This is a genomic window from Microbacterium sp. KSW4-4 (assembly GCF_023091185.1).
GTDB classification, from domain to species: domain Bacteria; phylum Actinomycetota; class Actinomycetes; order Actinomycetales; family Microbacteriaceae; genus Microbacterium; species Microbacterium paraoxydans.
This window is the reverse complement of sequence record NZ_JAHWXJ010000002.1, coordinates 283201-339136: the sequence shown is the minus strand read 5'-3', so window position 1 is coordinate 339136 and position 55936 is coordinate 283201. Positions and strand designations below refer to the sequence as shown.

Annotated in this window: 54 protein-coding genes and 1 pseudogene (2 of these 55 running past the window's edge); 32 read left to right on the top strand and 23 right to left on the bottom strand. The window is 68.0% G+C overall.

Going from position 1 to position 55936, the window contains the following annotated elements; genetic code table 11:
* The 4 genes in view from KZC57_RS11230 to KZC57_RS11215 are tightly spaced (at most 10 nt apart) and all read right to left on the bottom strand, a layout consistent with a single transcriptional unit that may run on beyond the window.
* Positions 1-367: the 5' portion of an N-acetylmannosamine-6-phosphate 2-epimerase gene (locus KZC57_RS11230; protein WP_060921951.1), read on the bottom strand. Its footprint begins 317 nt before the window's first position; 367 of the gene's 684 nt are visible here — the first part of the coding sequence; its start codon is at positions 365-367; the stop codon falls past the left edge of the window.
* On the bottom strand, positions 364-1230 hold the full coding sequence (locus KZC57_RS11225) for a carbohydrate ABC transporter permease (RefSeq protein WP_025104068.1): 867 nt from the start codon (positions 1228-1230) through the stop codon (positions 364-366). Before KZC57_RS11225 ends, KZC57_RS11230 begins: the two co-directional genes overlap by 4 nt.
* Positions 1217-2185, bottom strand: a complete 969-nt coding sequence (locus KZC57_RS11220; protein WP_082750030.1) for a carbohydrate ABC transporter permease — start codon at positions 2183-2185, stop codon at positions 1217-1219. The genes KZC57_RS11225 and KZC57_RS11220 overlap by 14 nt, the downstream gene beginning before the upstream one ends.
* A 10-nt stretch (positions 2186-2195) precedes the next feature.
* Positions 2196-3485: an ABC transporter substrate-binding protein gene (locus tag KZC57_RS11215; RefSeq protein WP_060921952.1), complete on the bottom strand. Its 1290-nt coding sequence runs from the start codon at positions 3483-3485 to the stop codon at positions 2196-2198.
* Between the two features lie 128 nt (positions 3486-3613).
* Here KZC57_RS11215 and KZC57_RS11210 point away from each other — a divergent pair, with 128 nt between their 5' ends.
* From KZC57_RS11210 to KZC57_RS11200, 3 genes are all read left to right on the top strand, one after another.
* A complete protein-coding gene (locus KZC57_RS11210; protein ID WP_247641781.1) occupies positions 3614-4330 on the top strand; it encodes a GntR family transcriptional regulator in 717 nt (238 codons plus the stop codon).
* Between the two features lie 40 nt (positions 4331-4370).
* Positions 4371-5873 carry a DUF4127 family protein gene (locus KZC57_RS11205; RefSeq protein ID WP_167627846.1) on the top strand — a complete coding sequence of 501 codons (1503 nt, stop codon included), beginning with the start codon at positions 4371-4373 and terminating at the stop codon, positions 5871-5873.
* A 127-nt stretch (positions 5874-6000) separates the two neighbouring features.
* The gene (locus tag KZC57_RS11200; protein WP_247641780.1) at positions 6001-7602 is read left to right on the top strand and encodes a glycosyltransferase; all 1602 of its coding nucleotides are present in this window, start codon (positions 6001-6003) and stop codon (positions 7600-7602) included.
* Between the two features lie 85 nt (positions 7603-7687).
* On the opposite strand, the gene KZC57_RS16430 is transcribed toward KZC57_RS11200, so the two are convergent.
* The 3 genes and pseudogenes from KZC57_RS16430 to KZC57_RS11190 form a co-directional block, all read right to left on the bottom strand.
* A complete protein-coding gene (locus tag KZC57_RS16430; RefSeq protein ID WP_281732507.1) occupies positions 7688-7942 on the bottom strand; it encodes an HNH endonuclease in 255 nt (84 codons plus the stop codon).
* 24 nt (positions 7943-7966) lie between these two features.
* Positions 7967-8797, bottom strand: a pseudogene (locus tag KZC57_RS11195) (DUF222 domain-containing protein); the annotation flags it as partial.
* A gap of 15 nt (positions 8798-8812) precedes the next feature.
* Positions 8813-9031 carry a hypothetical protein gene (locus tag KZC57_RS11190; protein WP_247641778.1) on the bottom strand — a complete coding sequence of 73 codons (219 nt, stop codon included), beginning with the start codon at positions 9029-9031 and terminating at the stop codon, positions 8813-8815.
* Between the two features lie 265 nt (positions 9032-9296).
* Here KZC57_RS11190 and KZC57_RS11185 point away from each other — a divergent pair, with 265 nt between their 5' ends.
* The 5 genes from KZC57_RS11185 to KZC57_RS11165 are packed head-to-tail and all read left to right on the top strand — an operon-like array spanning position 9297 to position 15232.
* The gene (locus KZC57_RS11185; RefSeq protein ID WP_060921318.1) at positions 9297-10376 is read left to right on the top strand and encodes an extracellular solute-binding protein; all 1080 of its coding nucleotides are present in this window, start codon (positions 9297-9299) and stop codon (positions 10374-10376) included.
* A 35-nt stretch (positions 10377-10411) separates the two neighbouring features.
* Complete coding sequence (locus tag KZC57_RS11180) at positions 10412-11431, top strand: ABC transporter ATP-binding protein (protein ID WP_247641777.1); 1020 nt, start codon at positions 10412-10414, stop codon at positions 11429-11431.
* A 1-nt stretch (position 11432) separates the two neighbouring features.
* Positions 11433-13292, top strand: a complete 1860-nt coding sequence (locus KZC57_RS11175) for an iron ABC transporter permease (RefSeq protein ID WP_308194420.1) — start codon at positions 11433-11435, stop codon at positions 13290-13292.
* On the top strand, positions 13289-14311 hold the full coding sequence (locus tag KZC57_RS11170) for a LacI family DNA-binding transcriptional regulator (protein WP_247641776.1): 1023 nt from the start codon (positions 13289-13291) through the stop codon (positions 14309-14311). Before KZC57_RS11175 ends, KZC57_RS11170 begins: the two co-directional genes overlap by 4 nt.
* Before the next feature lie 42 nt (positions 14312-14353).
* Entirely contained in the window at positions 14354-15232 is an 879-nt protein-coding gene (locus KZC57_RS11165) for a metallophosphoesterase (protein WP_144881510.1), read from the top strand.
* A 4-nt stretch (positions 15233-15236) separates the two neighbouring features.
* Here the strand turns inward: KZC57_RS11165 and KZC57_RS11160 are convergent, their stop codons facing one another.
* On the bottom strand, positions 15237-15746 hold the full coding sequence (locus KZC57_RS11160) for a hypothetical protein (RefSeq protein WP_247641775.1): 510 nt from the start codon (positions 15744-15746) through the stop codon (positions 15237-15239).
* A 139-nt stretch (positions 15747-15885) separates the two neighbouring features.
* On the opposite strand from KZC57_RS11160, the gene KZC57_RS11155 reads away from it, so the two are divergent.
* The 5 genes from KZC57_RS11155 to KZC57_RS11135 all read left to right on the top strand — a co-directional run bounded on the left by KZC57_RS11155 (position 15886) and on the right by KZC57_RS11135 (position 23914).
* Positions 15886-17388 (top strand): SulP family inorganic anion transporter, encoded by a 1503-nt coding sequence (locus KZC57_RS11155; RefSeq protein WP_247641774.1) that lies wholly within the window; start codon positions 15886-15888, stop codon positions 17386-17388.
* 94 nt (positions 17389-17482) lie between these two features.
* Positions 17483-18508: a CBS domain-containing protein gene (locus KZC57_RS11150; protein ID WP_247641773.1), complete on the top strand. Its 1026-nt coding sequence runs from the start codon at positions 17483-17485 to the stop codon at positions 18506-18508.
* Positions 18509-18598: 90 nt separating this feature from the next.
* Complete coding sequence (locus KZC57_RS11145) at positions 18599-20428, top strand: alpha/beta hydrolase (RefSeq protein ID WP_247641772.1); 1830 nt, start codon at positions 18599-18601, stop codon at positions 20426-20428.
* A 55-nt stretch (positions 20429-20483) separates the two neighbouring features.
* Positions 20484-22622: an AAA family ATPase gene (locus tag KZC57_RS11140; RefSeq protein ID WP_247641771.1), complete on the top strand. Its 2139-nt coding sequence runs from the start codon at positions 20484-20486 to the stop codon at positions 22620-22622.
* Entirely contained in the window at positions 22619-23914 is a 1296-nt protein-coding gene (locus tag KZC57_RS11135; RefSeq protein ID WP_247641770.1) for an McrC family protein, read from the top strand. The genes KZC57_RS11140 and KZC57_RS11135 overlap by 4 nt, the downstream gene beginning before the upstream one ends.
* A 14-nt stretch (positions 23915-23928) precedes the next feature.
* Here KZC57_RS11135 and KZC57_RS11130 read toward each other — a convergent pair whose 3' ends face one another.
* From KZC57_RS11130 to KZC57_RS11115, 4 genes are all read right to left on the bottom strand, one after another.
* Positions 23929-26925 carry a DEAD/DEAH box helicase family protein gene (locus KZC57_RS11130; RefSeq protein ID WP_247641769.1) on the bottom strand — a complete coding sequence of 999 codons (2997 nt, stop codon included), beginning with the start codon at positions 26923-26925 and terminating at the stop codon, positions 23929-23931.
* Between the two features lie 2 nt (positions 26926-26927).
* A complete protein-coding gene (locus KZC57_RS11125; protein ID WP_247641768.1) occupies positions 26928-28790 on the bottom strand; it encodes a site-specific DNA-methyltransferase in 1863 nt (620 codons plus the stop codon).
* Positions 28791-28850: 60 nt separating this feature from the next.
* On the bottom strand, positions 28851-31784 hold the full coding sequence (locus tag KZC57_RS11120) for an SNF2-related protein (RefSeq protein ID WP_247641767.1): 2934 nt from the start codon (positions 31782-31784) through the stop codon (positions 28851-28853).
* 73 nt (positions 31785-31857) lie between these two features.
* Positions 31858-32460 carry a MerR family transcriptional regulator gene (locus tag KZC57_RS11115; RefSeq protein WP_247641766.1) on the bottom strand — a complete coding sequence of 201 codons (603 nt, stop codon included), beginning with the start codon at positions 32458-32460 and terminating at the stop codon, positions 31858-31860.
* 70 nt (positions 32461-32530) lie between these two features.
* Between KZC57_RS11115 and KZC57_RS11110 the strand changes: the two genes are divergently transcribed.
* From KZC57_RS11110 to KZC57_RS11085, 6 genes are all read left to right on the top strand, one after another.
* Positions 32531-33055: a monooxygenase family protein gene (locus KZC57_RS11110; protein ID WP_247641765.1), complete on the top strand. Its 525-nt coding sequence runs from the start codon at positions 32531-32533 to the stop codon at positions 33053-33055.
* A 162-nt stretch (positions 33056-33217) separates the two neighbouring features.
* Positions 33218-33856, top strand: coding sequence for a hypothetical protein (locus KZC57_RS11105; RefSeq protein WP_247641764.1), 639 nt, complete (start codon positions 33218-33220; stop codon positions 33854-33856).
* 91 nt (positions 33857-33947) lie between these two features.
* Complete coding sequence (locus KZC57_RS11100) at positions 33948-34868, top strand: hypothetical protein (protein ID WP_247641763.1); 921 nt, start codon at positions 33948-33950, stop codon at positions 34866-34868.
* 468 nt (positions 34869-35336) lie between these two features.
* Positions 35337-35816 carry a DUF2087 domain-containing protein gene (locus KZC57_RS11095; protein ID WP_247641762.1) on the top strand — a complete coding sequence of 160 codons (480 nt, stop codon included), beginning with the start codon at positions 35337-35339 and terminating at the stop codon, positions 35814-35816.
* A 123-nt stretch (positions 35817-35939) separates the two neighbouring features.
* Positions 35940-36125: a hypothetical protein gene (locus tag KZC57_RS11090; RefSeq protein WP_247641761.1), complete on the top strand. Its 186-nt coding sequence runs from the start codon at positions 35940-35942 to the stop codon at positions 36123-36125.
* 30 nt (positions 36126-36155) lie between these two features.
* The gene (locus KZC57_RS11085; RefSeq protein ID WP_247641760.1) at positions 36156-36602 is read left to right on the top strand and encodes a GNAT family N-acetyltransferase; all 447 of its coding nucleotides are present in this window, start codon (positions 36156-36158) and stop codon (positions 36600-36602) included.
* A gap of 185 nt (positions 36603-36787) precedes the next feature.
* Here the strand turns inward: KZC57_RS11085 and KZC57_RS11080 are convergent, their stop codons facing one another.
* Positions 36788-37084, bottom strand: a complete 297-nt coding sequence (locus KZC57_RS11080) for a hypothetical protein (RefSeq protein ID WP_247641759.1) — start codon at positions 37082-37084, stop codon at positions 36788-36790.
* Between the two features lie 175 nt (positions 37085-37259).
* Positions 37260-37832, bottom strand: a complete 573-nt coding sequence (locus KZC57_RS11075; protein ID WP_247641758.1) for a TetR/AcrR family transcriptional regulator — start codon at positions 37830-37832, stop codon at positions 37260-37262.
* Positions 37833-37907: 75 nt separating this feature from the next.
* On the opposite strand from KZC57_RS11075, the gene KZC57_RS11070 reads away from it, so the two are divergent.
* Positions 37908-38909 (top strand): SDR family NAD(P)-dependent oxidoreductase, encoded by a 1002-nt coding sequence (locus KZC57_RS11070; protein ID WP_085604478.1) that lies wholly within the window; start codon positions 37908-37910, stop codon positions 38907-38909.
* 62 nt (positions 38910-38971) lie between these two features.
* Here the strand turns inward: KZC57_RS11070 and KZC57_RS11065 are convergent, their stop codons facing one another.
* Both KZC57_RS11065 and KZC57_RS11060 read right to left on the bottom strand, forming a co-directional pair.
* Entirely contained in the window at positions 38972-39304 is a 333-nt protein-coding gene (locus KZC57_RS11065; RefSeq protein ID WP_247641757.1) for a hypothetical protein, read from the bottom strand.
* A 43-nt stretch (positions 39305-39347) separates the two neighbouring features.
* On the bottom strand, positions 39348-40217 hold the full coding sequence (locus KZC57_RS11060; protein ID WP_247641756.1) for an NAD(P)H-binding protein: 870 nt from the start codon (positions 40215-40217) through the stop codon (positions 39348-39350).
* Between the two features lie 82 nt (positions 40218-40299).
* Between KZC57_RS11060 and KZC57_RS11055 the strand changes: the two genes are divergently transcribed.
* On the top strand, positions 40300-41004 hold the full coding sequence (locus KZC57_RS11055; protein WP_247641755.1) for a YafY family protein: 705 nt from the start codon (positions 40300-40302) through the stop codon (positions 41002-41004).
* Positions 41005-41062: 58 nt separating this feature from the next.
* Positions 41063-41440 (top strand): VOC family protein, encoded by a 378-nt coding sequence (locus tag KZC57_RS11050; protein WP_247641754.1) that lies wholly within the window; start codon positions 41063-41065, stop codon positions 41438-41440.
* A 385-nt stretch (positions 41441-41825) separates the two neighbouring features.
* Here the strand turns inward: KZC57_RS11050 and KZC57_RS11045 are convergent, their stop codons facing one another.
* The 4 genes from KZC57_RS11045 to KZC57_RS11030 all read right to left on the bottom strand — a co-directional run bounded on the left by KZC57_RS11045 (position 41826) and on the right by KZC57_RS11030 (position 43945).
* The gene (locus tag KZC57_RS11045; RefSeq protein WP_158698493.1) at positions 41826-41990 is read right to left on the bottom strand and encodes a hypothetical protein; all 165 of its coding nucleotides are present in this window, start codon (positions 41988-41990) and stop codon (positions 41826-41828) included.
* Positions 41991-42372: 382 nt separating this feature from the next.
* Positions 42373-43095: a 3-keto-5-aminohexanoate cleavage protein gene (locus KZC57_RS11040; RefSeq protein WP_247641753.1), complete on the bottom strand. Its 723-nt coding sequence runs from the start codon at positions 43093-43095 to the stop codon at positions 42373-42375.
* Positions 43096-43102: 7 nt separating this feature from the next.
* A complete protein-coding gene (locus KZC57_RS11035) occupies positions 43103-43330 on the bottom strand; it encodes a hypothetical protein (protein ID WP_025104100.1) in 228 nt (75 codons plus the stop codon).
* A 174-nt stretch (positions 43331-43504) separates the two neighbouring features.
* A complete protein-coding gene (locus KZC57_RS11030; protein ID WP_247641752.1) occupies positions 43505-43945 on the bottom strand; it encodes a VOC family protein in 441 nt (146 codons plus the stop codon).
* A gap of 99 nt (positions 43946-44044) precedes the next feature.
* Here KZC57_RS11030 and KZC57_RS11025 point away from each other — a divergent pair, with 99 nt between their 5' ends.
* From KZC57_RS11025 to KZC57_RS11005, 5 genes are all read left to right on the top strand, one after another.
* Positions 44045-44995 carry a YafY family protein gene (locus KZC57_RS11025; RefSeq protein ID WP_247641751.1) on the top strand — a complete coding sequence of 317 codons (951 nt, stop codon included), beginning with the start codon at positions 44045-44047 and terminating at the stop codon, positions 44993-44995.
* Between the two features lie 138 nt (positions 44996-45133).
* Complete coding sequence (locus KZC57_RS11020; RefSeq protein ID WP_060921288.1) at positions 45134-45397, top strand: type II toxin-antitoxin system Phd/YefM family antitoxin; 264 nt, start codon at positions 45134-45136, stop codon at positions 45395-45397.
* Positions 45394-45774 carry a PIN domain-containing protein gene (locus KZC57_RS11015; protein WP_247641750.1) on the top strand — a complete coding sequence of 127 codons (381 nt, stop codon included), beginning with the start codon at positions 45394-45396 and terminating at the stop codon, positions 45772-45774. Before KZC57_RS11020 ends, KZC57_RS11015 begins: the two co-directional genes overlap by 4 nt.
* 109 nt (positions 45775-45883) lie before the next feature.
* Complete coding sequence (gene purL, locus KZC57_RS11010; RefSeq protein WP_136051028.1) at positions 45884-48214, top strand: phosphoribosylformylglycinamidine synthase subunit PurL; 2331 nt, start codon at positions 45884-45886, stop codon at positions 48212-48214.
* On the top strand, positions 48211-48354 hold the full coding sequence (locus KZC57_RS11005) for a hypothetical protein (protein WP_017202962.1): 144 nt from the start codon (positions 48211-48213) through the stop codon (positions 48352-48354). The genes purL and KZC57_RS11005 overlap by 4 nt, the downstream gene beginning before the upstream one ends.
* A gap of 78 nt (positions 48355-48432) precedes the next feature.
* Here the strand turns inward: KZC57_RS11005 and KZC57_RS11000 are convergent, their stop codons facing one another.
* On the bottom strand, positions 48433-49005 hold the full coding sequence (locus tag KZC57_RS11000; protein WP_247641749.1) for a TetR/AcrR family transcriptional regulator: 573 nt from the start codon (positions 49003-49005) through the stop codon (positions 48433-48435).
* A gap of 68 nt (positions 49006-49073) precedes the next feature.
* On the opposite strand from KZC57_RS11000, the gene KZC57_RS10995 reads away from it, so the two are divergent.
* From KZC57_RS10995 to KZC57_RS10985, 3 genes are all read left to right on the top strand, one after another.
* A complete protein-coding gene (locus KZC57_RS10995; RefSeq protein ID WP_247641748.1) occupies positions 49074-51611 on the top strand; it encodes an MMPL family transporter in 2538 nt (845 codons plus the stop codon).
* A gap of 245 nt (positions 51612-51856) precedes the next feature.
* Positions 51857-52201, top strand: a complete 345-nt coding sequence (locus KZC57_RS10990) for a TraR/DksA C4-type zinc finger protein (protein WP_060921284.1) — start codon at positions 51857-51859, stop codon at positions 52199-52201.
* Between the two features lie 21 nt (positions 52202-52222).
* The gene (locus tag KZC57_RS10985) at positions 52223-52660 is read left to right on the top strand and encodes a VOC family protein (RefSeq protein ID WP_247641747.1); all 438 of its coding nucleotides are present in this window, start codon (positions 52223-52225) and stop codon (positions 52658-52660) included.
* A 100-nt stretch (positions 52661-52760) separates the two neighbouring features.
* Here KZC57_RS10985 and KZC57_RS10980 read toward each other — a convergent pair whose 3' ends face one another.
* Positions 52761-53609: a Gfo/Idh/MocA family oxidoreductase gene (locus tag KZC57_RS10980; RefSeq protein ID WP_247641746.1), complete on the bottom strand. Its 849-nt coding sequence runs from the start codon at positions 53607-53609 to the stop codon at positions 52761-52763.
* Between the two features lie 65 nt (positions 53610-53674).
* On the opposite strand from KZC57_RS10980, the gene KZC57_RS10975 reads away from it, so the two are divergent.
* Both KZC57_RS10975 and KZC57_RS10970 read left to right on the top strand, forming a co-directional pair.
* Positions 53675-54496 (top strand): hypothetical protein, encoded by an 822-nt coding sequence (locus KZC57_RS10975; protein ID WP_105949050.1) that lies wholly within the window; start codon positions 53675-53677, stop codon positions 54494-54496.
* Positions 54493-55341, top strand: coding sequence for an SMP-30/gluconolactonase/LRE family protein (locus KZC57_RS10970; protein ID WP_247641745.1), 849 nt, complete (start codon positions 54493-54495; stop codon positions 55339-55341). Before KZC57_RS10975 ends, KZC57_RS10970 begins: the two co-directional genes overlap by 4 nt.
* 266 nt (positions 55342-55607) lie before the next feature.
* On the opposite strand, the gene KZC57_RS10965 is transcribed toward KZC57_RS10970, so the two are convergent.
* Positions 55608-55936 carry the 3' end of a fumarylacetoacetate hydrolase family protein gene (locus KZC57_RS10965; protein WP_247641744.1) on the bottom strand. The gene runs 529 nt beyond the window's last position, so only the last 329 of its 858 coding nucleotides appear in the window; its start codon lies off the right edge, out of view; the stop codon is at positions 55608-55610.

The following is a 55936-nucleotide window of genomic DNA, read 5'->3' as shown; positions in this document are numbered from 1 at the left end:
GTCGCCCCGTCGCCGCGGCGATCTCCCCGATGAGCCGGAAGTCCGTGCCGAACTGCTCCGTCGTGGCGTCCACCGCGATGATGTCGGCCCCGGCCTCCGCCAGCCCCGCGGCGAGCGCGCGTTCCGGGGTGATGACGTTGCGGACGCCGTTCCAGACCTTGTGGAGCCCGATGATCGGCGCATCGGTCACCGGTCGCACCCGACGGATGTCCTCCGGCCCGTTGAGCCGCAAGCCGCTCGCACCGCCGAGCAGCGCCGACTCGGCGAGCGCGCCGATGACGTGGGTGTCTCTCGCGGGGGCTCCCGCGGAGGCCTGGACCGAGGCGACGAGCCGGCCGCGGAGGAGGGCGAGGGATTCATGGGTCACTTGAGGGCTCCTGCACTGGCACCGCCGATGAAGAACTTCTGGCCGAGGAGGAAGATCGCCACGGCCGGGAGGGTGAACATCACGCACGCGGCCATGAGCGGCCCCCAGGCCACGTCGTTCTCCCCGAAGAAGGCGTACAGACCGATGGACAGCGTGTACGTCGACTGGTCGTTGAGGTAGATGAGGGGATTGAGGAAGTCGGTCCACGCCCAGACGAACTGGAAGATCGCGGCGGTCACGATGGCCGGGCGCGCCAGCGGGAGCACGATCGTCGCGTAAGTGCGGAACTCGGAGGCACCGTCCAGGCGGGCGGCCTCGATGAGCTCGTCCGGCACCGCGAGGAGGAACTGCCGGATCATGAAGATGAAGAACGGCGTGCCCAGGAACGCGGGGACGATGAGCGGGAGGTAGGTGTTCGTCGCCTCCAGCCCGTTCCACACGAGGAACAGCGGGATCAGCGTGACCTGCGGCGGCAGCATCATCGTGGCGAGCACGAGGATCAGGAGCGGTCGGGCGCCGCGCCACTTCACCTTCGCCAGCGCGTAGGCGACGAGGGGGCAGGAGATGACCGTGCCGAGGATGCTCATGCCCGAGACGAAGAGCGTGTTGGCGAGGTAGCGCCACACCGGGATCTGCGCGAACGCCTCGGCGAAGTTGGCCGTCGTCCACTCGGCGGGCAGCAGGGTGGGCGGGGAGGAGAAGACGTCGCCTGGTGTCTTGAACGCGGTCGACAGCATCACCAGCAGCGGGAACAGGAACAGCAGCGCGAGCAGCGTCACCGCGATCTGCTGCCGGACGCGGCGGAGCGTGCGCCGGGTGCGGCGGGGCCGGCGCACCGGTGCGGAGATGTCAGCGTGCACCATCGTGGACCCACTTCCTCGAGGTCGCGAGCACGATGAGGCTCACGGCGAGCGTGATGATGAACAGAGTCCACGCCATGGCGGAGGCGTAGCCCATCTTCAGGAACACGAAGGCGTTCTGGTACAGGTACATCGCGTAGGAGAGCATCGACTGCCCCGGCCCCGAGCCCGCCTGGTTGAGGCGCTCCTGCGACAGGATGTAGGGCTGCGTGAAGATCTGCAGGAACCCGATGATGCTCACGATCACCTGGAACAGGGTGACCGGGGAGACCGTGGGCCAGGTGACGTTCGTGAAGCGGCGCCACGCCCCCGCGCCGTCGAGCTCGGCCGCCTCGTACAGCTCCTTCGGCACCTCCTGCAGGGCGGCGAGGTAGATGATCATGGTGCCGCCGACGGTCCACAACGACATGAGGATGATGGCGGGCTTTGTCCACTCCGGCTGCTGCAGCCAGGCCGGCCCCTCGATGCCGAACCACGACAGGAAGTAGTTGATGAAGCCGTATTGGGCGTTCAGCAGCCAGCGCCACAGGTAGCCGCCGACGACGACCGGCACGATCGACGGGAGATACACGAGCGCGCGATAGAGCGGCTGGCCCCGCACGGGCGTGTTCAGCAGGTGCGCGCCGGCGAGCGCGATGCCGATCGCGAGCGGCACGCCGAAGACGGTGAGCACGGCTGTGTTGGCGAGCGACTTCCAGAAGACCCCGTCGGCGAACATCTGGGTGTAGTTGTCCAGCCCCACCCACTCCGGCGCCTGGAACAGGTTGAAGTCGGTGAAGCTGTAGTACGCCGACGCTGCGATCGGATAGGCGAACAGAAACAGGAAGCCGACGATGAACGGCGACGCGAAAGCCAGGCCGATCAGCGTGGTCCGGCGGCTGCGGCGCCGCCGGACGGGAGCGCCGGGTCCGGCAGGAGCGTTCTCCTGCCGGACCCGGGGTGCTGTTGCCGTGGTCACGAGAACCGACTCACTTCGAGGCGTAGGAGGCCATGCGCTCCTCGACGGTCGCGATCGCCTCCTCCGGGGTGGCGGTCAGTCGCACGACCTCGTCGAACGCGGTCGCGAGGTCGGTCGCATACTCGGCGCTGTACGGACGGCTCGCCAGGGACTTCGCGTTCGGGGAGGACGCGGCCTCCGCCCAGACGCCGAAGTCCTGCAGCTCGTCGAACGCGGCGCTGCCCGCGAGGGAGGAGCGGCCGGGGAGGTTGCCGAGGGCGACGGCGAACTTCTCCATGGGTTCGTCGCTCACGAGGTAGGCGAGGAAGGTGGCCGCCTCCTCCTTGTGCTTCGAGTTCGCGGGGATGAAGAGGGTGCTCGCGGTGACCTGCGTGCTGTTCTCCAGGTCGGGCGAGGCGGCAGGGATCGCGGTCACGCCCCACTCGAACTCGGGGGCGATCTTGGCGGCGCTGGCCGACCGCCACTCGCCGTCGATGATCATGGCGACCTGGCCGCTGAAGAACGGGTCCTGCGCGGAGAGGTACTCGCCCTGTCCGGACACGAACGTGGCCATGGCGTCGGCACCGACCGGCTCGATCACGTTGTCCTGATACCACTGCAGGGCCTCGATGTTCCCGTCTTCCGCGGGGGTCGGGCCGTCTTCGCCGTCCCAGCTCCCGCCGAACGCGTAGCCGAGGGTCGTGAGGGTGGTGCTGTCGTTCGCCGAGCCGAGTCCGAGCTGCGTGATCTTGCCCGACGCGTCCTTCTTGGTGAGCTTCGGGATGGCGGCGGCGAGCTCGTCCATCGTGGTCGGCGGGGTGACCCCGGCCTCCTCCAGAAGCTGCGGGTTGTAGAGGAGCTGGAAGCTGTGGATGGCGATCGGCAGCGAGTAGATCTTGCCGTCGTAGGTCATCTGCTCCATGGCGCTGGGGACGAAGTCGTCGACATCGATGTCCTCGGCGGCGATCGCCTCGTCGAGCGGTGCGAGGATGCCCTTCGAAGCCCAGGCGCCGACGGTGTTGCCGAAGTTGTCGGAGATGTCGAAGGAGCCGTTCGACGACGACATCGACGTGAGCTGCTTCTGGGTGTCGGGGCTGGAGACGCCCTTGACGACGATGTCGTCCTGACTGGCGTTGAAGTCGGCGATGATCGCCTCCAGCGCCTTCGCCTCCTCCCCTCCCCACAGGTACGAGAACGTGATCTCGGTGGGGCCGTCCGCATCACCGCCGCCGCCGGCGCAGCCGCTCAGGGCGACGATCGTCGCCGTGCCTACCGCCCCGGCGACCAGGACGCGTCGGCGCATGTTGTGCTTCACGTGCATGGGGATTCTCCGCTCATCGTTGACCGTGCAAAGGATTGGAATAGACCAATTAAGAACCGCTGAGAGGAGACATTGACACAATCCCGGGTGATCGTCAAGATTGGGTTAGTCCAAACGAGGGGGAAACCATGGCGGCGGTCGAGGGCGTCACGAAGCACGAACGCGTGCGGCGGCATCTGGAGAAGGTCATCGACCAGGGGCTCGCACCCCACGAGAAGCTGCCCACGGAGCGCGAGCTCGCGGAGTCGCTCGAGGTGAACCGGCAGACGGTGCGTCGCGCCCTCGACGAGCTCGAACGGGACGGCCTGGTGTACCGGCTGCAGGGGGCGGGCACCTTCGTGAGCGCCTCGCGGATCAGCAAGGCGTTCGAGCTGACGTCGTTCTCGGAAGACATGCTCGCCCGGAACATGAGGCCCGGCTCCCTCTCCGTCGACGTCGGCACCGCGGCGGCCGGGCAGACCGCCGGATACGCCCTGAACCTCAGCCCGCAGTCCCCCGTCGTGCGGATCCGCCGCGTCCGGACCGCCGACGACATCCCGATCTGCCTGGAGGTGTGCTCGATCGCGGCCGACACCGTGCCGGGTCTGGAGGACGGCATCGTGGGCGACTCGCTCTACGACGACCTGCGCACCCGGTTCGGCATCACCGCCGTGCGCGCCGACCAGGAGATCCACGCGGTCGTCCTCGACGAGGAGCAGGCGGCCGCGCTGCAGACGCCGCCGTTCTCCCCCGCCTTCCTCGTGAAGCGCACGACCTACGACGCCCGCAGCCGCCCGATCGAGTACGCCGAGTCGGTGTACCGCGGCGACCGCTACTCGTATCTCGTCTCCATCGCCCGCCCCTGATCCCCGATCTGCGACCCTCTTCACCGACGAAAGGCTCCTCGTGTCCGACCCGATCCTCCGCCCCCGCATCGCGCTGCTGCCCCTCGACGACCGCCCGGTGAACGTGAAGCTCCCGGGAGACGTCGCGGCCGTCGCCGGGGTGACCCTCGACGTCCCGCCCGCCGCGATCCTCCCCTCCTACCGGACCGCGGGCGATGCCGACGGGTTGGGCGCCTGGCTGCGCCAGCGTGCCGCAGACCCGGCGACCGTGCACCTGGTGGTGTCGGTGGACATGCTGCTCTACGGGGGACTCATCGCGAGCCGCACGAGTCACGACACCACCCGCGACGTGCTGGCGCGCCTGGACGTGCTGCGCGAGGTGCGGCGGATGCGGCCCGACCTGCCGATCTCGGCGGTGTCGCTGGTGACCCGGGCGAGCAACTCCTACTCCGCGGCCGAGGAGCCGACCTACTGGACGGAGCACGGCAAGGAGATCCACGCGCTCGGCGGCGACGCGCACCGGCTGCTCGGCGAGACCGAGGTGCTGCCGCTCGACGAACTGACCCCGGTGCCGGCCGATGTGGTCTCCGACTACTCGTCTCGGCGGCTGCGCAACCACATCATGAACCTCTCCACGCTCGGCCTCGTGGAGGACGAGACCCTCGACTTCCTGGCGATCACCGCCGACGACACCGCTCCGTTCGCGGCGGGCAGCGCGGAGCAGGTCTGGCTCCGGCACTGGATGCGGATGCTGCCGTCGGGCCGGCGCGTGCTGATGTACCCGGGGGCCGACGAGGTCGGGGCCGCGCTCGTCGCCCGGGCCCTCGCGGCGAACGCCGGGGTGACCGCCTCGTTCTCGGTGGTCTGCGCGGACGCCGCCGGCATGGAGCGCATCCCGCCCTACGAGAACATGTCGCTCGCGGCGTCGGCGAGCCGGCAGATCCGCGCAGCCGGCGCCGAGGAGGTCGCCGCAGGAGGCGATGTCACCCTCGTGCTGCACGCCCCGGACCCCGACCGGCACGACATGTTCCGCGGGCGGCCGGAGGTCGTCGACGCCGAGGCCGTCGCGGGGACGGTCGCACTCGTGCGGGAGCGTCTGGACGCCGGGCAGCACGTGGCCCTGGCCGACGTGCGCTACCCGAACGGCGCGGACGAGGCGCTCGTACGCGCGCTGGCCGAGGCCGGACTGCTCGGGCGCCTGGAGGCCTTCGGCGGGTGGAACACCGCCGGGAACACGCTCGGCAGTGTCGTCGCAGTGGCCGCCGCCGCAGTGGTGGGCAGGGCCGCCGGCTCCTTCGACGAGCGCGCCGCGCGGATCGCCCTGCTCACGCGGCTGCTCGACGATTTCGCCTACCAGGCCGTGGTGCGCACCGATGCGGGCCCGTCGCTCTTCCCCGACATCTACCCGATGACCGAGGATTCGCAGGTCGCGACGGCCGAGCGCGTCATCCGTGCGGAGCTGACGGCCCTCCTGGAGTCGATGCTGCCCGCCGATGACGTGCGAATCGTGGAGCTGACCCTCCCCTGGCGGCGCTCGTTCGAGATCGGTCTCACCCTGCACTGATCCTCCGCGGCGTCGGCATACACCCGAGACCGCCGCGAGCCTGGCGCGCTCCACAGGAAGGGATGGTTGGCTGGAACCTCCGGCGGGGGAGATTCGGGCCGGCCATGATCACAGGGGGATGACGTCCATGAGCAGTGCGACCGGGGACGAGGCGGCCGGGGGCCGCGTGCGGGTGAGCGTGGTGGTACCGGTGTTCCGGCCGAAGGCGTCGTTCGACGACCTCATCGCGTCTCTCGACGCCCAGACGCTGGATCGGGAGGCGTTCGAGGTCCTGCTCTGCGACGACGGCTCCGGGGAGGAGACGGCCGCGCGGCTCGAGAGCATCGCGAAGGGTCGCCCCCACGTGCGCGTGCTTTCGCTGCCGCACTCCGGGTGGCCGGGCACTCCGCGCAACCGCGGCGTCGAAGTGGCCAGGGGCACGTACGTGCAGTTCGTCGATCAGGACGACTGGCTCTACCCGCGCGCACTGGAGCGGCTGTGCGATTACGCGGACGAGAACGGCTCCGATGTCGTGGTCGGCAAGGAGGTGGGCATCGGACGCAAGCTGCCCGCCAAGATCTTCCAGCGCGACATCCCGAACGCCGTGCTCGGGGAAGACCCGATCCTGGAGATGCTGACGCCGCACAAGATGTTCCGGACGGCGTTCCTGCGGGAGAACGGCATCCGCTTCCCTGACGGGAAGGTGCGACTCGAGGACCATCTCTTCGTGATGCAGGCGTACTTCGCCGCCGACACGATCTCGGTCCTCGCGAGCGAGCCCTGCTACGCGTGGGTGAAGGAGCCGGGGAGCGCGAGCTCGTCCCGGATCGAACCGGAGTCGTACTTCCCGCATCTGGAGACCGTGCTCGACGTGGTCGAGGCGAACACCGAACCGGGGAAGGTGCGGGATCGACTGCTGCGGCACTGGTTCCGCGGCAAGATCCTCAACCGGATCGCCGGGCGACGGATGGTGAAGTACCCGGCGGAGTATCGCGACCGTCTGCTAGACGTGGTGGTGCCGCTCGCGCAGCGCCGCTTCGGACCCGGCGTGGACGCGGGGCTGTCGTTCCCGCAGCGCATCCGGGCCGCTCTGCTGCGCGCCGATCGCCGCGACGACCTGCTCGCCTTCGCTGCCTTCGAGGCGGACACGACCTGCACCGCCACCGTGACGGCGGCACGCTGGTCGCGCGGCGGCCTGCAGCTCACCGTGCGCGTCCGTCTGCTCCGGGACGGCGAGGAAGCGTTCGTGTTCGAGACCGTCGGTTCCGCCGACCGACTGGTGTCCCTGCCGCTGTCGACGACCGAGGATCTCCCCTCCGGGCTTCTCAACGCCCGCAAGGAACGTCGCGCGGACCGGGTCGACCTGGTCGCGCGCGATACGCCGACGCACGGCCGACCTGCGGAGTCGACGGCCGGCTCGGAGCGCAAGATCGGCGGCCGGCGCCCGAAGCGTCTCGACGCGGTGCCGATCGCCCTGGACCCGATGAAGGTGTTCCGTGAGGACGGCGCTCGCGAAGCCGACCTCACCGTCGCCGTGCGCTACGCCGGCTGGATGTTCACCGCTCCGCTGACAGCGGCTCCCGACGTGACGGCACACCTCGGCAGGTCGCCGCTTCTCGCGGGCCGTCGGGTCGAACTCGTGCGTAACGAGGACGGCAGCCTCCGGCTGCGCCGTGAGTGGCCGGGCGGCGCCTGGCGCGACGCCCTCGCGCGTGCCGCCCGCCGCGTCCGCTCCCGACTTCGCCGCTGACAGCGCGATCCGGCATTCAGGCGCGCCGGCCACCAGGAGCCCGTGCGCGCCATCGCGACACCGTGCGCGAACAGCCGCTATCCACTCAGGCCGCGACATCGAAGCGTGCCCGTCCGCCCAGCCGCGGCGTGCGCTCCGGGTCGACCCACCGCGGCGGAAGGAACCACGGCCGGCCGCTCACACCGGCGCCCTCGATGACGATCTCCCACCCGTTGTCGTGGATGCGGTGGTGACAGGTCTCGCAGAGCAGGATCCCGTTCGAGAGATCGGTCGGACCTCGGTCGCGCTGCCACCAGCGGAGGTGATGAGCCTTCGTCATCCCCGGCGGGAGCCCGCACATGGCGCACCCGCCATCCCGCTCGGCGAGCGCCAGGCGTTGGGCTCGTGTGAAGAGGCGCTTCTCGCGACCCCAGTCGAGCACTTCGCTCGCCCCGCCGAGGACGCAGGGGATGACGCCGCCGCTGGCAGCCATCCGCCGCGCGGCGCCGATGTCGATCACCTGGTCGAGGCCGTCGATCGTCGCCGACCCGGCTCCCGCCTGCAGATCGTCCAGCGATACCCGGACGATCACCGTCGCCCCCGCGAGCGGCACCCGATCACCCTCGCACCCGAGCACGTGCCCGCAGAAGAGGGCCAGCGCATCGGCCTGGATCATCGCGACCGAGCGCCGGTCGGCGTCCGGCGACTCGGCGTCAGGGGCGTCGAGGCGGGCGGCGAACACGGCGGACACGTGCCCGCGGATCGCAGTGACGACCGGTGCCGCGGTCTCGGCATCGAGCTGCGCGTGCAGGTGCACCATGCCGTCCCGTTCGAAGATGCGCAGTCCGCGCCGAGCGCGCTGCTCCTCCGCCCGCGGCGCCACGCCATCGGGGTCGAGCCACGCTTCGGCGCGGAGGACGAGCTTGCGCACCGCATCGAGCTTGAGCCCTTCGGCTGTGGCGACCAGCACGCGCTCCGCCTCGGCGATGCGCTCCACCCCGGCGGCCACGCGACAGCGATCCAGCAGCGCGACGAGGAGACCAGCCGCCGGCGCTCCGAGCGCACCCGACGCGAGCGCTTCCCGGAGGAGCGGGTACCGCGCGGGCAGCGGCGCACCGAGCAGATCGCTCCGCGGGGCCGTCGCCTCTCCCACCTTCACCAGACGCTGTGCCTCCCCCGTCGAGATACCCGTCACCGCGGCGATGAGCTTCGCTGCCGTCCGGTAGCCGCGTTACTTCGCCAGGCTGTCGGCGCCGAGCTCGGCGCGCGACTCCCGGGCGATGCCGGCGGCCACGTCGACGTGCAGTGCATCGAGCCGGCGCTGCAGGAGTCCGACCGCGTCGGCGACGTCGACGAGCTGCGCGCGGGAGAGCTCAGGCGCATCGCCCGCAGAGCCCCACGCCTCGTCGAGACGCTCCATCGCCTCGCGCAACCCGGACATTTTCGACATGCTTCATTTTATCTCTGAAGCGCCCGACTTTCGAAGATTTGTTCTAACGGATGCCGGCATTCCACACCGGTTGACAGGGAGCTTCGCCCCCCATTCGGGGCCGTCCGCCGCCCGTTCACCTCATCGCATCCTGGCGTTCACGCAACGGACCTATCTTGAGTGCGGACGCGCGACCGCGCTCACGAAACCAGACAATCTTTGTGCCTTCACCACAAGAACCGGTAGTGTCGCATCGACACACCTCGAAGGCGAGAAAGGGACGAACATGGCCGACAGGCAGCAGAGGCGCTGGGCGCTCATCGGATTGACGGCCGCGGCGGCGATCGCGCTCACCGGATGCACGGCGGGCGGCGACGGAGACGCGGACGGCGGCGGCAGCGACAGCGGCTCCGGGGACACCCTCATCGTCTACACGAACTCGAACAGCGACGGCCGCGGTGAGTGGATCACCGAGAAGGCGGCCGACGCGGGCATCGACATCGAGATCGTGGGCCTTGGCGGCGCCGACCTGACGAACCGCATCATCGCGGAGAAGAACAACCCCGTCGGCGACGTGGTCTTCGGCCTGAACAACATGTTCTTCGAGCAGCTCAAGACGGAAGAGGCCATCACGGCCTACGAGCCGAGCTGGAGCGGCGAGGTGCCCGCGGACGCCGGCGACCCGAAGGACGGCGCGTTCTGGCCGCTCGTGGAGCAGGCGATCGTCACGGTCTACGACGAGAACCGCATCAGCGACGCGCCCACCGACCCCGACGACCTGTACACCGACGAGGAGTACGCCGGCCGCTACGAGGTCAACCCCGCGCTCGGCCAGGCCACCCCGCAGCTCGTGCTCGCCAGCATGCTCACCCGTCACCTCGACGAGGACGGCGACCTCGGCGTGAGCGACGAGGGCTGGGACCTGGTGAAGTCGTACTACGCCAACGGCTCCCCCGCCGTGGAGGGCACCGACCTCTACGCCCGCATCACCCGCGACGAGGTGGACTACGGCGTGCTGCCGTCGAGCGGCATCTCCGCCCGCGACGAGGAGTACGGCACCAGCACCGGCATGATCGTGCCCGAGTACGGCGTCCCCTACGTGACCGAGCAGATCGCGCAGATCAACGGCACGGACAACGAGGACAAGGCGCAGGAGTTCATCGACTGGTTCGGCAGCGCCGAGGTGCAGGGCGAGTTCGCCGCGGAGTTCAACGCCATGCCGGTGAACGAGGGCGCGGTCGAGAAGGCCAACCCCGAGGTCGTCGAGCTCATGGGCACGCTCGACCGTCAGGACATCGACTTCGGCTTCGTGAGCGAGAACCTCGGCGCCTGGGTCGAGAAGGTCACGCTCGAGTACATCGGCTGACCCGCGCAGTCCCGCACCGGCAGAGAGAGAAGACGATGATCCGTTTCGACGACGTCGAGGTCGTGTTCGGCGACCACCGTGCGGTCTCGCACCTCGATCTGGAGATCCAGGAGGGTGAGTTCTTCACCCTCCTGGGTCCGTCCGGATGCGGCAAGACCACCGCCCTGCGCACGCTCGCGGGGTTCATCCAGCCGACCGGCGGGCGCATCCACATCGCCGGTCGTGACGTGACCCGCGTGCCCAGCGAGAAGCGCGGCGTGGGGATGGTGTTCCAGAACTACGCGCTGTTCCCGAGCATGAATGTGCGGGAGAACATCGCGTTCGGCCTCTCGGTGCAGAAGGTGTCGAAGGCCGAGCAGCGGCGGCGCGTGGACGAGGTCGCCGACCGCACCGGACTCGCCGCGTCGCAGCTCGAGAAGAACGTGGCGGAGCTGTCCGGCGGCCAGCAGCAGCGCGTCGCCATCGCCCGGGCGCTCGCGCTCACCCCCAGCATCCTGCTGCTCGACGAGCCGTTGTCGAACCTCGACGCCAAGCTCCGCGTGCAGCTGCGCGAACAGCTCAAGGAGCTGCAGCACGAGGTCGGCGTGACCACCGTGTACGTCACCCACGACCAGGAGGAGGCGCTCACCCTCAGCGACCGCATCGCCGTGCTCGACGCCGGGACGCTGCAGCAGGTGGGCACCCCGGAGGAGATCTACGACCGCAGCGCCACGCCGTTCGTCTGCCGGTTCATCGGCGAGAACAACCGCCTCAGCCCCGCGCAGGTCATCGCGATCGGCGCCGGCCTCGACGCCACGGCCGAGAGCTACGTGCGGCCGGAGAAGCTGCACCTCGTGTCGCCGTCCGACGCCACCGCCGGCGGCACGGCGTCGCTCGACGGCACCGTCGCGGAGCGCACGTACCACGGCAGCCACAGCGTCTACACGGTCTCGGCGGCTGACGGGACGCTCCGGGTGAGCGTGCCGGCCGCGGCGAGCGCGCACCGCTGGGACGTCGGCGATGCCGTGCGCATCGACGTCGACCCGCGGTGGATCCTGCAGTACCCGGCGGCGTGACATGAGCGCTCCGCAGAACGACTCCCGCCCGGTGCCGCCGCCGTCCGCGGCCATGACCGACGCCCCCGGCGCGCTGACGACCGAGGCCGCCGAGGCGGGCACCGCGACGAAGCCCCGCCTCCGCCGGGGACGGCCCGGCAGCGTGCGCGCGATGCTCCGCTCGCCGCTGGCCTGGGTGACCGGCATCGTCGTGGTCTGGTTCGCCGCCGCCTTCCTCGTGCTGCCGAACGCCGAGCTGCTCGCCGCGACATTCTTCCCGGACGGCCAGTTCAGCATCCGCGCCGTCGAGAAGCTGCTCGGCAGCGAGCGCGCGCTGAAGACACTCGGCAACAGCTTCCTCCTCGCGATCACGCTGTCCGTCACGGTCAACGTCGTCGGGGTGTTCATCGTGCTGGTGACGCAGTACTTCCAGGTGCGCGGCGCCAAGCTCCTCTGGCTCGGCTACGCCACCACCCTGATCTACGGCGGCATCGTGCTCGCCGCCGGCTACAACTTCATCTACGGGAAATTCGGCTTCATCACGAACCTGATGGTGAACATCTGGCCGGACATGAACCGGGACTGGTTCTCCGGCTACTTCGCGGTCGTGCTCGTGATGACGTTCGCGACGACGACGAACCACATGCTGTTCCTGTCCTCGTCGCTCGGCAAGGTGGACTACGCGTCGATCGAGGCGGCGAAGCTCATGGGCGCCTCGACCTGGACGATCCTGCGCCGCATCGTGCTGCCGGTCATGAAGCCGATGCTCTTCGCGGTCACCGTGCTGACGTTCCTCATCGGCCTCGGCGCGCTGACCGCGCCGCTCGTGCTCGGCGGGCCGGACTTCCAGACCGTGGCGCCCCTCATCATCGACCTGTCGCGGAGCCCGATCACCCGCGACATCGCGGCGCTGCTGGCGATCGTGCTCGGCGTCGCGACGATCATCCTGCTCGCGATCATGAACCGCGCCGAGAAGTCCGGTGTGTACTTCTCGGTGGCGAAGGTGGCGACGCCGATCCAGAAGCAGCGGATCCGCAATCCGTTCGCGAACGCCGTCGTGCACGTGGTCGCCTACCTGCTCTGGGTGATCTATCTCATCCCGGTCGTCCTCATCGTGATCTTCTCGTTCGTGGACGCGCGGAGCATCCTCGCCGGATCCCTCACGCTCGACAGCTTCACGCTCGACAACTACATCACCGTGTTCTCCAGCGCGGCGGCCCTCCGGCCGTTCGTCGTGAGCGTCGTCTACAGCGCCCTCGCCGCGGTCATCGTGGTGGGCGGGCTGCTGTTCGTCGCGCGGATGATGCAGAAGCACCGCAACCTGCTCACCACGGCCATCGAGTACGTGCTGCACATCCCGTGGATCCTGCCGATCGTGCTGATCGCGCTGGCCTTCGTGATGGCGTTCGACGCGCCGCAGCCGCTCGTGGGCAACATCGTGCTCACGGGGACGCCGGTCCTGCTGCTCGTCGCGTACATCTGCGTGAAGATCCCGTTCACGCTGCGGCTGCTCAAGGCCGGGTTCGCGTCCGTGCCGGACTCCCTGGAAGACGCCTCGCGCATCCTCGGAGCCCGCTCGCTGACCACGTTCCGGCGCGTGCTCATCCCCCTCGTGCTGCCGACCGCGGCCGCGATCACGGCGCTGAACTTCAACAGCCTGCTCGACGACTACGACGCCGCGATCTTCCTCTACCACCCGCTCTACAAGCCGCTCGGCGTCGCGATCCAGGAGAGCACGCGCGGGGAGAACAACCTCGACGCGATGCCCATCACGTTCGTCTACACCGTGCTGCTCATGATCATCATGGGTGTCACCATGTATCTCGTGTATGGACGAGGTTCGCGCGCCGGAGCGCCCCGCCGACGGAAGCAGCGCGCATGAGCGGGGCGGAGGCCGGGACGCCCGCCCTGCGGGTCACGATCAGCGACGTCGCCGCGGCGGCCGGGGTGTCCCGCGCGACGGCGACCAGGGCCTTGAAGGGCGAGGGCCGGTTCGCGCCGGAGACGCAGGAACGCATCCTGGAGGCGGCCGAGCGACTCGGGTACGTGCGCAACACGATGGCCGCCGAGCTCGCCGCCGGACGCACCGGCACCGTCGGCCTCATGCTGCGCGACGCGAGCAACCCCGCGTACGGTCTCCTCTTCTCCCGGCTGCAGGAGGAGGCGCATCAGCGCGGCCTCGACCTCGTGACCGTCACGATCGGCGCCGACGAGCAGGGCGCCAAGCAGGTGAATGCGCTGCACCGGCTGCTCGGCATGCGGGTCGCGGGACTCATCGTCGCCACCGGCGGCATCTCCGCGGCGCAGCTCGAGCCCTTCGCCGACCAGGTGCCGATCCTGCGCGCCGGGCGCGTGGAGTCGGCGGGCCGCATCCACACCGCCCACTACGACGACGAGGGTCACGGACGTCTGCTCGCGGAGCATATCGTCGCGCTCGGCCACCGGACCGTCGTCGTGCTCGCCGGAAGCCCCGAGGCGTCGTACCCGGAGCACCTCCGCGCGCTCGCGATGCAGGAAGTGCTGACCGCGGCGGGCGTCGCCGTGACGATGATCTCCGCCGGCGCGCGTCCCGACGACGGCGTCGACGAGGCCCTCGCCGCCGTGCGCGCAGGGGCGACCGCCGTCATGTGCGCCTCGGACTACCGGCAGCTCGCCGTCATGCGCGCCGCCCGCGCGGCCGGGCTCCGCGTGCCGGAGGACGTGAGCGTGACCGGGTGCGACGGCATCCTGCCCGGCGCCGATCTGCTCGGGCTCACCACACTGCGGATCCCCGTGGAGGCGGTGGCCGCGGCCGCCGTCGAGACCATGCAGCAGCTGCTCACTGCGGACGAGCCGGAGACGCTCGTGCGCCGCTCGTTCACGGGAACGCTCGTCCCCGGATCCACGGCCGCCGCCGTCTGACATCTGCCCCGACCTGCCTCCGTCCGCCGACCAGGAAGAGACATGATCCTCACCGAACACCCTCGCCCGTCGCACACCTTCGTGCACATCTCCGACACGCACCTGCCCGGTGAACGGTCGCCGCTGTACGGCAGCGGGGCCGACGCCGACGCGAACCTGGCGGAGATGCTCGACCGGCTCGTCGCCTCGGGGCTCCGTCCCGACGCGCTGCTGTTCACGGGAGACCTGACGGACCGGGGCGATGCCGCCGCCTATGAGCGACTGCGCGAGCTCGTGACGCCCGCCGCCGATGCGCTCGGCTGCGAGGTCGTGTGGGCGGCCGGCAACCATGACGACCGCCGTGCCATGCGATCGGAGCTCGGACTCGCGGGGGCGGGTGACGAGCCGATCGTCGAGGTGCGGTGGTTCGGGGGGATGCGCGTCATCGTCGTCGATTCGACGGTGCCCGGCGCGCATTGGGGGGAGGTGCCGTCGTCGCAGCTGGATCGGCTGGAGGGAGAGCTGTCGACGGCGGCACCGCAGGGCACGCTGCTGCTCATCCACCATCCGCCCCTGCCGACGGTGCTCGACCTCGCCGTGACGGTCGAGTTGCGGGATCAGGACGCGCTGGCCGCGGTGCTGCGGGGGTCGGACGTGCGGGGCATCCTGTCCGGGCACGTGCACCATCCGTCCTTCGGCACCTTCGCTGGGATCCCCGTGGCCGTCGCCTCGTCGAGCGCGTACGGGCAGGACCTCGCACAGCCCGTGGGTGCCACGCGCGGACAGGACGCCGCGCAGGGCTACAACCTCGTGCACGTGTACGCCGACACCATCGTGCACTCCGCCGTCTCGCTCGAGCGCGGGGCGGACGTCGGAGAGCCGGTCGCCGCCGACGAGGCCGGGCGACGGATCGCCGGCGTCGGGATCGACTGGCGGGACTAAGCCGTCACGAGGTCGTCATCGGCGTCACCTCGACGTCGATCGAGCCGAACGGGAACGGGCTGACGACGCTCCAGGAGTCACCGGTGAACTGCTCAAGCGGGATCAGCGCGAACCAGACGTGCGAGACGACGATCGCGACCACCACGAGCAGCCCGACTCCGCGCAGGGCCCACTCCAGCGTCCGCAACGCCGTGCGCTCATCGGCCGCCTTCATCACGCGACCCAGCGCGAGCAGCAGGATGACGGCGATGGCGATGTAGACGAGGGGGCTCGGCGCGAGGCTGAGCTGGATGCACTGCGGAGCCTCGTCGACCGGCTGACCCGCGGAGTCGATGAACCCGCCGTTCGCGTCGACGCCGCCGGGGCAGATGCCTTTACTGGCGGTCATGAACACGGGGTAGAGGAATGCGGTGATCAGCGACCAGAGGAGGACGCGGCGGATCGCGGCGATGACCACGGCGCCGGGGAGCGCGGCGGATGCCGTGTCCGGGGAGGTGGACGGGGCGAGCGACATGCGGGGCTCCTCTCGGGGCGGTCGTGTTCATCCTGGCGGATGTGCGGGCCGGGTGGAAGGGGCACGGGGTGGGGGCTCGCGCATCAGTCGTAGGCTGGAACGTCTGCCTCCTCTCTGAGGCGCCTTCCCCTGGAGATCCATGTCTGCAACGACGGTCGACGACCGCGCCCGCTATCGCGCCCACCCCTCGGTGCTCGATGCACTGAAGAATCCGCGGCTGCTGACGCGGGAGGTGCTGGCCGGGCTCGTCGTCGGACTCGCGCTGATCCCCGAAGCGATCGCGTTCTCGGTGATCGCCGGGGTGGACCCGAAGGTCGGGCTGTTCTCGTCGTTCATCATGGCGGTGTCGATCGCGTTCCTCGGCGGGCGACCCGCGATGGTGACCGCGGCGACCGGAGCCGTGGCGCTCGTGATCGCTCCCGTCGCGCCGACGTATGGGCTCGACTACTTCATCGCGACGGTCATCCTCGCCGGGATCTTCCAGGTGGTCCTCGGAGTGCTCGGCGTCGCGAAGCTCATGCGCTTCATCCCGCGCAGCGTCATGGTCGGGTTCGTGAACGCGCTCGCGATCTTCGTGTTCAGTTCGCAGTTCCCGCAGCTCATCGACGTGCCCTGGCTGGTGTATCCGCTGGTGGCGCTCGGCATCGTCGTGATGCTCGTGATGCCGAAGATCACCAAGATCGTGCCGGCGCCGCTCGTGTCGGTGATCATCGTGACGGGTGTGGTGCTCGCCTTCGGGATCACGGTGCCGACGGTCGGCGATCAGGGTGAGCTGCCTCGGAGCCTGCCATCGCTGTTCATCCCGAACGTTCCGCTGACGTGGGAGACGTTCACGATCATCGCGCCGTTCGCGCTCGGCGTCGCGCTCGTCGGACTGATGGAGTCGCTGCTGACCGCGAAGCTCGTCGACGAGATCACCGACACCCACTCGAACAAGACGCGCGAGTCGTGGGGGCAGGGTGTCGCGAACGTGCTGTCCGGAATGTTCGGCGGCATGGGCGGGTGCGCGGTGATCGGTCAGACGATGATCAACGTGAAGGCCTCGGGCGCGCGGACCCGCATCTCGACGTTCTGCGCCGGGATCTTCCTGTTCCTGCTGGTGGTCGTGTTCGGCGACTTCGTCGGGACGATTCCGATGGCGGCGCTCGTGGCCGTGATGATCATGGTCGCGATCGGGGCGTTCGACTGGCACAGTGTGCGGCCGTCGACGCTGAAGCGGATGCCGAAGAGCGAGACGTTCGTGATGGTGTCTACCGTTTTGTTGGTCTTGGTGACGCACAACCTGGCGGTCGGGGTCGTCGGTGGGGTGCTCGTCGCGTCGGTGTTGTTCGTGCGGCGGGTGGCGCACTTCGTTTCGGTTACGCGCGTGCTGTCTGAGGCCAGGGACTTCGTGACGTACGTCGTGGAGGGGGAATTGTTCTTCGCGTCGAGCAATGATCTGACGACGTTGTTCTCGTATACCGAGGATCCGGATCGGGTTGTCGTCGATCTGTCGCGGTCGCATGTGTGGGATGCGTCGACCGTTGCTGCGTTGGATGCGATCGAGACGAAGTACGTCGCGTTGGGGAAGACGGTGAAGATCGTCGGGATGAATGACTCGAGCGGGACGATGCACGGGCGGCTGACCGGCGGGTTTGAGTAGCGGGGCCCTCTCAGCTTCCGCGGCCAGAGCCAAGCTAATTTGCCCTATCCTGACCAGCAGTGAGCCAACGTATGCCTTTGAGCATTGGAGAATCATGGCGTCCAACGCAAGCATCCCACCGGAGCCGACTGCTGAAAGTACTCTCGCTGAGAAGAAGAAGTACTTCGACCACATGCGGAAGCAGCAAGAGAGCATCTCCATCCGCGACTTGATCGGGTTCTGGGGCGCGCGAGGAAGAGGACGAAATATGGTCGAGACGGTTACGACCGATCTCGCCAACATGGGATTCGAGATTGATCCACCGATTGACACCGGAACCCTCGACACTCGCGTCAAAATTCGAAACGCGACAGCCTCGTCCAAGCAAGCCGACCCCGACGACCATCTTCTAACCCTCGCGCGGATTCCTGCCGCATCCTTCGCTTTGGCCAATCGAGACGAGCCATCGCTTCCAGGCCTGGTCGAGCCATCGACACCAATTGATGATGCGACTGCGATGATGCTGCGGTACGACTATTCGCAACTCCTCGTTGTTGATGACGTCACTCAGCGCAACCTCATCGGTGTGGTCAGCTGGAAATCTTATGGCTCGGCGCGGCTTCGCCGCGAAGAGCCTCGATACGTCGCGGACATTCTCATGCCCGCCACACCGGTCGACCTACACTCAGACCTATTTTCAAATGTCGGCCCGGTGGTGAAGTACGACTTCGTTGCAGTGACATACCAAGGGAAGCTGGCAGGCATCGTCACCGCAACCGACCTCACGGAGCAGTTCGAAGACCTAGCGGTGCCGTTCCTCGCGGTCGGTCGCTGCGAGAGAGAGCTGAAGCGAGTGGCGCGCGCCAAGTTCACCGGTGTAAACGCAGAGGACATCGACAGTGCGATGCTGGGAAAGCTGCAGCGGATGTACGCCGAGCACTGGGATGATCTCGGTTGGTCCATCAGCAAAGACGAGTTCAACGCCTGGATCGACTCAGTTCGGGAGCTCCGGAACAAGGTGGCGCATTTTGACGATAAGGATCTCGACCTGCGCCCCGCCGTGAGAACCGTCCACCAGCTCGCCGCTTGGCTTCGGGGGGTTCGAACCGAACAATTAACGTCCACAAGTCCGGCCACTTAGCCCGGCGCGCTGGGGGAGCTCGCCGGGTGCCTGTATGCACGCGCAGGTCAGTCGTACACCAGTATGCGAGATCTCGGCCATGATCAGTACATGGACATCGACGGCGCTTCCGGCCCCACCGAGACGACCCTGCTCTTCCTGCATGGTGTGGGCACGGGCGACCCCGGGGACCTCTGGCGGAACCAGCTTGACTTGACACTGCGACGCCTTGGTTATCCAACTCTCGACGATTCCGCTGTCATCGCACCGAAGTATGCGCACGCGCTCAAGGGCTTCGACGGCAAGACGACCATCCCTCCGGTGACAATCACGCAGCCCGGACGAGAAGCCGCACGAAGGAACCGGCGCGAGTTCGAGCGGCGGGTCGGAGCACTCGAGTTCCGACTCGGTCGGCATCACCGTGGAGGCGGAACGCTGGGTGGACAAGTAGTGATCGATACTGCCCTGGCGCTCCCCGCTTTCGTGCAGGCCCGCAACTACGTGTCGAACGAGCAGATCCGCGCCAACGTGCTCCGCCGCATCCTTGAGGCGTTACCCGACAGGGGACGTCTCGTCATCGTCGCGCACAGCCTCGGTTCGGTCATTGCCGCCGATGTGCTCCGACGCTTGCCCACCGCCCTCGAGGTCGCGGGGCTCGTGACTATCGGCAGTCCGCTCGCGAGCGCACGCTTCGAAGTCGACAAGCTGCGTGATGCGCTCAAAGAACCGCCGACGAACCTCTCCTGGTGGGTGAACTTCTGGAATCGACATGACCCCGTTTCAGCTAGTCGCGGCGTGTCCTCGGTCTTCCCCTGGCTCATCGACTTCCGCATCGACTCGCTTCCGAGCATCCACGTCCACGATGCCGTGCAGTACCTTGCCGACGACGCCGTGGGTGCCGCGGTCGGATATGCACTTTTCGGCTCACAGTCGAAAGAGGTCGAGCGCGCGCACACTGCCGTTGACATCCCGCTCGATGTCGCGGAACGGTACGCAGTAGTCGCGCTGCGTTACGCATCGCTGATCCGCAACAGGCTCGACGGCGACGTTGGCGATCGATACTCCGGAGCCCTCCGCTACGTGCAGGCCACGGCGATCGACAACATCATGCAGCGCAACGAGCAGACGCGGCGCCCGACCCCGTCAGCGGTCGCGCGACTCGCCTTCGACCTTGCCGACCCGGATGCCCCGACGCCGGCTTCCCTTCCCACGAGCCATATTGCGAAAGACGATGCGGTCGTGCTCTTCACGGTGCTTGCGTCTGAGAACATCCTGCGCCCCTTCGAGATCACGATCCCTCAGGACAAGCAGCAGAGCGCGCTGAGAGATCTGGCAGCGGAGATGGACCTAGGCAGCCAGTTCGGCGCCGACGTCTTCGAAGCGGCAAAGCGATCCCGTGAGGTACTCAGCGGAAGCAAGGTAGCCGCCAACCTGATCAAGTGGGGCGCCATCGGCGCAGGAGCTGCGGCTCTCGTTGCCGCGACCGGCGGGTTGGCACTCGCGGTCGCCCCCGGCGTGGTCGGCGCTGCCGTTGTGACGACAGCTCTGGCGAGCTTCGGCCCGGGCGGCATGATCGGTGGGCTCATCACGGCGGGCACACTCGTCAGCGCCGGCGGAGGTGGCATCGCTTTCGGCCTCGCCAGCCCAGGAGCAAGTGCAGAAACGGTCGAGACCGTTGTCGCGCGGCAACTCGCCGCTGTGATCTTGCGTGAGCTCCAAGGTCTCGAGCAAGATCCCGCGGTGTGGCATAACCTCGTCGAGATCGAATCCGAGGTTCGGCGAGAGTACGAGCGGCTTGATGAGTTCTCCGACGACAACGCCGCGGGGATGAGAGAACTCAAACGCAAGCTCGCAGCAGCCGAGCGGGCTCTGGCCTATATGCGCGGCCGCGGGTTGGAGCCGGGCGCTCTTATCGACGACGAGGAAGACTTGTCGGCGTGATCATGGACGGCGCCCGCCCGCGTCGTTTCGAAATGAGCTGATCCGGAGGGGATCGATGGACAAGAACGTCAAACGTGCCGAGCGCGCGCGTACAGCCCTGAAAATTCTTGCCGAGCGCGCCCCAGACGGTTCGTATCTACCCGTGTCGGATCTGTGGGCGGAATGTCTCCAACGTGTCCCCCTGACTCCGTACGAATCAGAACTCAAATCGCACAACCGCCCTAGGGGAGAGATCGACTGGCGGTGGTCGAGCGCTGATCTCGTCGCCGCCGGATGGCTCCGCAAGAACCCGTCCGGCATCGGCGAATGGGCCATCACATCGGAAGGTGTCGACGCGCTTAGCGGTCACCCGGGAGACTCGCTTCTTCTCGAGGCTCAACGCCGATACTCACTCGGACGTGCGCGACTCCGCGACGAGATCGACCAAGCGCTTCCTGAGCGGTGGGTCAGCACTGACAGCGCTCAGCGGAAGCTTCTCGCGGCTGCTGACGTGATCGTTCAGGAGGGACTCCGCAAGGGGATGTCCGCCTTTGCTCCCGGGCGGGAGGTGTGGAGCAGCGAGAACATCCGCGAAGTTCGTGCCATCTGGAACTCGGCGGAAGCAACCGAGGGGCAGGGCTTCACGGGCAACCTCGCGATCCAGTTTGCCGACGCTACAGATGATCAGCGCCTTCTGATGGCCGAGGTCATCACACTTCAGGTGCTGCCGATCGGCTGGATCATCGGCCACGCCAAGAAGCGTGAGCGCGTCGAGTCAATGCTGAAGACGATGCGGCATCCGGTCGAAATCCCCCAGGTCTTCGACGAGGCATTCGGCGGCGGTGCGTTCAACCCGGGTCAGGGGATGCAATCACACGTCAACAAGGCGATCACCGTCATCCTCGATGTTCTCCTTGCGTGGACCGAACTCAATGATGAAGAACAGGTCGCAGCGTTGGAGGATCCCCGAAAATGGCGTGATGTCGTGTTGGGCTCCGACACGGCTTTCCCGACCCAGCGGTATGCGCTGCTGTACCTGGTGCACCCCGGCTTCTTCGGACCGATCGTCTCGACGGATCATCGTCGTCTCATCCGAGAGGCATTCATCGGCGAGATCGGCGGGGAGTTCTCCGACGACGCAGACTCAGACCTGCAGCGCATCCAGATCGCCCTTCAGCTCAAGGCGGGCAAGCCGGTGACTGTGTACGACGAGCCGCTTCGCGACCGTTGGCACCCTGATACGCAAAAGGGCACCCCTGAGCTTCCGCTGGATGACGATGAAACCGACGATGTCGCGAGCGCGGACCCGCGCGGCTTTGTCCCCTCCGAGGTCGACGTCATCGAACTCGCAGACGCCACCCACCTGCACGAAGCCTGGCTGGAGAAGGTCACGAGCGCGCTGCACCGCCGGGGGCAGGTGATCCTCTACGGCCCTCCCGGAACCGGCAAGACGTATGTCGCTCGCGCGCTGGCCGACCGACTCGGCAAGCCCGGCAGCGTCGTGAAGCGCATTCAGTTCCACCCGTCGTACACCTACGAAGACTTCTTCGCCGGCTACCGACCGGTGACGGATGCCGCGGGGCAGCTGTCTTTCTCCCTCACGCGCGGGCCGCTGCGAGAGATCGCGGACGAGGCCCGAAAGAACCCTGATGTGCCGCACGTGCTGATGATCGATGAGATCAACCGGGCGAACCTCAGCAAGGTGTTCGGTGAGCTGTACTACCTGCTCGAGTACCGCGACGATGCGATCGACGTGCTCTACGCCGGGTCGGGCGATGATGGCGGGAAGTCCTTCAGCCTCCCCGCGAACGTGCTGATCATCGGAACGATGAACACCGCCGACCGGTCGATCGCACTGCTCGACTCGGCGATGCGCCGCCGGTTCGCTTTCTTCGAGCTGCATCCGGATGTCGCTCCTGTGAAGGGCATCCTCGGGCGGTGGGCGGAGCAACATCCGCAGACACTTCCGGTCGCCGAGCTGTTCGAGCTGCTGAACGAGAGCATCCGCGATCGCGAGGACCGCATCGGCCCGAGCCATCTGCTCCGCAAGGACGACCTGAGCGAGGCGGACCTGCGCGCCGTGTGGGAAGAGAGCATCCTGCCTCTGCTCGAAGAGCGGCACATCGGCACGGGTGTCGACGTACACGTGAAGTACGGGCTGGATGCTCTGCTCGCGACCGTCACGGTGAGCGCGGACCCATCGCCTCAGACATGAACGCCGTAGTGGCCGAGCCTCGTGTCGAGGAGATCACCGAGAAGGGCGAGTCCTTGGTCGGGCTCACTGCGTCACAAGCAGCGCGTCTGCAGGAGCTGCGATTCTGTCGGGTCTCACCAACAACGGATCTCGGCATCTGGCGGGTCACGGACGTGACGCGCGTCGGTGTGGTCGCGATCGATGACGTACGTCTGATCATGCGGCCGAAGACGCCGCTCCGAAGTCTCATCTTCATGGCGTCCTACTCCGGCTTGCAGGCGGAGGTGGATGATGCGTCGTTCGCATTCGAAGCCGATCAGGATCTCCCTGCTGCGCTGGCCTCCGCATTGATACGGGCAGTCGGGGAGGCGACAGGGCGAGGGCTACTCAAGGGATACCTCTCCGTCGAGGAGACGGGCACCATGATCCGTGGTCGCTGGGACATCGCGCGGCAGCTCAAGGTGCGGCCGGGTATCCCCGTGCCGGTGGAGCTCACCTACGACGATTACACCGAAGACGTCGCGGAGAATCGGATCCTCAAGGCTGCCCTGCGCGCGCTTATGCGCCTGGAGCAGCTTCCGCGGCGGGTGGTCAACAAGCTCGGTCCGCTGCTGGGGTTGTTCTCCGAGGTATCCGATCTGCGTGCGACGGGCCCGGTCATGCTGCCCGCGGAATCACGGTTGAACGCGCACTACCAGCCTGCACTCCGCCTCGCCCGATGGGTTCTCGAGGCGACATCGTGGGCGCACGCCGAGGGTGCGAGCTCGGGGTCCGCTTTCTTGCTGAACGTGGCGAAGGTGTACGAGGACTTCGTCGGGCGGGTTCTTCAGGCGACGCTGCACCCGGAGGGGTTCGACGTCGACCTGCAGGTGTCGGACTGGCGGTTGGACACCGAGGGGAAGATCCGGATGCGTCCGGACATCGTGATCTCGCGGCACGGGCGAGTGGTTGCGGTTGCGGATACGAAGTACAAAGTGTGGGGCGAGAGCGACGGGTCGCCGCCCAATGCGGACGTGTATCAGGCGCTCGCGTACGCGGTGACGGCGGGAGTGCGGGAGGTGCATTTGCTGTATGTGTCGGGAGATATGAGGCCGCGACGGTATGAGATCGCTGCGACGGGGACGACGGTGATCGCGCATGCAGTTGATGTGAGCGGGGAGCCTCGACTGCTCGCCGCCCGTGTGCGCACACTCGCGACGCTGGCGCTTGCTCACCCCGGCGTTTCGACCAGCGATTCCATTCAAGCTACGTCCAGCGTGGCCTCAGCGACGCTGGATCAGAGATCCGCGCTATCCGCGCCTGATCAACTTTAAGCCCCATTCCTCGGTCACAGATTCCACACTCCCGGCACCGATCGGCCATAACTCACCAGTCCAATAGCCTCGAAGTGGCGTTCGGCCGACTTGATCTTGGCGAGTTCGGCCGGGCGGAGCTTCGAGTCGTCGAGCGTGCTCTTCGTCTCGCGGATCATGTAGATCCGGTCTTCGCCGTCCTCCTGCTTGATGATCGCCCAGTCGGGGTTGTACGGGCCGACTGGGGTGTCGATCTTGAACTTCGCGGGCAGCTTCATGAACAGTTTGATGTCCTCGCGAGAGTCGATCAGCTCCGCGAACTGGCGCTCGACATCGGAATCGAAGACGACGTAGTCGAAGTCGGTCTTCTGGGTGTGCTGCACCTTGTACATCTGGTCGAGGAAGCGCTCCTTCTCCTCCTCGCCGTCCCGCTGCAGCTCGCGAAGCTCGTAGACCGAGCCAGCGATCCGCTCGTACTGGATGCCCTCGACCACGATCTTTGCCAACTCGCTCTGCAGCGCGCGTTTGGTCATCGCGATGAAGTCGTTCGGGTTGCCGATGAACTCGCCCAGCCGCTCGCTGCCGATCAGGATGTCGACGATGGTCTTGCGGGTGAGGGAGGTCGCCTCCTGCAGTTCCGTGATGATGTCTGGCAGGTCGTAGCTGCCCTTGAGATCGGCCGAGCGGGTGCCGAGTTCTTCGCCCTTGGCACCACCTCGAAGCACCTTGACCCCGGCGCGGGTGATCTGGATGCGCAGCGCGTCGATCTTCGGCGCTTCCCGTATCGCCCGGATGGCGTTCTCGATCAGCTGGTCGCGACCGACCTTGACGCGGTAGGTGGTCTTCTGGCTGATCGTCTCCCAGAACTCCTCAAACTCCGGTGTCGCGTAAAGCTGCTTATTGAGCACGCGCGGCTGACGCTTGCTGACCGGCTTGACGTACTTGCCGATGTTCGCACGCTCGACTAGCTCGATGATGATCGACTCGGCCCAGACGAAGTCGACGGGCAGGTCAAGGTCGAAGCCGAGCTGGTTCGGCTGAAACTTCGGCGTGACCGCGCCGTCCTTGTCGATGAAGCCCTTGTCCTTGAGGTGCTCCCACACGAGGACGGATCGCTGGTAGCCGAACTGGTCATCGGTGAGCGCACCGTTCTCGTCCTGCAGCGGGATCTTCGAGAACTCGGCCCGGCGCACACGGCCGATCTCGACACCGGCGTCCTTGTACTCGCGCTGGAGCGCGTCCGCGAACTTCGTGTACGACTCGTTCGCCACCACGGTCAGCGTCGCGACGCCCCGGTCAGCGACACGGGTATAGCCGTCGTCCGTCTTTGCGACAGGGAGGCGCAGTCCACGGCCGAGGGTCTGGCGGCGCTCGGTCTCGGCACCCATCTCGCGCAGGGTGCAGATCTGGAAGACGTTCGGGTTGTCCCAGCCCTCGCGCAGGGCAGAGTGGCTGAAGATGAAGCGCACGGGCTCGTTCTCGTCGAGCAGGCGTTCCTTCTGCTGCATGATCAGTTCGTAGGCGTCGTCATCGGCCTTGGTGGTGCCGGACGAGTCCTGGAAGGTGGTTGTCTTGCCGCGCTTGATCTGGGAGAAGTACGCCCGGCGCAGTGCACTCGGCGCCTGCGGCAGCAGCTCCTGGTAGCGCGCAGACTTCGCACGCTCCTCGATGAAGACCTCGTCGAACCACTGCACGAAGTCACCGCTCGCGTCGTCGTTGTTCGTGCCGTCGCCCAGGTAGCTGGCGACCTTATCGACGAAGAAGAGGCTGAGCACCTTGATGCCCTTGGCGCGCAGCATCGATTCCTTGCGCAGGTGCTCGCGGACGGTCTCGCGGATCATCTCCTTGTAGATCGCGCCGGCCGAGGCACCGATGCTCTCGCCCTCGTACAGGAACCCGTGGGTGGTGAGGTCGACGTAGGCGGGCTCGATGCTCATCTCGTTGATGCGCCAGCCCTCGTAGATCGGATTGTTCGTCAGGCGCGCATCCGACAGCTCCTGATGCTGCTTCACACTCACAACCCGGCGCTCAAGCGAGCCATCGGCTTTGCGGCAGGAAAGCTCCAGCCGGGCCGACCACGACGGCTCACGCCGCACCTCAACCAGCTTGATATACGGCGTCGCGTCCGCGCCCTGCTGGGCCACCTCAGCCACGACGATCTGCTTCACCAGACCGAGATCGTGGGCGTCGACCGGGTCGAGCCGGTAGACGACGTTGCGCTGCTTCTTGTGCGTGGCGCTGTAGCGCAGGGTGAAGAGGGGGTCGAGTTCACCGACCGCCGACTGCGACAGCTGCGACTCCATGTTCTGCGGCTCGTCCATGATGACAACGGGGTGAGTTGCCCTCAGATAGTCGATCGGGCGCAGGCCGTTCAGCTTGTCGCGCGTCTGGTGGATGATGCGCGTGTTCGCGTTGCCACGGATCGAGTCGATCGTCATGATCAGAATCTGCACGTTCGTGGACGTTGCGAACGACTGCACCTCCTCGGCGCTCTTGCCGCTGTAGATCGAGGCATCGAAGGTGATGCCCTGCGGCTTGTAGAGGTTCTCGAAGTGCTCGCGCATGAGTCGGATGCTCGTGCTGACGCCCTCGCGAATCGCGACGCTCGGCACGAGGATCACGAACTTCGTGAAGTTGTAGCGGACGGCCAGATCGAAGATCGTGCGCAGGTAGACGTAGGTCTTGCCCGTGCCGGTCTCCATCTCGATATCGAAGTCGAGCGCGTCGCCCGCAAGCGCCGACGCCACCTCAAGGCCGTCGCGATCCTGCACACGCTGCAGGTTCGCAAGGATCAGGTCACGATCGAGCACCAGGCTGTTGCCGACTGCGCCGACCTCCTGCGTCAGGTCGATGTCAAGCACCGACTGATCCGAGTCGGGCAGCACCGCCGCACCACGCAGCGTCGTGACCAGCTTTTCTGCATCCTTCGGCTGCCCGTCGAACAGGTCGACCACTGACGCGATCGCATCAAGCTGATACGGCTGACTGGCGTCGAACTGGAATCCTGAACCGCTCACTGTGCTGTTCTTCATACTCAGGCCGTCCAGAGCTCAATGCCCTTGCTCTTTGCGAGCTGGGCCAGGTTGGTCTTGAGTTCGTCGTCGCCCTGGAACGCGTCCTCGAGCACGATGATCCGCGTCGGAGACTCATCCACAAGCGCACGAAGCTGCTCGAGCGTCGGCTTGACGTGCTCGTTCAAGTAGGCCAGCACGGCGATATCGCCGTCCCGGTCACGTACGAGCCGGACGTCAAGCCCACGAACCTCGGCGGACGAGACCGCCTCGGACAGGGAGTAGCCCTGCTTGAGCAGAATCTCGGTGAGCAGATCGTCGGCCGAGGCATCGTCAGTGGCGCTGTCACGAAGGCTGAGCAGGTGCTGCTGCAGCACATCCTCTTCGACATCGCTCGACAGCCGCCACTTGGCGAAGTTCGTATCTGAGAGCTTGTACGCCCGGAAACCGGTGTCCACTGTCTGAGCGGTGACTTCGTTCTTGATCTGACTACCCGCTAGCTCAAGTCGCCGCCGCGCGATGTGGGCCAGCGTTGGGAACCCAGCCTTGTGAGCCGCAGAGTTTTCACCTGTCGGTTCCGGCAACTGCACTTGGATATGACGACGTGTTCCGCCATCCTTCGCGTTCGAGGCCATTACAGCGTGCCCGGTCGTAGCAGAACCGGAGAAGAAGTCGAGGACGATGTCGCCGTTGCCGACTCCAGCGACCTGCATCATCCGCTCGATCAGCCCGATCGGCTTGGGGGTGTCAAAGGGCAGAACGCCGTCAAAAAGAGCCTTGAGTTCGCGTGCGGCATCGCGAGTGACACCGACCTCCTTGCCAAACCAGATCGACTCAACGGCGCGCCCTTCGACGGTGTCCAGGTAAATCTTTCGCGTGATCTTGGTCTCGGCCTCGTCGAAGACGATCTCACCGCTTTCAATCTTCGCGGCCATCGTCTCCCTGCTCCATCGCCAGCCATTCTCAGGCGGCTCAATCGTCTTGCCGCTCGGAGTCTCAAGCGGGTAACGGAGATTGGGCCTGTAGAGGGCGTTGCGAACGTCGCCTGCGCGCCAAGGGCCACGAGGGTCGTTGTCGGGATTGCGGTAGTTGACGTTGTGCTCGGCAGTGCGTTCAAGCGCATGTAGTTCGAATACTTCGCTGCGGCGATAGCAAAGAAGAATGTTGTGGTGAAGGGACACCGTGTTGGTATAGCCCTTCGGCTGAATGCTGTGCTGCCAGACGAACTCGCCCACGAAGTTGGACGCGCCGAACACCGTATCCATGAGCAACCGAAGGTTGGCGTCTTCGTTCTCATCGATACTGACAAAGATGACGCCGTCATCGGTGAGCAGGTTCCGCGCAAGCTTGAGGCGCGGGTACATCATGTTGAGCCAGTTGGAGTGGTAGCGGCCTTCAGTCTCGGCGTTGGTCGTGACCTTCTTGCCTTCCTCGTTGACCTGGCGCGTCCATTCGAGGTAGGTGTCGAGGCCCTCCTTGTAGTTGTCCGGGTAGACGAAGTCCTTGCCGGTGTTGTACGGAGGGTCGATGTAGATCAGCTTGATCTTCGCGTGGTAGTGCTTCTGCAGGATCTTGAGCACTTCGAGGTTGTCGCCCTCAATGAAGACGTTCTGCGTTGTGTCCCAGTCTTTCGAGTTCTCGAAGTCGGGCTTAAGTGTTGCTGTGGTCGGTTCCTGCGCCGCACGGAGGGCTCGCTTCTTACCGGGCCAGAAGAGCCCAAACCGCTCACTGCCATCGGCTGCGTCGCCGTCGAGCAGTTCCTTGAGCTTCTCGACATCCACCTTGCCGTCGGCGATGGCCTCGGGAATCAGATCGGCAAGCTGCGCTGCCAGCTCGGTCTGGAAGTTCGGAGTAGTGGATGGTGTTTCGTAGATCTCGTCAGTCATTCGGGTAATTCTCTTTCATGATTTTAACAATTTGCGTCGGGTTTGTGAATGACCCGTGGTCTATGTGGCGATCCGCCATCGAATGGTGAACAGGTGCTCGGTCTCCTGGGTTCCCTGGAGTGACTGCTCGATCAGCTCTAGGTACATGTCGGCCTCGGCCCGGAGCTTCTTGCGTGTGTCTCGGAAGTCCTCGTCGGCCTCCTCGGCACGCTGCTCCCACTTCCGGGCCTCCTTCTTGAGCCGCAGCTGCTCCATCGGGTCATCGACCTGCCGGGCGAGTTTGCGGGCTTCCTTCTCCTTGGCGCGGTACTCGCGGATCTTGCCCTCGTGCTCGGCCTTGCGGTCCTGCTGGTTGCGGTAGAGCAGTTCCTCCTGCTGGTCGTAGTAGCGGGAGTTGCGGCCCTGGACTTCCTTCTCCAGCTCCGCCCGTCGTGCATCAAGGTGCGGCGTGAAGCGTGCCGCACCGATCGCCACGGCCTGCTCTCCAACCGAGATGCAGGCCAGGTCGAGGATGTCCGCGACGTACTCCTCATCGAGCCACTGGCCGTCATCGGTCAGGGCTCCGGCCAGCATGTAGGACTCGGAGACATCCTCGTCGCGCGCCCTCATACGGAAGGTCGCAACGCTGACGGTGAGTTCACCGCTGGTGCTCTCCAGCGCACGAATCGCGCTGCTCACACGCTCCGACTGGCTGAGCGAGAACGTCAGCTCGCGTGCCGGGGTGTCGTGGGTCTTGGCGGTCTCGACGACATGCTGGGCCAGCGGGCTCGCGTAGCGGTACTGGTGGGCGTTCTCCAGCGGCTGGGACTTGAAGAAGTAGCGCCCGGTCGGCGCGTCCTTCACCGGGGTCCGGTTCAGCACGAAGGTGCGCCCGTCGCCCTCGAAGGTGGCGTGCTGGTCGAGTTCGTGCCGGGTTACCGCGAGCAGTAAGCGCTCGAACTTGTTGAGCACCTCGCCGGACTGCGTGTCGTAGGCCTTGAGGCGATCCTGGACGTGGGGGTCGAGGTTGTCGAAGACCTTCGCCTTGGCGCTGGCCATCTCGTGCGAGATCTCGCTCGCGTACTGCGCCTCCAGCTCCTTGAACGCGGAGTCCAGTTCGTCAGCGGTTCTGCAGCGGGTGAGGATGTCGCTGATCGTCTTCTCGAAGTCCAGCCCGTCCTCGATCGCGCCGAGCACCTCGTCGCTGGCGCCGAAGACGCTGGAGAACAGTTGGAACTTGTTCGTCAGCAACTCCAGGATGCGCTGCTCGGCGATGTTGCCCTTGTTCGAGAAATTCACGACGACGACGTTGTGCTTCTGCCCGAAGCGGTGCACGCGTCCGATGCGCTGCTCGACGCGCTGCGGGTTCCAGGGCAGGTCGTAGTTGACGAGCATCGAGCAGAACTGCAGGTTGATGCCCTCCGCTGCGGCCTCGGTCGCGATCATGATCGTGCCCCCGGTGCGGAAGTAGTCCACGAGCGCCTTGCGCCGATCCATGGCGGCGATGCCGGTGATCAGGTCGCCGTCTCTGTTCTTCTCCAGCCACGCCTGGTAGATCGCGGTCTGCTCCGGCCCGTTGTTCGAGCCGTTGAACAGGACGAGTCCCGCGCCACGACCGGCCTCCCGCAGTGAGCGCGCGATGTACTCCTGCGTCTTCGTCGAGTCCGTGAAGATGATGGCCTTCTCGGGAGCGCCCAGTTCACGGAGCCGCTCGAAGCCGAGGTCGAGCGCCTCTCCGAGCTTGACGGCCTTCTGGTTCTCGGTGATCGAACGAGCCAGAGCCGCGTACTCGCGCAGCTCCGCGACCTCGGCACGCATCGCCTCCAGCAACGACTCGTCCAGCGGCAACGACGACGCACGGGCACCGGTGTCCGTGCCGTCAATCTCGTCGGCCTCCTCCATTTCCTCGCTGGTGATCTCGTCGTCGACAGCGAAGTCTGCTGCCACGAGGCCACCACGGCCGTCGCGGCGCTGCCCGGCGGCAACCTCATCGGCCAGGCGATTCGCGATGTTCTCCAGCGTGCTCGCGACCGCGTAGGTCGACGAACCGAGACGCTTGCGGATGATCAGGGCAGAGAGGTGGCGCTGGCTACCGGCGAAGGCGAACAGCTCGTCGCGCTGCAGGTAGTCGTTCACCAGGTCGTAGAGCCGCGCCTCGTCCGGCGACGGGGTGAACTCAACGGTCAGCGGCAGGCGCTTGGTGAAGTGGATGTACTTGTCCGCATCACGCCGCAAGGTGCGCTTTGAGACGGTGGCGACACGCTCGACCAGGTCGTCATCGCCAACCATGTCGCGGTTCTTGACGTACCGCTCGCGGAACGCATCGAGCGAGTAGAAGTAGCCCGGGTCGAAGATCGACACCAGCCCATACAGCTCTTCGAGCTTGTTCTGCAGCGGCGTCGCCGTCAGCAGCACCGTCTTGTGCGCACCCGACACGATGTGCGCCACCGCCTCGGCGGCCTTCGTCTTGCCCGTCCAGTAGTTCCGTAGCCGGTGCGCCTCGTCCGCGACCACGAGATCCCACGCCTTGAGCAGCGAGGTCTCGTGCCGGAGCGCGAACTCATAGGAGCAGATCAACACCTGCGCCGAGCGACCACCCGCTGCAGCAAGCAGCGAGTCCTTCGACTTCGGATCGAGGATGGACGAGGGGATCAGGAACTTCTCGTACAGCTCCTGCTGCCACTGCTGCCGCAGACTCGACGGGGCAACGATCAAGATGCTGCGGCGGCGTTCGGCCCAGTACTGCGAGATGACGATGCCCGCCTCGATCGTCTTACCGAGGCCCACCTCATCGGCGAGGATCACGCCCGGCAGGAACGGTGTCTGCAGAGCGAACAGCGCGGCGTCGATCTGGTGCGGCTTCGGCTCCACCTGGGCGTCGAACAGGAGCCCGGCGAGCTTGCCGACGTGATCGTTCGCGTAGCTACGCTGCAGCTCGTGCGCGTAGTACTTCGCCTGGTAGTCAGTCAGAGGGTGCGATGGCTCCGCCTCCGGCCGTCCCAAATTAGTCCCCACGCCCACACGCTATCGGTGGTGAAGCTGTTTCGGGGAGACGCGTACGAAAAGTGTGGCGTCCCGAACCTCAGGCCTACCCAAACCGCTCCCCCGAGCTCACCTGCTGCGCCACCCGCCGCAACGCCAGCAACAACGGCTCCACCAGCACCGACCCCAGCACCACGTACCGCACAGCAGCCTCCGCAGACTCCTCCGGCACCCCCGCGATCTCCGCATCCGCGATTCGCCGCGCACCCGCGAGGTACTCCGTCATCACCGCTTCCGGAACCATGAACCCGACGCGCTCCAGCCCCTGCAACGCTCGCGCGACCGCATGCAGCACCGCGGGGTCACACATCCCTGGCTTCCACCCGAGCCGGGCGGCGAGCGCCTCAGCGCCGGCGAGGTCCAACGCGTCATCGGCGGGCGGGGTGATCGCGGCATGCGCGGTCCCCAGCAACTCGTGCGGGTTCGCGGGCGGATCATCCAGCGCCGCGACCACCCGTCGCGTCTCGGCGATGCTCACGCCCGCGTCGAGCAGCGCCCGGATCACCCGCAGCCGCTCCACATGCTTCTCGCCGTACGCGGCCTGCGTCGCGGAGGTGCGCTCCCCCTCGGGCAGCAACCCCTCGCGCAGGTAGTACTTGATCGTCGGCACGGTCACGCCGGTCTGCGCTGACAGTTCGGAAATCCTCATGGCCACCTCTTGACTTCGATAGTAGCGCTATCCATTATGGATAGCATCGCTATCCAGTTGAGGAGTCGCCATGTCGAAAGTCGTCACGGGCCGCATGACCCACCGCCACGAGGGCGAGCTCGTCGTGTTCCACATCGGGATGCAGATCAACCGATGGTGGCGCCCCGACCTGTGGCTGCCGGCGTTCGTCGCCATGCCGCGCATGCTCCGCGAGCTCAGCACCGAGCCCGACTCCGGTCTGCTCGGCTACCAGCTCCTCCTCGGATCGGGCGGGCCCTACGTCGTGCAGTTCTGGTCGTCCGTCGACAAGCTCTACGCCTATGCCTCGAACCCGGACCAGCAGCATCGTCCGGCATGGACCGCCTTCAACCGCGCCGCCCGCAGGGCTCCGGGAGCGGTCGGCGTGTGGCACGAGACGTTCCTCGTCGACACCGCAGAGAGCGTGTACGTCTCGACGAAGCGCATGGGCCTCGCAGCCGCGACGGAGCATGTGCCCGTGCCGCGACGCCACGACCGCGCGCAGGCGCGGTTCACGGATGGGCGGACGGCGGCAGCCCACCCGAGAGCCGAACACTCCCAGGCCAACACTCAGTGAGCCCCTTTAGGCACCGGGAACCGCACCATTTCCGACACCATCGCCTAGACTACGTTCCTCACCCAAATATATTGCAATCGTCCTCATGTGTGCGCTTTACTCACTGCAGATACAGATCGCATAGGAGGATCCATGAGACGATACATTCCTAGCCTCGGACTGGTGGCTGGCCTGAGTGTGGCTTCAACGCTGCTCCTCGCGGCTCCCGCTTCGGCCGATGTGGGACTTCTCTCCGACGCCGAAGAGTCAGCGATCCGATCCACGATGACCGAGGGCGGCATCGACCTGGAGATCCAGGATCAGCTCGTCGACAAGATGGAGCACGGCGAAGCTCCTGACTCACTTGCTGGAAAGGGGCCTGTGCGGACGATGATCGAATCCACGAGCACCGGCACTCGCACCATCAGTATCTTCGCCGACGGTTCTCGGAGTTGGACCGAACTCGAGCGTCCGACCGGTGCGTCAGACCCAGCAACGCGGTCCTCGATCAGCGGTTGCAGAAGCTCCGCGGGCTGGAAGGTTGGATGCCGGGTGGGGGTCTACGACCTCATCAGCAGCGCGACCTTCGTCATCGACTACCAGACCAGCACTTCGGGTCGCGCGAGGGTTCGCGACATGCGATCGCTCACCTGCGACAACGTCGCCGGCTCCTGCACCCGATCGGGCAGCATCAAGCGGGCGACGCAGAGCGCCGCGGGCCCGGCCTGGGCGGAACTCCGGTACACCGCGAACTTGGCCTGGGCAACCACAAAGGGCTCTATCGGGATCCGCGTAAGCGGCACATCCGTCTCCACCTATTGAACGCCGCCAGCGCCGCAGCACGAAGGAGCCCCAATGTTCGGAAACGTCTTCGCCGTCACCGTTATCCTCCTCTGGCTCGTCCTCGTCGGCGGTGCGGGGTACGCCATCTTCCTCTTGGGAAGAGCGGCCTACCGCCGGCTTCGGCACAACTCTCGTCTTGATGTCGAGCAGGCGCAACGCGGGAGCCCACATCTTCGTTGACGATCCGGCCCGAGTCGACCGCTCGTGGTTCTCGATAGTCTCGCGACGCCGTCAGAACCTCGTCGCAACGCTCAGCATGTGGAGCATCTTCGCGCTGAGCCTCGTCGCGGCCCTGACATCCTGCTCCCCGGGGGAAATTGCACCTTCCACCGCCTCCTTCGCCCGGACCTCCGCGACGATCGTCCAGCCGACCAACGCGAACTATCCGATCAACCTCATCTTCGTCGCCGAGCCCGACGACGCGATCTGGACCGACCTCACCGGCATCGTACTTTCGGGCGAGTTGTCAATCCCGCCGGGCGACTTCACCGTCATCCGTGGAGACGGCACCAACGGGGTCATACTCGGGAACGTCACCTTCACTGTCGACGTTGCCGCCGCCGGGCTGTCGTTCCGTACGGTCGGCCTCGTCTTCGCGGGCTCGTCGACGATCACTCAGGTGCCCGTCGGCAGCTGGTCGCTGAGGGGCGCGCCGGCCGACGATTTCGCCTCCGCAGACGCCGGTGCGGACGTGGTCGGGATGCCGCGGTGCACGATGGCCGACTTCCCCGTTCCTGAGGCGGTGGCGTCGGTCCAGCGCTTCGACCCGGGCTCACCAGATGTCCGCCCAGACGAGGTCTCATTGGACGCCCGGTCGCACAGCGTCACAGCGGAACTCGCGTGCGAAGGAGACTTCGACTTCCGCATCATGAGCCCGTCCATCGACTACACGGACGACAGCGGCAAGGCACGCACCACTCGCCTCGCGCCCGTGTCGATCGGCTTTCAGGACGTCACCGATGCGGACCTGCAACGCATCGCGAGTCGTTGACGCTTCACGAGGAGGGAACCACGATGTCCGGCAAGCAGGCCCAAGGGTGGCGAAGTCTCGGCGGCCCGCTGCCACGTGGCGAGCGATCAAGGCGTCTCTTCGTCGATCGCCCCACGTGGTTCTCGACGATCACGAAGCCTCGCCCTCACCTGATCGCGACCCTCGGCGTGTGGGCTTGGTTCATCACCGCATTCTTGGGCGGCGGATCCTTGCCACATGTCGCTGCCGTCCTCGAAGGGACTGCGATGGTGGGCGCCGCCAGCTGGTACGTCGCGATGATGAGGAGCTATCGCAGTGCCCTCCGTCGCAGCGATGGACCCTGACCCAGACGATTGATCAGCGTTTCCCGTGCTCGCTTCTCGAGTGGACGATCATCCGTCCGTGCGCCGTCTATGCTCTCTGCGTGCTGCTCGTCCCGCTCGGGCCGATGCGGAACCCGCAGCGCCGACCTGGGACCGTGGAGGCATCGTGAGCGACGTGAGAGCAATGTTGGCTTGTCTGGCAAACGAGGAGGTCGCTCGGGTTTTCGCGAGCATCGTCCTCCGAGTGACCACGGAAGACGTCCCCCGGGGAAAGGCGGAGAAGGCGGTCGACGCTCTGACCCGGAGTGGCCTCATCACCGCGACCGGCGACAGCCTCTCTCTGAACTCCGAAGGCATCAGGGCGGAGTTGGCGGGACTTCGAGGTGTGCCGACGCCGGATCCGCTGCAACGGTGGTTCGACGCCAGCGGTCGGGTCAAGCAGTACCCGCGGAGATCAAGCGAGCGACGGGCGATGCTGAAGGCCATCGGAGACCGCGTGATCGCCGACGGTGAGCGGCTCAGCGAAGCGGACCTGAACCTCCGCCTCGAACGGTACTACTCCGATGCACCGACGCTGCGACGGTTCCTTGTCGTCCACGGGATCCTTACCCGAGAGACGGACGGCTCGGTGTACTGGCGCGCGTGAGCCGGGACCGATCATGTCGCCCTGGAGCCTCGACGCGGGGCGGCTTGACGTAGGGTACAGCGACGTCGTGGCCGCAGGATGCAGCCCGTAGGAGCGATTGTGAAGCAACGAACGAGACGAGCAATGGTCAGCATGGGATTTGTCGGTGCCAGCGTCATCATCCTCGCCATCGTCATGGCGATTGCTGAGGGCTACATCTCGGACGCGGAGCACACGACTGGGAACCTCGCACCTGCTGCTCTGACTGGTCTGTTTGGCGCATGTCTCATGCTCGTCGGCTTCGGGAGCATTCTCTTCCGAAGAGAGTGACCAAGCCCCGAATCGGGCTACGGTACCGAGATGGACGAGTCGCCCCTGACCATCGAATCGTTGCGTGAACTCAAGGACGCTGACGCCGAAGCAATTGCATCGCTCCTGGTGCAGCTCTCCGCATCGGCCGAGTTCGATCGCGCTCGAACCGAGGCGGTCATCGCACACGAGGCGACGGAGCTCCTGGTGGCGCGTGACTCTGGGCGCATCGTCGGCACCGCCACTCTCGTAACCGCGCCTTCCCTGACCGGGCTCCGCGGGCACGTCGAAGATGTCGTGGTCGACGAGGTGGAACGAGGGCGCGGCATCGCACGACTCCTCCTGCAGCACATGACTCAGCTCGCGCAAGAGCGCGGACTCCGGACGCTCGATCTCACCTCACGCCCGTCCCGAGAGTCCGCACTGCGGCTGTACGAGTCCGTCGGGTTCCGCAGGCGTGAGACGAACGTGCTCCGGTTCAGCCCGACCGCGGACTAGTTACGCCGCGACCCCTCGCGGCAACCGCACCACCGTCTCCTTGGTCAAGATGTGGCGGTCTCGCGGGCTGGTCTGCTCGCAGGTGGCGGAGGGCGACCTCTCAGACCGCGCAGGTCAGACCGCGGCCGGCGGCTCCGTCAAGACGTCACCGCCACACTCGTCGCCGGCATCACACGCCGAGCGGGTCATGGCTTCCATAGTGAATTGCGCACGGACACGGAGCGATCGGTGAGGTTGACGCCGGTGATAAAGGCAAGGAGCCCGATCACGAGGTACACCGGAAGCGCATCTCCAGCCGGGCTGTCGAGGTTGCCCGACGACCCGAACCACGCAAGGACGCCGAACCACACCAGAACGGGAACGATGGCGAGAAGAGTGCCGAGCTTCCTGCCGACCCTCCCCACCAACGTCCCCCAGAGGAGAAGAGCTACGCCCACCGCGACAAAAAGCATGATGTCCACCTCTAGCAGTTCCTCACCCACGGCCACCACACACCCGCCGGCCCCGACACGATGCCGCGGGATCGCGTTCGCTGTGTCATGTGACACATGAAAGCATACATATGAGGTCACAACCGATACTCTCGCCTCGAGGTACCCGACGAGTGCAGCGTGGAGAACCGCGACCGTCGCGTCGCACAGCAATCCAGCGAGAGACTCAGCTCGCCGCGATCCCCCGCAGCAACCGCACCACCGTCTCCTCCACCCGCTCCGCACTCAACGGCTGCCCGATCAGGGCGGAGTACGAGGCGATCGCGATGAACTCGTCCGCGACCGCGGCGGCATCCACGTCGGCCCGCACGTCGCCGTCCGCGCGCCCGCGAGAGACCCGCTCCGAGACCCATTCCCGAATCGGCGCCGCCAGCCGCTCGTTCAAGACGAGACCCAGCTCCGGGTCGGCCGCCGTCACCTCGATGAGCGCCCGCGCCAGCGAGACGCCCTCAGGCCGGGCCAGTCCCGCGGACACCGCCGTGAACCACGCGCGCAGGTCCGCGCCGAGGTCGTCCGTCATCGGCACAACGACATCCGCACCAGGGACCGCGCCTTCGAGCAGCGCTTCCCCGAGGATCGCGGCCTTCGACGGCCACCACCGGTAGATCGTCTGCTTCGACACCTCCGCCTCAGCCGCGAGACCCTCGATCGTCACGGCCTCGTATCCGTCTGCAGCGAGCGCGCGACGCATCGCCTCCAGCACGGACTGGCGGGCCTTTTCGCTGCGAGGACGGGGCACCTTTCGAGCGTACAGAGGCGTACACTGGAAGATAAGTAGACGCACCGTTGCGAAACCCGAGCAAGGAGAAAGAGCATGGCCCTCACCGCACACTCCACCATCGGCGACTGGATGAACGACCCCACCGGCGGCCCGCTCATCCGGGGCCTCTTCGAGCAGACGGGCGCCGACCCCGAGCTCCTCACCCCCGTGCTCGGACTCCCCCTGCAGCAGCTCGTCGCCATGAGCCAGGGCCAGCTCCCCCAGTCGGTCGTCGACGACCTCGTGCGCGCCGCGAACAACGGCGAGATCCCCGAGGACGACGCCTCCGAGGGTTGGACCGAGAAGGTCACGGCGGGCCGCTTCGCCGGCAAGACCGTCATCGTCACGGGCGCCGCCTCCGGCATCGGCAAGGCCACCGCCTCGCGCATCGCCCGGGAAGGCGGACGCGTGATCGCCAGCGACATCGCGGCCGAGAAGCTCGACGCCCTCAAGGCCGAGCTCCCGGATGCCGACATCGTCACGGTCGCGGGCGACCTCACGAAGCAGGACGCGATCGACGCCGTGCTCGCCGCCGCGGGCGACCGCATCGACGGGCTCGCGAACGTCGCCGGCATCAACGACGACTTCTCCCCCGCCGGGGAGACCCCGGATGCCGTGTGGGACCGCGTCATCGCGATCAACCTCACCGCACCGTTCAAGCTCATGCGCGCGGTCATCCCCGTCATGGAGAAGGCCGGCCGCGGCGCGATCCTCAACGTGTCGAGCGAGGCAGGCCTGCGCGGCAACGCCTCGGGCAACGCCTACACCGCCAGCAAGCACGGCATCATCGGCGTCACCAAGTCGGCCGCGTTCATGTACGGGCCGAAGGGCATCCGCGTGAACTCCGTCGCCCCGGGCGGCGTCGCCACCGGCATCCCGATGCCCCCGCACATGTCCGAGTACGGCTCCGGCCGCCTCGCCCCGTTCCAGCAGGCCATCCCGACCGTCGCGACCGCCGAGCACCTGGCCGCGTCGATCACCTTCCTGCTCTCGGACGACGCCGTGAACATCAACGGCGCCATCCTCGCCTCCGACGGCGGCTGGTCCGTGCAGTAACGCGACTCCATGGAACCGACGCCCCCGCCGACCCGAACGGCGGGGGCGTTCTCCGTCTGGGGTCAGCGCTTCTGCGGGAGGACCGCGGTGGCGAGGGCGGTGGCGATGATGCCGAGTGCACCCACGCCCAGGAGCACGAGACCCGCGGGCCAGACCTCGCGCGTGAAGACGTCGTAGCTGTCGCTGTACTCGACGATGTGCTTGACCGTCCCGACTCCCGTGAGACTGATGCCGACGATCAGGGCCACGACCGACACACCCCACGCGGCGATCCATCCGAAGCTGTTCACGGCCAGCCGTCGCCGCTCCGCGCGCTCGAGCTCATCGGTCTCGGGCGCGGTCCCAGACAGCGCGTCGCCATCGGTCTCGTGCGTCACCTCGGATGTGGTCTCCATGGCCGCACCATATCGGACGGGACCGGTTCCGGCAGGATGCCGGTCACACCACCCCGAGGAGCTCCTCGCGCACCCACGCTTCGAGAGTCGTCGGCGTCGTCGAGAGGACGGACCGCGGCTGCTCGGCCACGAAGCCGTCGCTAAGCCCGGTCGACATCCCCAGCACGGCCTCGGCCATCGCCTCCGGCATCCCCGCAGCGCGGAGCCCCTGACGCATCTCCTCGTCGTCGATGCGCTGCACGGTCACCTCTCGCCCGAGCTCGCGCGTCAGGATCGCGGCGACCTCGCTCCAGCTCAGATCCGTCGGTCCGTGCACGGCCTGCACCCGCCGCTCCCTCCACTCCCCGTTCAGCAGAGTGAGGGCGGCGACCTCCGCGATGTCGCGCGGCGCCACCCACGGTACCCGTAAGTCCAGCGGCAGCACGGTGGCGAGCGTCCCTGCCCGCAGTGACTCGACGTCGAGCAGCAGGTTGGTGAAGAAGTAGCCGCAGCGCAGATGCGTCACATCGATGTCGAGGGCGTCGAGCGCGACCTCCGTGGCGGCCAAGCCGTCTATCTCGCCGACGCCGTGCCGCTTCTCCGCCCCGACGCTGCTCTGGAACACCACGCGCCGGACGCCGTTCGCCCGGACGGCCTGCACCAGGGCCTCGGTCGCACGCGCGTAGTCGGCGAGCGGGTCGTCGGAGAACACCGACGGATTCACCCAGTACAGAGCATCGACGTTCCGAGTCGCGGCGACGACCTCCTCGGGATCCTGCGAGTCGGCCTGCGCGATGTCGACGTACGGGCGCAGGTCGGCGGCGATGGCACCCGGGTTCCGGGCGAGCAGCAGGGGGCGGACACCGGCGCGGATCAGCATCCGGGTGAGGTGGCCCCCGACGTGGCCGTTGGGGGTGGTGACAGCGATGCGCATGAGGGTCCTCTCGGTCGTTGTCGATCCACGCTACGAACGGATACGGCCTGATTCCGGCCGCATCTCGCGCGATGATGGAGCCGTGGACGCCCCCTCGCACCGCACCCTCCATCTGCTGTCTCTGCTGCAGACCGGCGGCGAGTGGAGCGTGCCCGACCTCGCCGCCCGCCTCACGGTGAGCCCGCGGACGGTCCGCCGCGATGTGCAGCGCCTGCGCGACCTCGGCTACGACGTCCATTCCCGCCCCGGTCCCGGCGCCGTCTATCGCCTGCGACCGGGGACGCGCATCCCGCCGCTGCTCCTGGACGCCGACGACGTCACCGCGATCATCACCGGGCTGCTCGTCCTCGAAGCGTGGAGCCCGGAAGACCCGGCCGCCGCCGTCGCCCGCGGGAAGATCGAGCAGGTCCTCCCGCCGGGCCTCCGACGACGGGCCGCGGCGACGGCGCTGTCCACGCAGATCCTCCGCGCAGAGCCGGCGCCCGCGGCGTGGGCTGCGGTCGGGACGCTCGCGGACGCAGTCGCCCAGGGGGCGCGCATCGCATTCAGCTACACCGACCAGCACGATCACGCTTCGGAACGGGTGATCGCGCCGCATCGCCACGTCCTCCGCGGAGGGCGGTGGTACGTGGTCGGCTTCGACATCGACCGCGACGACTGGCGGCTGTTCCGGCTCGATCGGATGCGGGAGGTGCGGACGGTGCCGGGAGTGTTCGCGGCGAGGGCGTTCCCGTTCGCGTCGGTCGAGGAGTGGCTCACGAGCGACTTCGGCCGGTCCGGAAGCTGATCCCCCGCGGCGGCGCAAGCCCCTCCGCGGACACCCTCCCTCGCCGTACCCTCGCCGCATGTTGAAGATCGTGTCGATCGTGATCCGCGTGGACGACCTCCCGGCCCAGACCGCCTTCTGGAAGGCCGCCCTCGACTACGTCGAACGGGACCCCGCGGAGGACGACTGGGCCATACTCAAACCCCGCGACGCAGACGCGCCCTGCATCGCGCTCGACGCGCACCACTCGGAGCGTGTGCTGCCGCCGCGCATCCACCTCGACATCTACGCGGAGGACCAGGCTGCCGAGGTGCAGCGCCTCGCCGGGCTCGGAGCACGGGAGGTGCACTGGGACGGCCGCCCTGACGACGCCGACTACATCATCATGGAAGACCCCGAGGGGAACCGCTTCTGCATCGTGGACCGTCCCGACTGGGGCGGGTGGAGTGCGGGGTGAGTCCGCGGGTCTTCGTGCGGCCTCCTGCGGGTGCGGAGTGCGAAAACGTTCCGTGACAGGCGGAACTATGGACGTTTCTGCACCCGCACCGGGTCCCGCGCGGCGCGCATGACGTTGGCGAGTGCGAAGACGTTCCGGAGCGGGCGAGGCCAGGGACGTTTCTGCACTCGCACAGAGGCGGAGTGGCGCACCCGCTGGGGAGCGCGGAAACGTTCCGGTACTGGCAAGACCAGGGACGTTTCTGCACCCGCACCGGTGTCCCGGACGGGCACCCGTGCAGGGAAGCGCAGAAACGTGCCGGAGCCGGGTGGCGGGAGGAGCGGTTCTGCACCTGCACCCGACGTCAGGGGCGAGGCATGCGGGCACGAGTGCTGGAAGCGCAGGATCAGGGGGTGTCCGGCGCGGTGGTGCGCTCCGCGGCGAGGGCGCGGCGGTGCGCAGTCAGTGCCGCCCGGACCGCCGAGTAGATGATCAGCCACAGGAGCAGCAGCGCGAGGAGCGGGACGACCACGTAGACGAGCAGGAAGTAGACGGAGGCACCGGCGAACATCGCTCCAGCGTAGGGGCGCTCGTACTCGTCGGGAAAACCCTGACACGGTTCGGACCGCCCCCTTCCGAAGTCGAGTGCGAGAACGCCCCGGAACCGGCGACGGGAGGTGCGGTTCTGCACTCGCGTTCAAGGGCCGGGATCAGCCCCCGCGGCGCGGAGTGCGAGAACGGACCGAAGCGCGCCACGGGAGGAGCGGTTTCGCATCCGCGGCAGGGCGTGTGCGGCCGGCGCTGGGGAATGCGAAAACGGGCGGGAGTCTGCGCGGTGAGGCACGGTTCTGTACTCGCACAAGCGGGTCTGCGCCGTAGAGTGCGAAAAGGGACCGGAATCCGCGGAGAGAGGGACGTTTCTGCACCCGCACGGGTGCCACGGTGCGGCGGAGCTAGGCGCGGGGGAGGCGGGCGCGGGCGGCGCGGACGAGGGCGGCGTTGCTCGGGGCGTCGGCGCCGTCCGGCAGGAGGAGCGTGTCCTCCAGGCCGATCCGCGTGTCGAGGTCGAGCTCCCCGGCGAGGTCGAGGGCGGGCCAGGCCGACAGCTCCTCACCGTGCAGCAGGATCGGCAGGTCGGGCTCCTCGCGCGCCACGTGGGCGATGAGTCCTTCGGCGTGCGGACGGACGACGTCGGCGGCCTCCGCGGCAAGCTCGACCAGCACGCGCAGGCAGGCCCCACGGACCGGGGAGACCCGCCAGGCCTCGAGCCCTGCCGCGTCCCAGATACCCGCTTCCACACCGATCCCCCGTCGATGCAGCGCCGCCGCCACCTCGTCCGCCCCGGCCTCGTGCCAGTTCACGGAGGCATAGTCGGGGAGTTCCGTCCAGCCCTCGATCGCCTCGAGGCGCCTCGACACGTCCGGTTCGGCCCAGGCGCCGGTCGTCACTCCCACGAGCACTCCCGGCGCCGCGGCACGGACGGCTCCGAGCCACCGCCGCACATCCTCGGGCGCCAGGGAGTCGCGGCCGGCGGCGTCCTTCGCATGCACGTGGATCTCTGCGGCACCAGCATCCACGGCCGCCGCGGCGTCCTGGGCCACCACCGTCTCGTCGGCGCTCAGCCACGGATGCTCCGCAACGTCCCTGGCACCGTTCACGCAGGCCTGCAGGATCATCCGCGACTCACCACATGAGGTCGCGCGGGTGGGCCTCATTCGGGGCCACGTCGTCGGACGGCCCCTCCTCGGTGCGCACGAAATGCTGCACCTGACGCGCTGTCGCCGCGCCACGGCCGACCTTCACCGCCTCCTCCATCGACTCGAAGCTGCTGCCCAGCGTGTGCGACTCGCCCTGGATCCGGTTGAACCAGATGCCGTTGCGCGAGAACGTCTCGATGTCTCCTGCGGCCATGCCCTGCCTTTCGTCTCCTCCTTTCTACGTCAGGCGACCGACGACGAAGAGGCCCTTGACATGTCATGTCGCCCACGGGCGGTGACCCACCCCGTTACGTGCATCCCGGCCCGTTGCGGACGGGCGCAAGGGGCCGGGTCGACCGCACGGGGCCGGGTCGAGCGTCCGACGCGGTCAGGCGACGTCGAGGACCCAGGTCACGCCGAAGCGGTCGGTGAGCATGCCGAAACCGGCGGACCACGCGGAGGCGGCGAGAGGCTCGATCACGGTCGCACCCTCGGCGAGGGCGTCCCACACGGGCTGCAGCTCCTCCAGGGAGTCCGCTCGCAGCGACTGGAAGAAGGAGCGGTCCGTGATCGTCATCCCGTTCTCACGACGGGTGGTGCCGGCAGTCGCGGCCGTGTCGTCCGCGCCCGGGATGTCGTACGCCATCAGCCGCACGGGCCCGTCGAGCTGACCGAACACGAGCTTGTCGAACCCGGGGACCCCCTCCGGCATCCCGAACTGTCCGTAGGTCGCCGCGGTCACCTCGCCGCCGAAGACCGACCGGTAGAAGTCGAGGGCCTGACGGGCCGTGCCGCGGAAGTTGAGGTGGGTGGTGGTCGTGAGAGTCATGGTGTCCTCCGTGTCCCGGCCCGCCGATCGGACCGTGTGAGCCCACCGTCACAGCAGTAGAGGTCTGTTTCTGTCCGCTTCCTCGCACAGAATGGAGCCATGACCGGAAGCTCGTCGCGGATGCTCGCGCTGCTGTCCCTGCTGCAGGCGACACGGGACTGGCCGGGCGGGGAGCTCGCCGACCGCCTCGGCGTCACACCGCGCACGGTGCGCCGCGACGTCGATCGGCTGCGCACGCTCGGCTACCGCATCGGATCGAGCAAGGGCCCGTACGGCGGCTATCGCCTCGAAGCGGGGTCGGATATGCCGCCGCTCCTGTTCGACGACGAGCAGGCCGTGACGATCGCCGTCGCCCTGCAGAGTGCGAGCGCGACCGGGATCGAGGTCACCGAGGCCGCTCAGCGCGCTCTCGCGACCGTCCGTCAGGTCATGCCCTCGCGCCTGCGCCACCGCATCGACGGGATCCGCTTCGACGGAGCGCCGGCAGAGGTCCGCGCCGACCCGGCCGTGCTGGAGGCGGCGAGCGCGGCGGTGCGTGAGCGGAAGGTGCTCCGCTTCGACTACGGCTCCGAGCGGGACCGCCCGCCACGGCGCACCGAGCCCCATGCCGTCGTGGCGCGCGAGGGCCGCTGGTACCTGCTGGCCTGGGACCAGGACGCGGCCGACTGGCGCACGTATCGCCTCGATCGACTGCGGCCGCGGACGCCGACCGGCCCCTCCTTCGCGCCGCGGCCTCTTCCCGCCGCGGACGCGCAGACCTTCCTCGCCGCCCGCGCCAAGGGCTCGACGACCGAGGACCGCTGGCCGTGCACGGGGGTGGTGGACATCGCCCTGCCCGCGAGGGAGGTGGCGCCGTGGGTCGGAGACGGCGCTGCGGTGCCGCTGTCGGAGGACTCGTGCCGGGTCACGGTCGGCTCCTGGTCATGGACGGGTGTGCTCGCCGCGGTGGCCCGGTTCGACGCGCCGTTCACGGTGGTCCGGCCCGAGGCCCTGCGCGAAGCGGCGGGGATGGTGGCGCAGCGGTTCGCGGCAGCGCACTCCTCCTCCTGACGCCGCCCTTCAGGAGAGTTATCCAGAGCCTTCGGGGAGATCCGTCCGTGCGGCCTCGCAATGTCGCCGAGCGATGGTTCACTGGACCCACGAATCGGAGAACTAGTAGTTCTACTACTTTGGATCTACCCTGAGGAGATGGGCACCGTGTCGAAAACCGAGCTGAATCAGCAGACCGCGCGGGTGTTGGCGCGCGTCACCGCCGGCGAACACCTGACCGTGACAGACCGCGGGCGCCCGATCGCCGAGCTGTCGCCGCCCGCCGAGACGGCATGGACGCGCATGATCGCCAACGGGCGGGTGACGCTGCCCCGCGCGAGCGGTCCGCTCCGCCGCGCCCCCGTGCCGGACTCGCTATCCGTGACGGAGATCCTCGACGAGCTTCGGGCCGACCGGTCGTGATCTACCTCGACACTTCAGCAGCCGCGAAGGCACTCATCGAGGAAGAGGGGTCGGAAGCGGTCGTCCGCGCCTTCGCGGACGGCAGCGAGTTCGTCTCCTCGCGCCTCCTCGCCGTGGAGCTGCACGCGATCGCCGACCGCCGTTCCCTCGACCGCGAAGCCGTCGTCGACCTCCTCGACCGCGTCGCGCTCGTCTCCCTCGACGACGAGACGCTGACCGCGGCCATCCGGGCAGGCTCAGGGCTCCGCACTCTGGACGCTCTCCACCTCGCCGCCGCGCTCGAACTCGGCGACGTGGTCACTGCGCTCCTCACCTTCGACCGCGAGCTGGCCGCCGCCGCACGCGCGCAGGGCCTGACCATCGCCGAGCTGCCATGACGCCGCCGCCTTCCCGTCCTGACGCCGTCCGACGGCACGCACGAGAGAACGGCCCCGACCGCGCCGGTAGACTGAACACGCCCCGCCGGCCCCTTCCTTTGGAGTGCGCGTGACCACCGCCCCTGCACCTTCCCCCCAGCACGTCCCCGACTCCGTCGAGAACGCGATCGCGACGCCCGAGAAGGAGCAGCCGTACGGCGCCCTCGGGCTCAAGGACGACGAGTACGCGCGCATCAAGGAGATCCTCGGCCGCCGCCCCACCTCGGGCGAGCTGGCGATGTACTCGGTGATGTGGTCGGAGCACTGCTCCTACAAGTCGAGCAAGAACTACCTGCGCCGCTTCGGCCAGAAGGTCTCCGACGAGATGAAGGAACGCCTGATGGTCGGCATGGGCCAGAACGCGGGCGTCGTCGACGTCGGCGAGGGCTGGGCCGTCACCTTCAAGGCCGAGTCGCACAACCACCCGTCGTTCATCGAGCCGTTCCAGGGTGCGGCCACCGGCGTCGGCGGCATCGTCCGCGACATCATCTCGATGGGCGCCCGCCCCGTCGCCGTCATGGATGCGCTGCGCTTCGGTGCGATCGACCACCCGGACACCGCCCGCGTCGTGCACGGCGTGACCAGCGGCATCAGCTTCTACGGCAACTGCCTCGGTCTTCCGAACATCGGCGGCGAGACGGTCTTCGACAGCGTCTACCAGGCCAACCCGCTCGTGAACGCGCTCGCGGTGGGCGTGCTGCGCCACGAAGACCTCAAGCTCGCGAACGCCACCGGCGTCGGCAACAAGGTCGTGCTGTTCGGCGCCCGCACGGGCGGCGACGGCATCGGCGGCGCGAGCATCCTGGCCTCCGACACGTTCGCCGACGGCGGCCCCACCAAGCGCCCCGCGGTGCAGGTGGGCGACCCGTTCGCCGAGAAGGTGCTCATCGAGTGCTGTCTGGAGCTCTACCGCGGCGAGCTCGTCGAGGCCATCCAGGACCTCGGTGCCGCCGGCATCTCCTGCGCGACCAGCGAGCTCGCGGCCAACGGCAACAGCGGCATGCACGTCTCGCTCGACAACGTGCTGCTGCGCGACCCCACGCTGACGGCCGAAGAGATCCTCATGTCGGAGTCGCAGGAGCGCATGATGGCGATCGTCGCCCCTGAGAAGCTCGACGCCTTCCTGGCCGTCGTGAACAAGTGGGAGGTCGAGACCTCCGTGCTCGGCGAGGTCACCGGCGACGGACGCCTCATCATCGACTGGCAGGGCGAGCGCATCGTCGACGTCGACCCCTCGACCGTCGCGGTCGACGGTCCCGTTTACGACCGGCCGGTCGCCTACCCGACGTGGATCGACGCCCTGCAGGCGGACGCCGCCGAGAACCTGCCTCGCGCGAACGATGCCGAGACGCTGCGCGAGCAGTTCCTCGCCCTCGTCGCCTCCCCGAACCTCGCCGACACGAGCTGGATCACGAACCAGTACGACTACTACGTGCTCGGCAACACGGCCCTGAGCTTCCCCGACGACGCCGGCATGATCCGCGTGGACGAGGAGTCCGGCCTCGGCTTCTCCGTCGCGACCGACGCCAACGGCCGCTACTGCCAGCTCGACCCGTACGCCGGCGCGCAGCTCGCCCTCGCCGAGGCGTACCGCAACGTCGCCGTGACCGGTGCCGTGCCGACCGCGATCACCGACTGCCTCAACTTCGGTTCTCCCGAGAACCCCGAGGTCATGTGGCAGTTCGGGCAGACCGTCGACGGCCTCGCAGACGGCTGCTACGAACTGGGCACTCCGGTCACCGGCGGCAACGTCTCGTTCTACAACCAGACCGGCGATGTGCCGATCCACCCGACCCCGCTCGTCGGCGTGCTCGGCATCATCGACGACGTCTCCCGCCGCATCCCGTCCGGATGGCAGGACGAGGGGCAGAACATCTACCTGCTCGGCACCACCTCGACCGAGCTCTCCGGCTCCGCATGGGCCGAGGTCGTGCACCAGCACCTCGGCGGCCGCCCGCCGAAGGTCGACCTCGCGGGCGAGAAGCGCCTCGCCGGACTGCTCGCCGCCGCCCGGGACGAGTGGCTCATCTCCTCGGCGCACGACCTCTCCGAAGGTGGTCTCGCGCAGGCCCTGGCCGAGGGCGTCATGCGCTTCGGCGTCGGCGCCCGGGTCTGGCTCAACGAGATCATCGAGCGCGACGGCGTGGACGCCGCGACCGCCCTGTTCTCCGAGTCGACCGGCCGCGTCATCGTGACCGTCCCCCGCGAGGACGACGTGAAGTTCCGCGGACTCTGCGAGGGCCGCGGCTACCCGGTTGCCCGCATCGGCGTCACGGACAGCGAGCCGCAGCTCGAGGTGCAGGACGTCTTCACCGTCTCGGCCGCCGAGCTCCGCGAGCGCTCGCAGGCCACGCTGCCGTCGTACTTCGGTCCGACCGTCACGGAACCGGTCAGCGCATGAGCGGCGACGGCCTCAGCGAGGACTACGGCGACCTCGGCGAGAAGCGCAACCGGCGCATCCGCATCATCGCGTGGACGGTCATCGTGGCGCTGATCCTCGGCGGCGGCGGCGCGACCGTCCTCACCCTGCTCCTCGGCTGACCCGGGCCTGCGTCGCAGATTCGCACCCGGGTCGCAGGGATTCCAGGAATCCGTGCGACCTCGTGCGGACCCGCGACCTCAGCGCGCGAAGAGGTAGCGGGTCAGGGCGACGACGGAACCCGGATCGTGGGCATCGCGGCCGAGGGACTCCACGATGATGGCCCCGAGGATCGCGCGACCGAGCTGCTCGACCGGGGCGTCCTCCGGCAGCTGACCGTCGCGGATGCCGCCGCGGAGACGCTCCGACAGGTACTTCTCCACCCCGAGGCTCTCCCCGAGGTGAGCGCCGACCGACGCATCCTCCGTGGCCGCGGCCACGAGCGACCGCAGCAGCACGCCGCCCTGCGGCTTCTCGAGAATGGAGAGCACGCTCCGCAGCCAGGTCTCCACGTCGGCGGAGAGGTCTCCGGTGTCGGGCACGACGAAGTCCACGGGGATGAGGCGTCCCTCGGCCAGGCACTCCCCGATGAGGGCGCCGCGCGACGGCCACCAGCGGTAGATGGTCTGCTTGCCGACCTTGGCCTCCTTGGCGATGCCCTCGATCGTGAGCCGGTCGTACCCCTGATTGTGGAAGAGCCGGGCCGTCGCGTCGAGGATCGCCTCGCGGGCCGCGGTGCTGCGCACAGGGCCGCTGCGATGCTCGTTCACCATGCGTTCAGGATAGCCACAGATCTCTAGACGAGACGTGCCGTATGCTCTTTTCGTCTGAAGGAGATCACGTGGCTTCACTGCTGTTCCGTCTGGGTTCTTTCGCTGCGCGCAGGGCGTGGACGGTGATCGTCTCCTGGGTGGTCATCCTCGGGCTCGGCGTCGGCGCCTTCCTCACCTTCGGCGGCACGCTGAGCAACAGCTTCGACATCCCGGGCACCGCCTCCGGCGAGGTCACCGATCAGCTCGCCGACAAGCTGCCGGACACCGCCGGCGGCACCGGGACGGTCGTCTATCGGACGGACGACGGCGAGCCCTTCACCGACGAGCAGAAGCAGGCGATCTCCGACCTCGCCGCGAGCGCGGAAGACCTCGACGGCGTCGCCTCCGTCGTCGACCCGTTCGACGCCCAGCGGCAGCAGGATGAGCAGGCGAAGGAGCTGACCGACGGCCGGACCCAGCTCGAGAACGGGCAGGCCCAGCTCGACGCCGGCCAGGCTCAGCTCGACGATGGCCGGGCACAGCTCGACGCCGGGATCACCCAGCTCGAAGGCGCGCGGGCTCAGGCCGAGGCCGCCGGCGCGCCGCCCGAGCAGACCGCCGCGCTCGACGCGCAGCTCGCAGAGCTGAACGCCCAGCTCGCGCAGCTCGAGGCCCAGCAGGCCACCATCGACGCGAACCGCGACGAGCTCGCCGACAACGCGGAGCAGCTGGAGCTCGGTACAACCCTCCTCGACCTCGCGGACGGCATCGGCGTCGTCTCGGAGGACGGCTCCACGGCCATCGTCAACGTCTCCTTCGTCGACCCGCGCCTGGAACTCGCCGAGGAGACCAAGCAGAGCACCATCGCCCACTTCCAGGACGAGGAGATCGACGGTGTGACGGTCGACTTCGGCACCGACATCGCCCAGGGCGTGCCGGAGATCTTCGGCGTCGGCGAGGCCATCGGTCTCGCGTTCGCCGCCGTCGTGCTCATCGTGATGCTGGGTTCGCTGATCGGTGCGGCCCTGCCCATCGTCACCGCCGTGGTCGGCGTCGGGGTGGGCGTCACGGCGTCCCTGGCGTTCTCCGGCGTCGTCGACATGGCCTCGGTCACTCCCGTCCTCGGCGTGATGCTGGGGCTCGCGGTCGGCATCGACTACTCCCTCTTCATCGTGAACCGTCACCGCAAGCAGCTGCTGGCCGGGTCGCCCGTGCGCGAGTCCATCGGTCTGGCCACCGGCACCTCCGGGACCGCGGTGGTGTTCGCGGGGACCACCGTCATCGTCGCGCTCCTCGCCCTCAACGTGACGGGCGTGCCGTTCCTCGGCCTCATGGGCACGGTGGGCGCCGTCTGCGTCGCGGTCGCCGTGCTCGTGGCCGTGACCCTCGCCCCGGCGATCCTCGGCCTCGTCGGCACCCGCCTGCTCGGTCGCAAGGCGCGGGCGACCATCGGCCAGGAGCACGCGGCCGGGAAGCCCGTGCGCCGGATGTCGACGCTCCGCGCGGTCGTCACCGCCCTCGTCAGCGTCGTCGCGCTGCTCGTGATCGCGATCCCCGCCATGTCGATGCGCCTCGGCCTCCCCGACGGGTCGAGCGAACCCGCCGACTCCACCAGCTACCGCGCGTTCCAGACCGTCGACGAGCAGTTCGGCGAGGGCGCGAACGGCCCGCTCCTGGTCACCGCCACCCTCGACGACGCCGTGAGCGACGACGACCTGCTGGCCACGCAGGTGACCGTGGCCGAGAAGATCGCCGAGCAGGACGACGTGGTCGCGGTGGCCCCCATCGCCACGTCGGACGACAACACGCTCCTCGCCTTCCAGGTGCTGCCCGCCGAAGGCCCGAACAGCGCCTCCACCGAGAAGCTCGTGCAGGATCTGCGGGGCCTCCCGGAGATCGACGGCGGGATCGCCCTCGGAGTCGCCGGTCAGGCCGCCACCAACATCGACATCTCCGAGGCGCTGGCGAGCGTGCTCCCGCTGTACCTCGTGGTCGTCGTGGGCCTGTCGCTGCTCATCATGATCGTCGTGTTCCGCTCGCTGCTCGTGCCGCTCATCGCCACGGGAGGGTTCGTGCTGTCGCTGTTCGCGACCTACGGGCTCATCGTCGCGGTGTTCCAGTGGGGGTGGGGCGCCGACCTCATCGGATTGCACAGCACCGGTCCGATCCTGAGCTTCCTGCCGGTGATCCTCGTCGGCATCCTGTTCGGACTCGCGATGGACTACCAGCTCTTCCTCGCGTCGGGGATGCGGGAGGCCTACGTGCACGGCGCCTCCGCGCGCGATGCCGTGGCCCAGGGCTTCCGGGCCGGGCGCTCGGTGGTCATCGCCGCCGCGCTCATCATGGTGTCGGTGTTCGGCGGGTTCGTGTTCTCGGAGTCGACCATCATCCGGTCCATCGGGTTCGGCCTCGCGTTCGGCGTGCTGCTCGACGCGTTCGTGGTGCGGATGCTGCTGATGCCCGCGCTCATGCACCTGCTCGGACGCTCGGCCTGGTGGCTGCCGAAGTGGCTCGACCGCATCATCCCGAACGTCGACATGGAGGGCGCGGCGCTGGAGCGGGACCACCCCAGCGTGCACACCGACTCCGTGCCCACCGTGGAGGCGCCGCGCACCCGTCGCGGCTGAACCGCGTTCGCGGGTTCAGGCAGTCCGGGAGGACAGGCAGTCACGCCGGTTCAGGCGCCTGTCACCGGTGTCGCCTGAACCCGCGCGGGCGCCTGATCCTGCGCGAGCGGTCGCGGGGGCAGGCTGTCCGGAGAGGACAGGCGGGCGCGGGAGTTCAGGCGCCTGCAGCCGGTGTCGCCTGATCTCGCGCGGATGCCTGGTCCGGCGACGACGCGAGTGTCGCAGGGCGGGCCTAGAGTGGGCGGATGGATCTGCGAGCGCTGTTGCAAGAGCGCCGCGCCGAGGCCGAAGCCCGCGTCACGGCGACGGCGACTACGCTCGCGGAGCTCATGCACGACCGCGAGGGCTCGAACGACGATGACGAGCACGACCCGGAGGGGGTGACGCTCTCGTCGGAGTGGTCCCGACTGTCGGGGCTCGCCGAGGCGGCGCAGGCGGAGCTCCGCCAGGTGGACGAGGCGCTGATGCGGATGGACGCCGGAACCTACGGCATCTGCGCGCACTGCGGGCGGCCCATCCCGCCGGAGCGCCTGGAGGTGCGGCCGTTCGCGGAATACTGCGTGGCCTGCGCCGGGAAGCTCGGTCGTTGACGCCGGAGTAGCATCGCGAGCATGGCCATCGCCTTCGAGAACATCGGGATCGCCGTGCGCGACCTCGACGCCACCATCGCGTTCTTCACCGACCTGGGCCTCTCCGTGGTCGGACGGGACGAGGTCAGCGGCGAGTGGGCGTCCACCGCGGTCGGGCTCGACGGGAACCATGCGCGGATCGCCGTGCTGCAGACCCCGGACGGGCACGGGCAGATCGAGCTGTTCGAGTACATCCATCCCGAGGCGATCGAGACGCAGCCGACGAGGCCGAACGAGATCGGCATGCACCGGATCGCCTTCTCCGTCGACGACATCGACGCCTCCCTCGCCATCGCCGCCCGACACGGATTCCACCCCTTGCGCGGCGTCGCGAACTACCGGGACATCTACCGGCTCACCTACCTCCGCGGCCCCAGCGGGATCATCCTCATGCTCGCGCAGGACCTCACGAAGGCCTGATTCCGAATCCTGGGCCCGACTTCGGAGACGGCAGGCGACACGCCGCCGCACAGGGCCTGTCGACCGCGCGGCGGATCCGATCTCCGAAACTGTGCCCGGGTCAGCGGGAGGCGAGGGCCTCGGCGACCTGTTCGAGTACGGCGATCGGAGCGCGCATCTCGGACGCGGGAACCGGCGGCTCGCCGGTCTCCAGCATCCCGGCGAAGGCACGGACGCCGGGCTGCACGTAGCCGGGGCCGATCGGGATCTCCCGGCTCGCGATGCCCCGGCGGCCGACGACGGTCGCCCGGAACGGCACCTGACTATCCCCGTCCGGCCGCACGAACTCCAGCGCCACCGGCACCCCGCCGACCCGGTAGCGGGCGACGACACCCGCGGGCAGGGACTGCACCTCGACGTCCTCCGCGATGCCGGGCCGCAGAACCTGGGCGAGATCGGCGAGGTGGATGCCGTAGAAGAAGATGCCGCTGTACGGGCTGTCCGGATCGGCCGGCCCCATGACGGTGACCGCCTGGACCTCCCCGATGCGGGCGGCCTCCGCCACGAGCTCCGCGGTGTCCGCGAGCCAACGGAGCGTGGACGACGAGGTGACGGGCACCCGGCCACGCTGCGCGGCGGCGAGGATCGCGTCAGCATCGGCGACGGTCGCCGCGAGCGGCTTGTCGACCCAGACCGGCACCCCGGCTTCCAGGAAGGGGACGGCGAGGGCGCGATGATCGGCACCGTCGCGGGCGGTCACGATGAGCGCATCCACCGTGCCGAGGAGCGCGCCCGCCTCGTCGACGACACGTTCGATGCCGCCGAGCGCGGCCAGTTCCCGCGTGCGCTCCGGCTCCCCTGCCACGAGGGCCGTGATCCGCACGGGCACGTCCGGGGCCTCGACGTTCAGGAAGCGGACGATCTCCGTGGCGTGGCTGTTCTCGATCCCGACGATGCCGACGCTCTTCATGCGGCCGCCCTCCCTCTCGTGCGGGCCCCCGGCGACCCGCCGTCGCGCAGTAGGCTGAACCCATCATGGACGAGTTCATCCGGGGCTTCTGGAACTTCGCGGGTGACTACTGGTGGCTCGTCTTCCCGATCATGGGCATGGCCGGCGGAGTCGCCAAGGCCTGGGAGCGCGGCTCCAAGCGTCGGCACGAGCGCCGGCTGGAGGCCCTGCGCATGAAGGCGCAGGTCAAGACCGCCGAGATCGAGGCGCGCGCGGCCGCCCGGCAGGCGAAGCACGGCGGTCCCACTGTCGTCGACACGACGGCGTCGGTGGCGCCCGACGACCTGCTCGCCCGCCTCTTCGCCGAGCACGACGAGATCACCGCGCGCTGGCTGGACTACGAGCTCGACGTCGCCAAGCTCATCGCGTTCCCCGCCATGAGCGACGGCCGCCAGCCGCTGACGGCCGCCTTCCTCCGCGCGAAGAAGACCGCGGACGCGCTGCGTCCGGCCTCCGCCGACGCGAAGCTCACGGAGCAGCAGATCGCGGAGTACCTGCAGGCCGTCGGCGACTACGCGGTCGCGTTCGAGATCGCGGAGAAGGACGCCCGGCGCCTGCGCGACTCGACGTTCACCGAGGCCGAGCGCAAGCGCCTCGACCGCGCGCAGCAGCTCCTCAAGGTCGCCGTGGACGAGTCGGCGACGCAGTCCGAGCGGAACATCGCCTACAAGCGGGTGCGCGAGGAGCTCGACGGCCTCATCCTGCTCTCCGACGAGGCCGTGACCGTGCTCGAGAAGCAGGTCGCGAAGGAGCTTCCGTCCGCGCCGGCCGCAGCGGCGGATCATGCCGACCCCGTTCCGGAGCCGCTCCCCGTGACCGACCCGCGGCGGACGGCGGAGGGCGCATGACCCCCGAGAACGTGACCGGACCGGTCGCCGTCCACGCCGAGGCCCCGGTCTGGTGGCCCGGGTGGGGCGGCCTGCGCTGGGTCGACGGAGACGCGGGCGATCTGCTCACCCTCCGCGGCGACGAGATCGTCCGCCAGCACATCGACGACGAGTACCTCGCGTTCTTCCGGCCGCGGACGGCCGGGGGCTTCGTGGCGGTCGGGGCACGCACCCTGTACCTCGCCGACGGTCCCGATGCGGAGGCCCGTCCCGTCGCGACGCTGCTCGACGACGACGCGGTACGCATGAACGACGGCTGCTGCGACCCGCGAGGACGACTCCTGGCCGGATCGATGTCCACGGACTCCACCGCGGGTGCCGGGACCGTGCTCCGCATCGACGCCGCCCTCGACGTGACCACGGTGCTCCCCCGCGTGACCTCGTCCAACGGTGTCAGCTACTCCCCGGACGGCCGCCGCGTCTACTACGTGGACACCGACACCGGCCGGATCGACGTGTTCGACGTGACCGAGGGCGACCTCCGCGGACGCCGGGTGTTCGCCCACATCTCCGAAGACGACGGCGTGCCCGACGGCCTCACGGTCGCCGCGGACGGCAGCGTCTGGGTCGCGCTGTGGGGCGGGGGCCGCGTGCGCGGGTTCGAGCCGTCCGGGGCCGTGCGCGAGGACATCGTGCTGCCGGTGCCTCAGGTCAGTGCCTGCACCTTCGGCGGCGACGACCTCGGCACGCTCTTCATCACGACCTCCGCGCAGGGCCTGCCGTCCGATCACGGCACCGCCGCGGGCTCGGTGTTGGCGGTGCGTCCCGGGGTGCACGGCCTCCCGGTCCTCCCCTTCGCCGGCTGACCCCCGCGCGGGTTCAGGCGCTCGCGGGGCATCAGGCACCTTTCCCCTCCAGCCGGCTGAGCCCGCGTGGATGCCTGAGCCCGCGCGGAGGCCTGAGCCGCCGGGGGCTTGCGGCAACAGGCTGTCGCGCGAAAGCAGGCACCTCTCCCTCCAGCCGCCTGAGCCCGCGCGGATGCCTGAGCCCGCGCAGGCGCCAGCGGTGGGTGAGGGCTCTACCCGGGACACGGTTGCACTCAGCGAAAGGAACCGTGCCCCGGGCACAGGCCTCACCCGAGACGGACCCGCTCCGTGCGCTGGTGCTGGCGGCCGAGCCGTTCGATCTCGATGGTCATCTCGTCGCCGTCCTGCAGGTAGGGGAAGCGTCCGGACAGCGCGACACCCTGCGGGGTGCCGGTGTTGATGACATCGCCGGGTTCGAGCACGAGGTAATGGCTGAGCTCGTGCACCAGCTGCAGCACGGGGAAGATCATGTCGGCGGTGGAGGAGTCCTGCCGCGGCTCGCCGTTCACGAAGGATCGGAGGCGCAGCGCCTGAGGATCGACCTCGTCCGCGGGGACCAGTGCCGGGCCGAGGGGGTTGAACGTCTCGGAGCACT

What these genes read in the sequence shown, in the direction of transcription:
- KZC57_RS11225 (WP_025104068.1), bottom strand. Translation starts at nt 1,230, where the DNA reads ATGGTGCACGCTGACATCTCCGCACCGGTGCGCCGGCCCCGCCGCACC.
- KZC57_RS11215 (WP_060921952.1), bottom strand. Translation starts at nt 3,485, where the DNA reads ATGCACGTGAAGCACAACATGCGCCGACGCGTCCTGGTCGCCGGGGCG.
- KZC57_RS11210 (WP_247641781.1), top strand. Translation starts at nt 3,614, where the DNA reads ATGGCGGCGGTCGAGGGCGTCACGAAGCACGAACGCGTGCGGCGGCAT.
- KZC57_RS11200 (WP_247641780.1), top strand. Translation starts at nt 6,001, where the DNA reads ATGAGCAGTGCGACCGGGGACGAGGCGGCCGGGGGCCGCGTGCGGGTG.
- KZC57_RS16430 (WP_281732507.1), bottom strand. Translation starts at nt 7,942, where the DNA reads ATGTGCGGGCTCCCGCCGGGGATGACGAAGGCTCATCACCTCCGCTGG.
- KZC57_RS11190 (WP_247641778.1), bottom strand. Translation starts at nt 9,031, where the DNA reads ATGTCGAAAATGTCCGGGTTGCGCGAGGCGATGGAGCGTCTCGACGAG.
- KZC57_RS11185 (WP_060921318.1), top strand. Translation starts at nt 9,297, where the DNA reads ATGGCCGACAGGCAGCAGAGGCGCTGGGCGCTCATCGGATTGACGGCC.
- KZC57_RS11180 (WP_247641777.1), top strand. Translation starts at nt 10,412, where the DNA reads ATGATCCGTTTCGACGACGTCGAGGTCGTGTTCGGCGACCACCGTGCG.
- KZC57_RS11175 (WP_308194420.1), top strand. Translation starts at nt 11,433, where the DNA reads ATGAGCGCTCCGCAGAACGACTCCCGCCCGGTGCCGCCGCCGTCCGCG.
- KZC57_RS11170 (WP_247641776.1), top strand. Translation starts at nt 13,289, where the DNA reads ATGAGCGGGGCGGAGGCCGGGACGCCCGCCCTGCGGGTCACGATCAGC.
- KZC57_RS11165 (WP_144881510.1), top strand. Translation starts at nt 14,354, where the DNA reads ATGATCCTCACCGAACACCCTCGCCCGTCGCACACCTTCGTGCACATC.
- KZC57_RS11160 (WP_247641775.1), bottom strand. Translation starts at nt 15,746, where the DNA reads ATGTCGCTCGCCCCGTCCACCTCCCCGGACACGGCATCCGCCGCGCTC.
- KZC57_RS11155 (WP_247641774.1), top strand. Translation starts at nt 15,886, where the DNA reads ATGTCTGCAACGACGGTCGACGACCGCGCCCGCTATCGCGCCCACCCC.
- KZC57_RS11150 (WP_247641773.1), top strand. Translation starts at nt 17,483, where the DNA reads ATGGCGTCCAACGCAAGCATCCCACCGGAGCCGACTGCTGAAAGTACT.
- KZC57_RS11145 (WP_247641772.1), top strand. Translation starts at nt 18,599, where the DNA reads ATGGACATCGACGGCGCTTCCGGCCCCACCGAGACGACCCTGCTCTTC.
- KZC57_RS11140 (WP_247641771.1), top strand. Translation starts at nt 20,484, where the DNA reads ATGGACAAGAACGTCAAACGTGCCGAGCGCGCGCGTACAGCCCTGAAA.
- KZC57_RS11135 (WP_247641770.1), top strand. Translation starts at nt 22,619, where the DNA reads ATGAACGCCGTAGTGGCCGAGCCTCGTGTCGAGGAGATCACCGAGAAG.
- KZC57_RS11130 (WP_247641769.1), bottom strand. Translation starts at nt 26,925, where the DNA reads ATGAAGAACAGCACAGTGAGCGGTTCAGGATTCCAGTTCGACGCCAGT.
- KZC57_RS11125 (WP_247641768.1), bottom strand. Translation starts at nt 28,790, where the DNA reads ATGACTGACGAGATCTACGAAACACCATCCACTACTCCGAACTTCCAG.
- KZC57_RS11115 (WP_247641766.1), bottom strand. Translation starts at nt 32,460, where the DNA reads ATGAGGATTTCCGAACTGTCAGCGCAGACCGGCGTGACCGTGCCGACG.
- KZC57_RS11110 (WP_247641765.1), top strand. Translation starts at nt 32,531, where the DNA reads ATGTCGAAAGTCGTCACGGGCCGCATGACCCACCGCCACGAGGGCGAG.
- KZC57_RS11090 (WP_247641761.1), top strand. Translation starts at nt 35,940, where the DNA reads ATGGTCAGCATGGGATTTGTCGGTGCCAGCGTCATCATCCTCGCCATC.
- KZC57_RS11085 (WP_247641760.1), top strand. Translation starts at nt 36,156, where the DNA reads ATGGACGAGTCGCCCCTGACCATCGAATCGTTGCGTGAACTCAAGGAC.
- KZC57_RS11070 (WP_085604478.1), top strand. Translation starts at nt 37,908, where the DNA reads ATGGCCCTCACCGCACACTCCACCATCGGCGACTGGATGAACGACCCC.
- KZC57_RS11065 (WP_247641757.1), bottom strand. Translation starts at nt 39,304, where the DNA reads ATGGAGACCACATCCGAGGTGACGCACGAGACCGATGGCGACGCGCTG.
- KZC57_RS11060 (WP_247641756.1), bottom strand. Translation starts at nt 40,217, where the DNA reads ATGCGCATCGCTGTCACCACCCCCAACGGCCACGTCGGGGGCCACCTC.
- KZC57_RS11050 (WP_247641754.1), top strand. Translation starts at nt 41,063, where the DNA reads ATGTTGAAGATCGTGTCGATCGTGATCCGCGTGGACGACCTCCCGGCC.
- KZC57_RS11045 (WP_158698493.1), bottom strand. Translation starts at nt 41,990, where the DNA reads ATGTTCGCCGGTGCCTCCGTCTACTTCCTGCTCGTCTACGTGGTCGTC.
- KZC57_RS11040 (WP_247641753.1), bottom strand. Translation starts at nt 43,095, where the DNA reads ATGATCCTGCAGGCCTGCGTGAACGGTGCCAGGGACGTTGCGGAGCAT.
- KZC57_RS11035 (WP_025104100.1), bottom strand. Translation starts at nt 43,330, where the DNA reads ATGGCCGCAGGAGACATCGAGACGTTCTCGCGCAACGGCATCTGGTTC.
- KZC57_RS11030 (WP_247641752.1), bottom strand. Translation starts at nt 43,945, where the DNA reads ATGACTCTCACGACCACCACCCACCTCAACTTCCGCGGCACGGCCCGT.
- KZC57_RS11025 (WP_247641751.1), top strand. Translation starts at nt 44,045, where the DNA reads ATGACCGGAAGCTCGTCGCGGATGCTCGCGCTGCTGTCCCTGCTGCAG.
- KZC57_RS11020 (WP_060921288.1), top strand. Translation starts at nt 45,134, where the DNA reads ATGGGCACCGTGTCGAAAACCGAGCTGAATCAGCAGACCGCGCGGGTG.
- KZC57_RS11005 (WP_017202962.1), top strand. Translation starts at nt 48,211, where the DNA reads ATGAGCGGCGACGGCCTCAGCGAGGACTACGGCGACCTCGGCGAGAAG.
- KZC57_RS11000 (WP_247641749.1), bottom strand. Translation starts at nt 49,005, where the DNA reads ATGGTGAACGAGCATCGCAGCGGCCCTGTGCGCAGCACCGCGGCCCGC.
- KZC57_RS10990 (WP_060921284.1), top strand. Translation starts at nt 51,857, where the DNA reads ATGGATCTGCGAGCGCTGTTGCAAGAGCGCCGCGCCGAGGCCGAAGCC.
- KZC57_RS10985 (WP_247641747.1), top strand. Translation starts at nt 52,223, where the DNA reads ATGGCCATCGCCTTCGAGAACATCGGGATCGCCGTGCGCGACCTCGAC.
- KZC57_RS10980 (WP_247641746.1), bottom strand. Translation starts at nt 53,609, where the DNA reads ATGAAGAGCGTCGGCATCGTCGGGATCGAGAACAGCCACGCCACGGAG.
- KZC57_RS10975 (WP_105949050.1), top strand. Translation starts at nt 53,675, where the DNA reads ATGGACGAGTTCATCCGGGGCTTCTGGAACTTCGCGGGTGACTACTGG.
- KZC57_RS10970 (WP_247641745.1), top strand. Translation starts at nt 54,493, where the DNA reads ATGACCCCCGAGAACGTGACCGGACCGGTCGCCGTCCACGCCGAGGCC.